This window comes from Thalassospira sp. CA1 (assembly GCF_059052855.1).
Window position 1 is genome coordinate 57672 of sequence record NZ_JBZCIA010000004.1, and the last position, 57671, is coordinate 115342.

The 57671-nt window shown below is 54.9% G+C and carries 43 protein-coding genes (2 of these 43 cut by a window edge); 29 read left to right on the top strand and 14 right to left on the bottom strand.

The window, feature by feature from the left end:
• The 19 genes from AC5Q5A_RS08960 to AC5Q5A_RS09050 form a co-directional block, all read left to right on the top strand.
• Nucleotides 1–1502, top strand: the 3' portion of a protein-coding gene (locus AC5Q5A_RS08960; protein ID WP_008889600.1) for a peptidoglycan D,D-transpeptidase FtsI family protein. Its footprint begins 217 nt before the window's first position; the window shows 1502 of its 1719 coding nt (coding positions 218–1719); its start codon lies off the left edge, out of view; it ends in the stop codon at nt 1500–1502.
• On the top strand, nt 1489–2949 hold the full coding sequence (locus tag AC5Q5A_RS08965) for a UDP-N-acetylmuramoyl-L-alanyl-D-glutamate--2,6-diaminopimelate ligase (protein WP_120224489.1): 1461 nt from the start codon (nt 1489–1491) through the stop codon (nt 2947–2949). The genes AC5Q5A_RS08960 and AC5Q5A_RS08965 overlap by 14 nt, the downstream gene beginning before the upstream one ends.
• 59 nt (nt 2950–3008) lie before the next feature.
• Nucleotides 3009–4418: a UDP-N-acetylmuramoyl-tripeptide--D-alanyl-D-alanine ligase gene (locus AC5Q5A_RS08970; protein ID WP_493895023.1), complete on the top strand. Its 1410-nt coding sequence runs from the start codon at nt 3009–3011 to the stop codon at nt 4416–4418.
• Nucleotides 4419–4463: 45 nt separating this feature from the next.
• Complete coding sequence (gene mraY / locus AC5Q5A_RS08975) at nt 4464–5552, top strand: phospho-N-acetylmuramoyl-pentapeptide-transferase (protein ID WP_063088838.1); 1089 nt, start codon at nt 4464–4466, stop codon at nt 5550–5552.
• Nucleotides 5553–5564: 12 nt separating this feature from the next.
• Entirely contained in the window at nt 5565–6971 is a 1407-nt protein-coding gene (murD, locus tag AC5Q5A_RS08980) for a UDP-N-acetylmuramoyl-L-alanine--D-glutamate ligase (protein WP_493895024.1), read from the top strand.
• On the top strand, nt 6968–8107 hold the full coding sequence (gene ftsW / locus AC5Q5A_RS08985; RefSeq protein WP_008889595.1) for a putative lipid II flippase FtsW: 1140 nt from the start codon (nt 6968–6970) through the stop codon (nt 8105–8107). The genes murD and ftsW overlap by 4 nt, the downstream gene beginning before the upstream one ends.
• Before the next feature lie 154 nt (nt 8108–8261).
• Nucleotides 8262–9461 (top strand): undecaprenyldiphospho-muramoylpentapeptide beta-N-acetylglucosaminyltransferase, encoded by a 1200-nt coding sequence (murG, locus tag AC5Q5A_RS08990; protein ID WP_493895025.1) that lies wholly within the window; start codon nt 8262–8264, stop codon nt 9459–9461.
• A complete protein-coding gene (murC, locus tag AC5Q5A_RS08995) occupies nt 9458–10867 on the top strand; it encodes a UDP-N-acetylmuramate--L-alanine ligase (protein ID WP_008889593.1) in 1410 nt (469 codons plus the stop codon). The genes murG and murC overlap by 4 nt, the downstream gene beginning before the upstream one ends.
• 7 nt (nt 10868–10874) lie before the next feature.
• The gene (gene murB / locus AC5Q5A_RS09000; protein WP_493895026.1) at nt 10875–11819 is read left to right on the top strand and encodes a UDP-N-acetylmuramate dehydrogenase; all 945 of its coding nucleotides are present in this window, start codon (nt 10875–10877) and stop codon (nt 11817–11819) included.
• On the top strand, nt 11816–12730 hold the full coding sequence (locus AC5Q5A_RS09005; RefSeq protein ID WP_008889591.1) for a D-alanine--D-alanine ligase: 915 nt from the start codon (nt 11816–11818) through the stop codon (nt 12728–12730). The genes murB and AC5Q5A_RS09005 overlap by 4 nt, the downstream gene beginning before the upstream one ends.
• The gene (locus AC5Q5A_RS09010) at nt 12718–13581 is read left to right on the top strand and encodes a cell division protein FtsQ/DivIB (protein WP_493895027.1); all 864 of its coding nucleotides are present in this window, start codon (nt 12718–12720) and stop codon (nt 13579–13581) included. Before AC5Q5A_RS09005 ends, AC5Q5A_RS09010 begins: the two co-directional genes overlap by 13 nt.
• 271 nt (nt 13582–13852) lie before the next feature.
• A complete protein-coding gene (gene ftsA, locus AC5Q5A_RS09015; RefSeq protein ID WP_493895028.1) occupies nt 13853–15064 on the top strand; it encodes a cell division protein FtsA in 1212 nt (403 codons plus the stop codon).
• A 190-nt stretch (nt 15065–15254) separates the two neighbouring features.
• On the top strand, nt 15255–16910 hold the full coding sequence (ftsZ, locus tag AC5Q5A_RS09020; RefSeq protein ID WP_493895029.1) for a cell division protein FtsZ: 1656 nt from the start codon (nt 15255–15257) through the stop codon (nt 16908–16910).
• Nucleotides 16911–17245: 335 nt separating this feature from the next.
• A complete protein-coding gene (lpxC, locus tag AC5Q5A_RS09025) occupies nt 17246–18214 on the top strand; it encodes a UDP-3-O-acyl-N-acetylglucosamine deacetylase (protein WP_083996922.1) in 969 nt (322 codons plus the stop codon).
• A 223-nt stretch (nt 18215–18437) separates the two neighbouring features.
• Nucleotides 18438–19262: an outer membrane protein assembly factor BamD gene (locus AC5Q5A_RS09030; protein ID WP_493895030.1), complete on the top strand. Its 825-nt coding sequence runs from the start codon at nt 18438–18440 to the stop codon at nt 19260–19262.
• Between the two features lie 260 nt (nt 19263–19522).
• Nucleotides 19523–21193 carry a DNA repair protein RecN gene (gene recN, locus AC5Q5A_RS09035; protein WP_493895031.1) on the top strand — a complete coding sequence of 557 codons (1671 nt, stop codon included), beginning with the start codon at nt 19523–19525 and terminating at the stop codon, nt 21191–21193.
• Between the two features lie 49 nt (nt 21194–21242).
• Nucleotides 21243–23351: an NAD-dependent DNA ligase LigA gene (gene ligA / locus AC5Q5A_RS09040; protein ID WP_493895032.1), complete on the top strand. Its 2109-nt coding sequence runs from the start codon at nt 21243–21245 to the stop codon at nt 23349–23351.
• 28 nt (nt 23352–23379) lie between these two features.
• On the top strand, nt 23380–23772 hold the full coding sequence (locus AC5Q5A_RS09045; RefSeq protein ID WP_063088828.1) for a hypothetical protein: 393 nt from the start codon (nt 23380–23382) through the stop codon (nt 23770–23772).
• Entirely contained in the window at nt 23744–24331 is a 588-nt protein-coding gene (locus AC5Q5A_RS09050) for a thermonuclease family protein (RefSeq protein ID WP_493895033.1), read from the top strand. The genes AC5Q5A_RS09045 and AC5Q5A_RS09050 overlap by 29 nt, the downstream gene beginning before the upstream one ends.
• 12 nt (nt 24332–24343) lie before the next feature.
• On the opposite strand, the gene AC5Q5A_RS09055 is transcribed toward AC5Q5A_RS09050, so the two are convergent.
• Entirely contained in the window at nt 24344–25351 is a 1008-nt protein-coding gene (locus tag AC5Q5A_RS09055; RefSeq protein WP_493895034.1) for a DMT family transporter, read from the bottom strand.
• A 140-nt stretch (nt 25352–25491) separates the two neighbouring features.
• Between AC5Q5A_RS09055 and AC5Q5A_RS09060 the strand changes: the two genes are divergently transcribed.
• Complete coding sequence (locus AC5Q5A_RS09060; protein WP_008889580.1) at nt 25492–26400, top strand: LysR family transcriptional regulator; 909 nt, start codon at nt 25492–25494, stop codon at nt 26398–26400.
• A gap of 81 nt (nt 26401–26481) precedes the next feature.
• On the opposite strand, the gene mgrA is transcribed toward AC5Q5A_RS09060, so the two are convergent.
• Entirely contained in the window at nt 26482–27534 is a 1053-nt protein-coding gene (gene mgrA / locus AC5Q5A_RS09065) for an L-glyceraldehyde 3-phosphate reductase (protein WP_493895035.1), read from the bottom strand.
• A gap of 109 nt (nt 27535–27643) precedes the next feature.
• Entirely contained in the window at nt 27644–29668 is a 2025-nt protein-coding gene (locus tag AC5Q5A_RS09070; RefSeq protein WP_493895036.1) for an aminopeptidase P family protein, read from the bottom strand.
• Nucleotides 29669–29924: 256 nt separating this feature from the next.
• Between AC5Q5A_RS09070 and AC5Q5A_RS09075 the strand changes: the two genes are divergently transcribed.
• Both AC5Q5A_RS09075 and AC5Q5A_RS09080 read left to right on the top strand, forming a co-directional pair.
• Nucleotides 29925–30116: a hypothetical protein gene (locus AC5Q5A_RS09075; RefSeq protein WP_157193872.1), complete on the top strand. Its 192-nt coding sequence runs from the start codon at nt 29925–29927 to the stop codon at nt 30114–30116.
• A 198-nt stretch (nt 30117–30314) separates the two neighbouring features.
• Nucleotides 30315–31052, top strand: coding sequence for an SDR family oxidoreductase (locus tag AC5Q5A_RS09080; RefSeq protein WP_493895037.1), 738 nt, complete (start codon nt 30315–30317; stop codon nt 31050–31052).
• A 49-nt stretch (nt 31053–31101) separates the two neighbouring features.
• Here AC5Q5A_RS09080 and AC5Q5A_RS09085 read toward each other — a convergent pair whose 3' ends face one another.
• Together AC5Q5A_RS09085 and AC5Q5A_RS09090 are read right to left on the bottom strand one after the other, a co-directional pair.
• Nucleotides 31102–34680 carry a PAS domain S-box protein gene (locus tag AC5Q5A_RS09085; protein WP_493895038.1) on the bottom strand — a complete coding sequence of 1193 codons (3579 nt, stop codon included), beginning with the start codon at nt 34678–34680 and terminating at the stop codon, nt 31102–31104.
• Between the two features lie 19 nt (nt 34681–34699).
• A complete protein-coding gene (locus AC5Q5A_RS09090) occupies nt 34700–35785 on the bottom strand; it encodes an HD domain-containing phosphohydrolase (protein WP_493895039.1) in 1086 nt (361 codons plus the stop codon).
• A 514-nt stretch (nt 35786–36299) separates the two neighbouring features.
• Between AC5Q5A_RS09090 and AC5Q5A_RS09095 the strand changes: the two genes are divergently transcribed.
• Complete coding sequence (locus AC5Q5A_RS09095; RefSeq protein WP_493895040.1) at nt 36300–37055, top strand: sulfite exporter TauE/SafE family protein; 756 nt, start codon at nt 36300–36302, stop codon at nt 37053–37055.
• Here AC5Q5A_RS09095 and AC5Q5A_RS09100 read toward each other — a convergent pair.
• The 3 genes from AC5Q5A_RS09100 to wecB all read right to left on the bottom strand — a co-directional run bounded on the left by AC5Q5A_RS09100 (nt 37052) and on the right by wecB (nt 41598).
• Nucleotides 37052–37933: a 50S ribosomal protein L11 methyltransferase gene (locus AC5Q5A_RS09100; protein ID WP_008889572.1), complete on the bottom strand. Its 882-nt coding sequence runs from the start codon at nt 37931–37933 to the stop codon at nt 37052–37054. The two genes, AC5Q5A_RS09095 and AC5Q5A_RS09100, sit on opposite strands and share 4 nt — an antisense overlap.
• Nucleotides 37934–38008: 75 nt before the next feature.
• Nucleotides 38009–40369 (bottom strand): ATP-dependent helicase, encoded by a 2361-nt coding sequence (locus AC5Q5A_RS09105; RefSeq protein WP_493895184.1) that lies wholly within the window; start codon nt 40367–40369, stop codon nt 38009–38011.
• A gap of 122 nt (nt 40370–40491) precedes the next feature.
• Nucleotides 40492–41598, bottom strand: a complete 1107-nt coding sequence (gene wecB / locus AC5Q5A_RS09110; protein WP_493895041.1) for a non-hydrolyzing UDP-N-acetylglucosamine 2-epimerase — start codon at nt 41596–41598, stop codon at nt 40492–40494.
• 314 nt (nt 41599–41912) lie between these two features.
• Between wecB and AC5Q5A_RS09115 the strand changes: the two genes are divergently transcribed.
• Nucleotides 41913–42500 carry a hypothetical protein gene (locus tag AC5Q5A_RS09115; protein ID WP_493895042.1) on the top strand — a complete coding sequence of 196 codons (588 nt, stop codon included), beginning with the start codon at nt 41913–41915 and terminating at the stop codon, nt 42498–42500.
• Between the two features lie 69 nt (nt 42501–42569).
• Here AC5Q5A_RS09115 and AC5Q5A_RS09120 read toward each other — a convergent pair whose 3' ends face one another.
• Nucleotides 42570–44363: a chloride channel protein gene (locus AC5Q5A_RS09120; protein WP_493895043.1), complete on the bottom strand. Its 1794-nt coding sequence runs from the start codon at nt 44361–44363 to the stop codon at nt 42570–42572.
• A 296-nt stretch (nt 44364–44659) separates the two neighbouring features.
• Between AC5Q5A_RS09120 and AC5Q5A_RS09125 the strand changes: the two genes are divergently transcribed.
• The gene (locus AC5Q5A_RS09125; RefSeq protein ID WP_493895044.1) at nt 44660–45904 is read left to right on the top strand and encodes a multidrug effflux MFS transporter; all 1245 of its coding nucleotides are present in this window, start codon (nt 44660–44662) and stop codon (nt 45902–45904) included.
• A gap of 76 nt (nt 45905–45980) precedes the next feature.
• Here AC5Q5A_RS09125 and metH read toward each other — a convergent pair whose 3' ends face one another.
• The 4 genes from metH to AC5Q5A_RS09145 all read right to left on the bottom strand — a co-directional run bounded on the left by metH (nt 45981) and on the right by AC5Q5A_RS09145 (nt 51749).
• A complete protein-coding gene (gene metH, locus AC5Q5A_RS09130; RefSeq protein WP_493895045.1) occupies nt 45981–48632 on the bottom strand; it encodes a methionine synthase in 2652 nt (883 codons plus the stop codon).
• Between the two features lie 38 nt (nt 48633–48670).
• Nucleotides 48671–49735 (bottom strand): homocysteine S-methyltransferase family protein, encoded by a 1065-nt coding sequence (locus AC5Q5A_RS09135; protein ID WP_040822979.1) that lies wholly within the window; start codon nt 49733–49735, stop codon nt 48671–48673.
• Between the two features lie 53 nt (nt 49736–49788).
• Nucleotides 49789–50682, bottom strand: coding sequence for a methylenetetrahydrofolate reductase (metF, locus tag AC5Q5A_RS09140; protein ID WP_008889564.1), 894 nt, complete (start codon nt 50680–50682; stop codon nt 49789–49791).
• Between the two features lie 89 nt (nt 50683–50771).
• Nucleotides 50772–51749, bottom strand: a complete 978-nt coding sequence (locus AC5Q5A_RS09145) for an ArsR/SmtB family transcription factor (RefSeq protein ID WP_493895046.1) — start codon at nt 51747–51749, stop codon at nt 50772–50774.
• A 300-nt stretch (nt 51750–52049) separates the two neighbouring features.
• Here AC5Q5A_RS09145 and AC5Q5A_RS09150 point away from each other — a divergent pair, with 300 nt between their 5' ends.
• Together AC5Q5A_RS09150 and AC5Q5A_RS09155 are read left to right on the top strand one after the other, a co-directional pair.
• On the top strand, nt 52050–52835 hold the full coding sequence (locus AC5Q5A_RS09150) for an MlaA family lipoprotein (RefSeq protein ID WP_338186258.1): 786 nt from the start codon (nt 52050–52052) through the stop codon (nt 52833–52835).
• Nucleotides 52836–52844: 9 nt separating this feature from the next.
• Nucleotides 52845–53483 carry an MlaC/ttg2D family ABC transporter substrate-binding protein gene (locus AC5Q5A_RS09155; RefSeq protein WP_336232258.1) on the top strand — a complete coding sequence of 213 codons (639 nt, stop codon included), beginning with the start codon at nt 52845–52847 and terminating at the stop codon, nt 53481–53483.
• A gap of 126 nt (nt 53484–53609) precedes the next feature.
• Here the strand turns inward: AC5Q5A_RS09155 and ettA are convergent, their stop codons facing one another.
• Nucleotides 53610–55289 carry an energy-dependent translational throttle protein EttA gene (gene ettA / locus AC5Q5A_RS09160; RefSeq protein WP_493895047.1) on the bottom strand — a complete coding sequence of 560 codons (1680 nt, stop codon included), beginning with the start codon at nt 55287–55289 and terminating at the stop codon, nt 53610–53612.
• Between the two features lie 594 nt (nt 55290–55883).
• Here ettA and AC5Q5A_RS09165 point away from each other — a divergent pair.
• On the top strand, nt 55884–56141 hold the full coding sequence (locus AC5Q5A_RS09165) for a DUF4212 domain-containing protein (RefSeq protein ID WP_008889559.1): 258 nt from the start codon (nt 55884–55886) through the stop codon (nt 56139–56141).
• Nucleotides 56142–56165: 24 nt separating this feature from the next.
• Nucleotides 56166–57671: the 5' portion of a sodium:solute symporter family protein gene (locus tag AC5Q5A_RS09170; protein ID WP_063088812.1), read on the top strand. The gene runs 261 nt beyond the window's last position; 1506 of the gene's 1767 nt are visible here — the first part of the coding sequence; the start codon lies at nt 56166–56168; the stop codon falls past the right edge of the window.

Here is a 57671-nt window from a genome sequence, read left to right on the forward strand (position 1 = left end):
GTGAACTCAAGACCGAGCGCGCCGATATCGTTGATCGCAACGGCATGTTGCTTGCGACCGATCTTCCGACCAATTCGCTTTATGCCGATGCCCGTGTCGTCAAGGACCCGGTTGAGTCCGCCGACCTTTTGTTGACCGTATTGCCTGATCTGGACCGCGATTCACTGATCCGTCATCTCAGTTCGCGCAAGGCATTCGTCTGGCTGCGCCGCAACCTGACGCCGGAACAGCAATATGACGTCAACTCGCTTGGCATTCCGGGATTGAATTTCCAGCGTGAAGAACGCCGCGTTTATCCGCATGGGCGTCTTCTGTCACATGTTCTGGGCTTCACCGACATCGACAATAACGGCATCGCCGGGGCCGAGCGCGAATTTGACAACGAATTGCGCATCAATAACGGCCCGCTGGAACTTTCGCTTGATACCCGCGTGCAATACGCGCTTGCCGAAGAAGTCGAAAACGCGATGGAAACCTACAGCGCGGTTGGGGCGGCAGGCCTTGTGATGGATGTCTATACCGGCGAAGTCGTTGCAATGACATCGCTTCCGAACTTTGACCCCCATCGCCCGGGTCAGGCACCAGCCGATGCGCGCTTTAACCGATCCACGCTTGGCGTTTACGAAATGGGTTCGGTGTTCAAGCTGTTTAACACGGCCATCGCCCTTGAAACCGGCACATCGACGCTGAACTCGGTCTATGACGCGACTGAACCGCTGGCAATTGGCGGGTTCCGCATTCGTGACTATCACGGCGAGAACCGCTGGCTGACCCTGCCGGAAATCCTTGTTCACAGCTCGAACATCGGATCAGCCCGCATGGCAATGGCCTTTGGCGGCGAGACCCAGCAAAAATACCTTAAAAAGCTTGGCATGCTCGACAAACCGCAGATCGAGCTTCCTGAAGTTGGCGGACCGCTTGTGCCCAATCCGTGGCGCGACATCAACACCATGACGATTTCATTCGGTCATGGTCTGGCCGTGACCCCGCTTCAGGTTGTCAGTGGCATTTCCACCCTTGTGAATGGTGGTATTCGCCGCCCTGCGACCATCCTTAAACAGGACGGCGCACCGGCAGGTGAACGTGTATTTTCCCAGAAAACGTCGGAACTGCTGCGTCGCCTGATGCGACTGGTCGTAACCGACGGTTCTGGCAAGAACGCCGAAGTGGCGGGTTACTTCCTTGGCGGGAAGACCGGCACTTCGGAAAAACTCGTGAACGGGCGCTATGTCAAGAACGCCCGCATGTCGACCTTTGTCGCCGCCTTCCCGATGCAGGACCCGAAATATGTGGTTCTGGTGACGCTGGACGAGCCCAAAGGCACTAAAGAAACTTATGGATTTGCCACAGCAGGTTGGGTGTCCGCCCCTGCTGTTGGCAAGGTTGTGACACGTATTGCTCCCCTTTTGGGCATTGAACCGGCGAATGCGAAGGCGCCGGAGATTGAGCAAGCGCTGCAGATCGAACTTCGTAAGGGGGAACGCAAACTTGCGTCTTTCTGAGCTCATGGCAGGTGATCAAGCGGCATTGAAACATGCCGAAGGACAGGACCCGGATATCACGGGCCTGACAGCAGACTCACGCACCGTGAAGGATGGCTATATGTTTGCCGCCCTGTCCGGTGCACGTGATGACGGTTCCAAGTACATCGCCGATGCGATCAAGCTTGGTGCCGCGGCCATCCTTGCAAAGGATGGAACGCCAAGACCGGCAGCCCCCACGGTGCCACTGATACCAGTGGAAAACCCGCGCAAACGTTATGCCCAGCTTGCCGCCCGTTTCTATGGCAAGCAGCCGGCAAACATCGCGGCGATCACGGGTACCAACGGCAAAACATCCACGGCGATCTTTACCGAGCAGCTCTGGACCATCCTTGGCAACATGTCGGGATCGATCGGAACACTTGGCATTCGGGCCGCTGGGGCAAAAATCCCCGGTTCGCTGACGACGCCGGATCCGGTTGCCCTGCATCAAAGCCTTGATGAAATGTGTGGCATTGGTGTTACCCATGTCGCGATGGAGGCAAGTTCGCACGGGCTTGATCAATATCGCCTTGATGGCGTGAAGGTCACCGTTGCCGCCTTCACCAACCTGTCGCGTGATCATCTTGATTATCACGGCACGTTCGAAAAATATTTCGCCGCCAAAGCCCGCCTGTTCTCGGACCTTCTGGTTGCCGATGGTACGGCTGTGCTGAATGCCGATGTTGAACAGTTCGATCTTCTGAAAAAACTCTGCGCCAAACGCGGCGTGAATGTTCTGTCCTACGGCGAGAACGCCGATGACATCAAACTGATCAAGGCAACACCGGACAGCACCGGCACCAAGCTCCGCCTGATGGCAAACAAGGGCGAATACAACATTCACCTGCCGCTGATGGGAAGCTTCCAGGTGATGAACGCACTGGCAGCCCTTTCTATCGTGGTGGCATCTGGTGCCGACCTTGATCAGGCAGTTCTGGCCCTTGAAAAACTTGAAGGTGTTCGTGGCCGTCTGGAACTGGTTGGCAAGACAAGCTTCGGCGCACCGGTATTTGTTGATTACGCCCACACGCCAGATGCCCTTGAAACCGTGATCAAGGCGGTCCGTCCGCATTGCAAAGGCCGCATCGTTTGTGTATTCGGGGCCGGTGGAGACCGTGATACCGGCAAACGCCCGTTGATGGGGCAGGTTGCGCACGATTTTGCCGATATTGCCATCATCACCGATGACAATCCGCGCAGCGAGGACCCGGCCACCATTCGTGCCGCCATCAAGGCAAAGTGCGAAGGTGCTGTTGAGATCGGTGATCGCGCCGAGGCCATCAAACGCGGCATTGGCATCCTGCAGCGTAACGATGTCCTTATTATTGCCGGAAAAGGCCATGAAAGAGGCCAAGTTGTCGGCGATACGGTTCTTCCATTCGATGACGCATCTGTCGCCCGCAGCATTCTTGCAGGTGGCAACTGAACATAAATACCGTTACGGCGCTTTGGCCGTGATGGCCTGACCGGAAAGAAAGTGACGTTATGACGAAGGCTGTTTTATGGACGGCAAAGGATGCCGAAACCGCAACCGGTGGCAAAACCATCGGGGACTGGACGGTAGCCGGCATTTCAATCGACAGCCGCAAAGTCAGCGAAGGCGATCTTTTCATCGCCCTTAAAGGCCCGAATTTCGACGGTCACAAATTCGCTCAGGCCGCCCTTGATGCCGGTGCACATGCCGTCATGGTCTCGGATGCCAAGGGCATCACCGATACCGACAAGGTTCTTCTGGTCGATGAGACGATGGCCGCCCTTGAGCGCCTTGGCCTTGCCGGTCGCGCGCGTAGCAAAGCCAAAATCGTTGCCATCACCGGCAGTGTCGGCAAAACCGGCACCAAGGAAGCGCTTAAATACGTGCTGTCCCAGCAGGGAAAAACCCATGCCAGCCCGGCCAGCTTCAACAATCATTGGGGCGTGCCGATTACTCTGGCGACCCTGCCCGCCGATGCCGACTTTGGCGTTTTTGAAATCGGCATGAACCATCCGGGCGAAATCAGCAAGCTTGTCAAAATGGTCAAGCCAAGTGTCGCAGTGATCACAACGGTGGTCGGCGCCCACACCGAATTTTTCAAGGACGAAGCCGAAATTGCCATGGCCAAGGCCGAGATTTTCGATGGCCTTGATCAGGATGGCACGGTCATTCTGAACCGTGACAACATGCATTACTTCGCCCTTGCCCGGCGCGCCAAGGAACTTGGCCTTGGCAACGTCAAATGTTTTGGCACCGATGCCATGGCGAACTATCGCCTGTTTGAAGCCAACATCGTCACCGATGGCAGTGCCGTCCGCGCACGTGTCGGTGGACGCGACCTTGAATATTTCATCGGCTGCCCCGGTGAACACTGGGTTCTGAATTCGCTTGCGGTTCTGGGATGTGTTGACGCGATTGGTGCGGACCCTGTACGTGCCGCGCAGGATCTGGCGGATGTTACGCCGCCTGCAGGCCGCGGTGAAACACACACGGTAAAGCTGCCATCCGGGAATGGCACCTTTACCCTGATTGATGATGCCTATAACGCCAATCCGACCTCGATGATGGCGGGGATTAAGGTCCTGTCACAGACCAAACCGGGTGACGGCGGACGCAAGATTGCTGTTTTGGGTGAAATGCGCGAACTCGGCGATATTGCGCCGAAAATGCATGCCGATTTGCATCAACCGCTGACCGCACTTGAAATTGATCGGGTTTACTCGGTTGGGCCGATGATGGCTGAACTCGACAAAACCCTGCCTTCCGAACGAAATGCCGGCCATTTTGAAACTGCCGAGGACGCAATTGAGCCGATTAAAGCCGATTTGCGCGATGGCGACGTGGTTTTGGTCAAAGGATCGCTTGGCATTTACGTTTCGAAAATTGTATCGGCCTTAAAATCCTGTGGCGTGGTGGAATAATCCACAACCGTAACAGGATAAGTCGCAAAAGGAACGACCAGAGCAATGCTCTATAATCTGCTTTATCAATTTGCTGATCAGATGCCGGTACTGAACCTGTTTCGGTATATCACCTTCCGTACGGGTGGTGCGATCATCACGTCGCTTGTGCTTGCCTTTGTGATCGGCCCGCACCTGATCAACTGGTTGCGTTCCAAACAAAGCGAAGGCCAACCGATCCGCGAAGACGGCCCTGAAAGCCACCTTTTGACCAAAAAAGGCACGCCGACCATGGGCGGGCTTTTGTTGTTGCTGTCAACATCGATTGCCACACTGCTTTGGGCCGACCTCACCAACCCTTATGTCTGGGCGGTTTTGCTGGTCACCATCGGCTATGGCTTCCTTGGTTTCCTTGATGACTTCCTGAAAGTTTCCAAGCGCAACACCAAAGGCCTTCCGGGCAAGCTCAAGCTTCTTGGGCAGTTTTCCATCGCGGCCCTTGCCGCATGGTGGATTTCGTATAACACCGCCGATCCGCTTTCGACCGCCCTTGCCTTCCCGTTCTTCAAGAATTTCCTTTTGGATCTGGGCTGGTTCTTTGTGCCGTTTGCCATGTTTGTCATGGTCGGTGCTTCGAACTCCGTCAACCTGACCGATGGCCTTGATGGTCTGGCGATTGTGCCGGTGATGATTGCGGCGGCAAGCTTCGCCTTGATTACCTATCTGATCGGTAACGTTCAGTTCGCCGAATATCTTCAGGTCCATTACGTTGCCGGTTCTGGTGAGTTGACCATTTTCCTTGGCGCCCTGGTTGGTGCTGGCCTTGGTTTCCTTTGGTACAACGCCCCGCCTGCGATGGTGTTTATGGGGGATACCGGATCCCTCGCGCTTGGTGGGGCTTTGGGTGCGGTTTCGGTTGTCACCAAGCATGAACTGGTTCTGGCGATCATTGGTGGTCTGTTTGTTCTGGAAACCCTGTCGGTGATCATTCAGGTCGGGTCCTACAAACTGACCGGCAAACGCGTGTTCCGCATGGCACCGCTTCATCACCATTTCGAGAAAAAGGGCTGGCAGGAACCGACCATCGTGATCCGGTTCTGGATCATTGCCGTGATCCTTGCCCTGGTTGGACTTGCAACCCTGAAGCTTCGTTAAGGACATACTGAATTGATTGATCTTTCACATCTGCGCGGCAAAACCATCGCGGTTCTGGGTCTTGGGAAATCCGGACTTGCCAGTGTGAAGGCATTGATCAATGCAGGTGCCGTCATCTGGGCGTGGGATGACAATATGTCATCGCGTGAACAGCTTGAACCGCTTGGCCTTGCCCCGATCAATCTGGCGGAATGTGACTGGACAGAACCCGACATGCTGGTGATCAGCCCGGGTATTCCGTCCACCTTCCCGACCCCGCATCCGGCGGCTGAAAAGGCACGCCGCGCGGGCAAACCGATCATTTGCGACGTTGAATTGCTGTGCACAGCACAGCCCGATGTCCCAACACTTGCCATCACCGGCACCAATGGCAAATCAACCACCACAGCACTTACCGCCCACATCATCGGGCAGGCCGGGATCAAGACGCAGGCGGGCGGCAACCTTGGCAATGCAGCCCTTGGACTTGCCCCCTCCACCGCCGATGATTGCCTCGTGCTTGAACTGTCATCCTATCAGCTCGAACTGCTGGAACATGCAGCCTTTGATGCCTGCGCACTTTTGAACATCACGCCGGATCATCTGGACCGCCATGGCGGACTGGATGGCTATATCGGCGCCAAGCACCTGATCTTTGCACGTGCAAAGGGTCCGAAATGGGCGATCATTTCCGTTGATGACGAGCCGTGTGCCAAAATGGCGGTTGAGCTGGCCCGTGAAGGCGGTCGTCACATCATCGAGGTTTCGGTCAAACAGCCGGTCGATCACGGCATCTATGTTGATGCGGATGGCTGGCTGATTGATGACATGACTGGCGCGCAAACCCGTATTCTGGACCTTGCGACCGTCACCCACATGCCCGGACGCCATAACTGGCAAAACATTGCCTTTGCCTATGGGTTGTGCCGTGCGCGTGGTGTGGATGCCACCCGGATCATTGACGGGATAATGTCCTTCCCGGGTCTGGCCCATCGACAGGAATTGCTCGGCACCATTGACGGTGTTGTGTTTGTTAATGACAGCAAGGCCACCAATGCCGAGGCATCGGCAAAGGCGCTTTCGGCCTATCGCAACATTTACTGGATTGCCGGTGGCAAACCCAAGGAAGGCGGCATTGAGGGATTGCAGGAATTCTATCCCCACATCAAGAAAGCCTATCTGATTGGTGCTGCGACCAACGAATTTGCCGAAACCCTTGGCGGTGATCTGCCGTGGGAAAAATGCGAAACCCTTGATGTCGCAACCAAAAAGGCCTTTGCCGACGCCAAGGCTAGTGGCGATGACAAACCGGTGGTGATGCTCACCCCGGCCTGCGCATCCTTTGATCAGTTCAAAAGCTTTGAGGCGCGCGGCGACGCCTTCCGCGATTTGTACAAAGCATTGGCGGGTGGTGAAATGACCAGGAAGGCAAACGCATGAAGTCCCTGTTTGGTCATAACACGAATATCGCCTTTTCGCGTGCCGATACCTCGGTTCTGGGGATCTGGTGGTGGACGGTCGATCGCTGGTTGCTCGCCGCCATCATCCTTCTGATGGGGATTGGCGCGCTTCTGGTGATGTCGGCAAGTCCGCCGGTTGCTGATCGCATTAATGTTGACAGTTTCCACTTTGTCACCCGCCAGTTCGTTTTCCTTGGCATGGCAACGGTTTGCATGTTTGCCATTTCGCTATTGCCGGTGAAATGGGTGCGACGTCTGGCCTCCTTCATGTTCTTGGGTGTGCTCTTTTTGCTGATCATCACCCCGTTCATCGGATCAGACATCAAGGGCGCAGTACGCTGGATCAACGTTGCCGGGATTAACCTGCAACCGTCCGAATTCCTCAAACCGGCCTTTGCGGTCGTCATTGCCTGGATGTTTGCCGAAGGACGTTTGAACCCGAACTTCCCGGGCTATATAGTTTCAAGCCTGATGCTGGCTGTTTGCATCTTCCTTCTGATGATCCAGCCAGACTTTGGCCAGACTGTTGTTATTACCTCGATCTGGTCGGTGCAGATCTTCCTGGCCGGACTTCCGATCATTCTGGTGTTCTGCTTGGGGCTTGGCGCGGTCGGGTTGGCAGTAACAGCCTATCTGATCCTGCCGCACGTTCAGTCGCGTGTGGATCGTTTCCTTGATCCGGCATCCGGTGACAGCTATCAGATTGAACGATCCATGGAAGCCTTCATGAGTGGCGGCATAATGGGCCGCGGCCCGGGTGAAGGCTGGGTCAAGAACTCCATCCCCGATGCCCATTCCGACTTCATCTTTGCTGTTGCGGGCGAGGAATTCGGGCTTCTGTTCTGTGTGCTGGTCGTTGGTGTCTTTACCTTTATCATCATGCGCGGTCTTTCGCGCCTGATGGGGGAACGCAACCTTTTCGTGGTTCTGGCCGTTACCGGCATTCTGGTTCAGTTCGGTTTGCAGGCTGTGATCAACATGGCCTCCACCCTGCAACTGGTTCCGCCAAAGGGCATGACGTTGCCGTTCGTTTCCTATGGCGGATCGGCCACGATTGGCATTGCGATTGGCATGGGCTTTGTTCTGGCACTGACGCGAAAACGGCCCGGCGAATAATCGCCATCACCCCTTTAAAACTTTCTGCATCAAAACGACAAAATCAGGTGTTATTCCACGCCCGGTTTGAAGGGATATTAACCTTTGTCGGGTTCTGATGGGGGTAACTGTTGGGGACCCTCCCCGCACTGCCGTCGTTTTAGATGTGGACAAGATGACTGACTTCGCTAACCCAGAACTTTCTGCCGTCGAGACACCGCTCGCAGGTCAGGTGATCGCCGTAACATCCGGTGGCACTGGCGGGCATATGTTTCCGGCTGTTGCCTTGTCCAAATCGCTGGTGCGTCATGGTGCAAAGGTCCTGTTTTTCACCGATGCCCGGGCCGCACGCTATACCGAGGGCGTTGACGGCGTCGAAACCGTCATCCTGCCGGCCGGCGGCATTGCCGGCAAAGGCATCAAGGGCCGCCTGATCGGTGCGGCCCGGCTTGGCCTTGGCACGCTTAAGGCCCGCAAACGGATCAAAAATACCAAACCCGCGGCCGTGATCGGCTTTGGTGGTTATGCCTCTATCCCGGCGACCATGTCGGCCAAATGGCTTGGAATTCCCTATGCCATTCATGAACAAAACGCGGTTTTAGGCCGCGCCAACCGTCTCGTTGCAAGCAACGCGCAGCGCATCGCGACATCCTTTGCCAAGGTCACGATGATTGCATCAAGTGACGAGGCCAAAGTGATCTGGACCGGCAATCCTGTCCGTGCTGAGGTCGCTGCCCTTGCCGCGACCGAGTACGAGGCCCCGACCAGCGACGGTCCGATCCGCCTTCTGATCACGGGTGGATCACAGGGCGCACGCATCCTGTCGGAAGTTCTGCCAACCGCGCTGGTAAACCTGCCGGAAGCCATCCGCAAACGCCTGATCGTCACCCAGCAGGCGCGCGAAGAAGATATCGATACGGTGCGCAAGACCTATGACGGATCACAAATCGACGTGACCCTGGCATCCTTCATCAATGACATTCCCGAACGCCTGCGCGATTGCCATCTGGTCATTGCCCGTTCAGGGGCGTCGACCGTGGCGGAACTGACTGCAGCCGGACGTCCGGGTTTTCTGGTCCCCCTGCCCCATGCCATTGATGACCATCAGCGTTACAATGCCCAGCAGATCGAAGACGCGGGTGGTGCGTGGCTGATGCCACAAGAACGTTTTAGCAGCGAGGCCGTCACTGATCGCCTGGCAAAACTTTTAACCAACCCCGCGGCGCTTACCCGTGCGGCAAAGGCCGCCAAAAGCAGCGGGCGCGCCAACGCCGCGGAGCGATTGGCTGACATGGTGCTTGATATGCTGGGCCTGAACCCGGCAGGAAGCCCCGATAACAAGAACATGACGCAAGACCGAGGAGACTCTCAATGAACACCCTGCCGCTCAACATCGGCACCATCCACTTTGTCGGTATTGGTGGCATCGGCATGTCCGGTATTGCCGAAATCCTCAATAACCTCGGCTATTCCGTCCAGGGGTCGGACATTTCAGACAATGCCAATGTGCAGCGCCTGCGCGCCCTTGGCATCAAGGTCTTTGTCGGCCACAAGGAAGAAAACGTCGAAGACGCCAAGGTTGTTGTGATTTCAACCGCCGTCAAGCCGACCAACCCAGAAGTCGTTGCCGCACGGGCCGCAATGATCCCGGTGGTGCGTCGTGCTGAAATGCTGGCCGAACTGATGCGCCTTAAGGCGGCCATTGCGATTGGCGGCACGCACGGCAAAACCACGACAACGTCGCTTGTTGCGACCATGCTGGATGCGGCTGGCCTTGATCCGACAGTGATCAATGGCGGGATCATTAATTCATACGGTACCAACGCGCGTTTGGGCGAAGGTGACTGGATGGTGGTCGAAGCCGATGAGTCTGATGGTACCTTTGTCAAAGTACCGTCGACGATTTCAGTCGTGACCAACATTGACCCGGAACATCTGGATCACTGGAAAGATTTCGATCAACTGCGCGAAGCCTTCAAGAACTTCGTTCAGAACATCCCGTTCTATGGCTTTGCCGTTCTGTGCATCGACCATCCCGAAGTCCAGGCGCTTATCGGGCGCGTCACGGACCGTCGCATTTTCACGTTTGGCTTTTCGCCGCAGGCCGATGTACGTGCGGTTAATGTTCGCACCAATATCGGTGACACGGTCTTTGACGTTGTCATCCGCGAACGCGTCGATAGCGAAGAACGCGTGATCAAGGATGTCCGTTTGCCGATGGTGGGCGATCATAACGTTTCCAACTCGTTGGCGGCGATCACGGTCGCGCTTGAACTTGGCATCCCGGATGAGAAAATCGTCTCCGCCTTTGATGGCTTTACCGGTGTTAAACGTCGCTTCACCAAAACCGGTGAAGTCGATGGTGTCACCATTATCGACGATTACGGTCACCACCCGGTTGAAATCAAGGCGGTGCTAAAGGCTGCCCGTCAGGCAACCCAGAACAACGTGATTGCTGTGGTTCAGCCGCACCGTTATTCGCGCCTGCATGACCTGTTTGAAGATTTCTGCACCTGCTTTAACGATGCTGACAGCGTGATCGTTGCCGACGTTTACGAAGCCGGTGAAAGCCCGATTGAAGGCGCATCACGTGATGCTCTTGTCGAAGGCCTGCGCAACCGTGGCCATCGCCATGTCAGCGCACTCGAAGGTCCAGAAAAACTGGCCGAAGTCATCAAAGCCGAAGCAAAGCCGGGCGATCTTGTCGTTTGCCTTGGTGCTGGTTCCATCAGCGCATGGGCAAATGCCCTGCCCGCCCAACTTGAAGCGATCAAGAACTGAGGCAGATATGAGCACGCCGAAACACCATACGCCCCTGATAGACCGCCTGCCCAAGGTGCGTGGCAAGCTGCGTGAAGGTGCGCAACTTGCCAAAGTCACCTGGTTTCAGGTTGGCGGCCCGGCAGACGTGATGTTTCGCCCAGAAGACGAAGCCGACCTTGCCGCCTTCCTGAAAGGCAAACCGGCCGATATGCCGGTAACTGTGATCGGGGTTGGCTCTAACCTGTTGGTGCGCGATGGCGGCATTCGTGGCGTTGTCATCCGCCTTGGCCGCCCGTTTACCGATGTGGTGGTTGAAGATGGCGCGGTTCACGCCGGTGCCGGTGCGCTTGATCTTAATGTTGCGCAAACTGCACAGATGAACGGCATTGCCGGTCTGGAATTTCTGTCTGGAATTCCGGGTACCATCGGCGGGGCGTTACGCATGAATGCCGGGGCCTATGGCACCGAAATCAAGGATGTCCTTGTATCGGCAACCGCAATTGATGGCAGCGGCAACATTCATACCGTCACGCCCGATGAAATGAATATGACCTATCGCCACTGCGGGCTGCCGGAAGACTGGATTTTCACAACCGCAATCTTGCGCGCATCGTCCGGTGATCCCGAAGACATCGCCAAACGCATGGATGAAATCCAGAAGGCGCGCGCGGAATCGCAACCGATCAAATCACGCACAGGCGGATCGACCTTTGCCAATCCGTTGCCTGATCGTGCGTGGGAGCTTATTGATGCCGCCGGCTGCCGGGGACTTACCATCGGAGGTGCGCAAATGTCCGAACAGCATTGCAACTTCATGATCAACAAGGGCGATGCCACCGCCCTTGATCTTGAACAGTTGGGCGAAGAGGTCCGAAGAAGGGTCAAAGAACATAGCGGCGTTGAGTTGCGCTGGGAAATCCGGCGCATTGGCGAACGCCTTGGCCACTCGATCATAGGAAAAGACGCATGAACAAACATGTCGCTGTCATTCTGGGCGGTTGGTCAGCAGAGCGGGAAGTTTCCCTGTCCTCGGGGCGCGAATGCGCCAAGGCGTTGCGCGAGAAGGGCTATAAAGTCACCGAAATCGACGCAAACCGTGATCTTGCCCATCAATTGGCGGCCATTGATCCCAAACCGGATGTGATTTTCAATGCCCTGCATGGCCGCTGGGGCGAAGATGGCGCGGTTCAGGGCCTGCTTGAAATCATGAACATCCCCTATACCCATTCCGGTGTTCGGGCATCGGCAATTGCCATGGACAAGATGTCCGCCAAGGCAATGTTTGCCGAATATGAAATTCCCTGTGCCCGCCATGTATGGGTCACGCGCGAAGACATCGCATCGGGCAAGGCATTGCCACCGCCCTATGTTTTGAAACCCAATAACGAGGGATCCTCAGTCGGGGTTGAAATCATCCTGACGGCCGAGGAAGAACAAAACATGCTGGCCCGTGATTGGGTCCATGGTGACGGCGTCATGCAGGAAGAATTCATTCCCGGGCGCGAAATGACCGTTGCCGTTAAGGATGGCGAGGCGATGGAAGTCATCGAAATCCTGACCGGCAATCATGCCTTCTATGACTTTGAATCCAAATATGCCCAGGGCGGCTCAGAACATATCGTTCCTGCCGACATCGAAGGCGATTTGCGCGATCGTCTGCAACGTCACGCCGAAGAAGCCTATAAGGCGCTTGGTTGCAGGGGTGTGGCACGCGCCGATTTCCGCTATGACCCGGAAAACGATCGTTTGGTGATCCTTGAGATTAACACCCAACCGGGCATGACGCCGACATCACTGGTCCCGGATGCCGCACGCCACGACGGCATGAGCTTTGCCGACATCGTTGCATGGATGGTGGAGGATGCATCGTGCGAACGCTAGAAGAACAGGCCCGCGAACGGCGCGAAAAGCTTGATAAGCAACATGGCGTTGGCACCAACGTCAAAAAGATCGCGCGGGTCATGTGGTGGACCGGCTTCATTGGTGCCATCGTGATTGTTCCGACAGCCCTTGTTTACACCGGCAAGGCCGATAAATGGATGAGCATGGCAACGCAGGAAAGTGTTCGGCTTTCTGCCGCGTTTGGCATGACGGTCAAGAATATCGAAGTTTCAGGTCGCGAAAAAACCGACCCGAATGCCCTTTTGGCAGCCATCGGACAGAAACCGGGCACGCCGATCATTACATTTGATGTCGACGCCGCCCGCGAACGGATCGAAGAGCTTTCATGGATACGAAGTGCTACCGTCGAACGCCAGTTGCCCGATACGCTGATCGTTTCGGTTGTTGAGCGCAAACCACTGGCAATCTGGCAAACCGAGGGCCGCGATCATGTGTTGATCGATGGCGATGGCGAGCAACTTCAGAATTACGAACTTGGTGATTACCTTGATCTGCCGGTTCTTGTCGGTGACGACGCACCGAAAAGTGCGGCGGAGATGCTGACCACCCTGCAATCTATCCCGCACCTTTATGAACAAATCACCGGTGCCCAGCGCATCGGGCATCGTCGCTGGAACATCCAGCTTGCCAACGGCATGTTCATTCGCCTGCCTGAAGAAAACATGGAAAAGGCATGGCAGCGTCTTGAAGTCCTTGATCGCGAACACAGTATCCTTGATCGCGATGTTCTGATTGTTGACTTGCGCCTTCCCGACCGGACATTTGTCCGCCTGACACCCGGTGCCGCGGAACAAAGGCGCAATCCGCCAAAGAAGGAGGGCGCGGTCTGAACTGACCGCCCCGACACTCTCCCCAACCTGCACCCCGCTTCAGACGCTTAAGGCACTGACTTGCGCAATATCATGATTGTTTTTCCACATTCTTTGCGTAGTTTCGCATGAAGATGCGTTATGCGACGGTCTGCCTTAACCAAATTGCAACCGCTTTTGGTCGAAAACAGGCTTAATAAGGTACGGTCAAAAAAGTCCGACCACATAACCCATAAAAATTCAGAGCATTCAATTGGCACGCGGCAAAACCAGATCAGGATTGATTGCGGCATTGGACATTGGAACGTCCAAGGTCTGCTGCTTTATTGCACGACGTGAAAAGGACCAACCGCCGAAAATCATCGGCATTGGTCACAACATGTCCAAGGGCCTGCAAAGTGGATCAATTTCCAATCTTGATGCCGCGCAGGAAGTCGTGCTTGCCGCGGTCAACGCCGCTGAAAAAATGGCGGGTCAGACCATCGACTCAGTCATTGTCAATCTGTCTGGCGGTCGACCGGAATCCGAAACCCACACGGTTGAGCTTCCGCTTGGCTCCCGTCCGATTGGCAATCTTGAGATCCGGAAACTCAATGACCAGAAGGAAGCCCTTCTGCGTCAGGCTGGCGATGAGCTGATCCATACTGTCCCGTTGGGGTTCCGCCTTGACGGTGCTAACACCATGAATGATCCGCGCGGCATGTATGGATCGACCCTTGGTCTTGATCTGCATTTTGTCCGAACGCAAACCGCACCGCTGCGCAATCTTGGCACCCTTCTGGCACGCTGCCACCTTGCGATTGAGGAAACGGTCGTCACCCCGCTGGCATCGGGTCTTTCGGCCCTGACAGCCGATCAGCGCGATCTGGGCGCGACCGTGATTGATATGGGCGCAGGCACCACAAGTGTGGCGGTCTTTAATGCCGGTCAGGTGGTCTACACCACCTCGATCCCGGTCGGTGGTGCTCATGTCACGCGCGATATCGCCTATGGGCTTAATACGTCGCTTAATCATGCCGAACGCATGAAAACCCTGCATGGCAGTGCTTTGACCTCGCCATCCGATGATCAGGAAATCCTCGCGGTTCCGACCATCGGCGATGAAGACGAAAACAATTTCAATCATGTCCCGCGCTCGATGCTGATCAACATCATCAAGCCGAGACTTGAAGAAACGTTCGAATTGATCCGCGATCAGTTGGAAGAACACGGCTTGTCGCAAATCGGTGGACGCAGCATCGTTCTGACCGGTGGTGCCAGCCAATTGAACGCGATTGCCGATCTGGCCAGTCAGATGTTTGAACGTCCGGCCACGATTGCCCTGCCGCACGGTGTTTCGGGCCTTGCCGAAGCCACCGCCGGACCGGCTTTTTCGGCCTGTTCGGGGCTGCTGTTGCGGGCTATTGCCCAACAGAATGACCCGCTGAGCGAAGCCATGGCGCAAATCCGTCAATCGGGTGGGCGTTGGGGCCGTTTGGGTGCCTGGTTCAAAGAGAACTTCTAGTTCGCACGCCCAAACGCACTTTTTTATCCATTTTCCCGAAAACTTTTAGCCGCATTAAGAAGGCAATAACTCTTTGCCAGCTAAAACGGACTCGGAGGTCTTTGTGCCCGAAGTATTTCTGGCACGCACAGGCAAAGGGAAGGCTTGTGTAGGACCCTCAGCTCTAAAGCGCGGAGAGGAAGAGCAAACAATGAGTACAATCAGTTTTTCCGTTCCTGAAACGGAAGAAAACCTAAAACCAAAGATCACCGTTATCGGTGTCGGTGGTGCCGGCGGCAACGCCGTTAACAACATGATCGCATCCGAACTTGAAGGATGTGACTTTGTTGTTGCCAACACCGATTCTCAGGCCCTGACCCAGGCAAAAGCAACACGCAAGATGCAGCTTGGTCGCAAGATTACCCAGGGGCTGGGTGCAGGCGCACGTCCGGATGCGGGTAGTGCCGCCGCCGAAGAATCCATTGAAGAAATTCAGGCGCAGCTTGAAGGCAGCCACATGGTATTCATCACCGCCGGTATGGGCGGTGGTACGGGTACCGGTGCCGCCCCGGTCATTGCACGTGCGGCCAAAGAAGCCGGCATTCTGACCGTTGGCGTTGTTACCAAGCCGTTCCATTTCGAAGGCACGCGCCGCATGCGCACCGCCGAACAGGGTATCGAACAGCTTCAGCAGTATGTCGACACCCTGATCATCATTCCGAACCAGAACCTGTTCCGGGTCGCGAATGAAAAAACAACCTTCGCAGATGCCTTCCAGATGGCAGATGACGTTCTGCGCAACGGTGTGCGTTCGATTACCGACCTTATGATGGTCCCGGGTCTTGTGAACCTTGACTTTGCCGATATCCGCACTGTCATGAGCGAGATGGGCAAAGCCATGATGGGTACTGGCGAAGCATCGGGTGAAAAACGTGCACTTGAGGCTGCCGAAGCTGCAATAGCCAATCCGCTTCTTGAAGATGCATCCATGAAGGGTGCCCGTGCGGTCCTGATCAACATCACCGGCGGCATGGATATGGCGCTGTATGAAGTTGACGAAGCCGCCAACCGCATCCGCGAGGAAGTTGCATCCGAAGCCAACATCATCTTCGGTTCGACCTTCGACCCGACCATCGAAGGTGCGCTTCGCGTTTCTGTTGTTGCAACCGGTATAGACGCCGAAGAAGTTCGCCGTCCGCAGCCGACCACTGTTTCTGTTGCACAGCCTGTTTCCCAGAAGCCGGCAGAACAGCCAGCCGCGGCACCGTCCTTCGCACAGCATGGTGCGGGCAACGCAGCAGCCGCTGCTGCCCACAACACGGGTGCTGGTGACTATGCGGGTGGTGCGTCGGTTGATCACATTCCTGCTGATCGCTTTGCTGCCACCGGCAGCGCACAGCAGCCGGAAATCAGCCATCAGGCCGAAGCACAGGAAACCGGGTCGATTGAGATGGGCCAGACGGTCCTGAAACCGAAACCCGTTCTGCGTGCAGACAAGCCGGTCCAGAAACCCACCAGCAACGGCGACATGGCTTTCATTCCGCCGCGTGCTGTAACGCCAAGCGAAGCTGAGCACGCTCAGCACAGCCCGGACGTATTCGAGGCAGCTGATGCCCAGAATGCAACCTCGCCGCGTTCTGTTCTGAGCAGCCTGTTTGGCAAGAACAAGACCGCCAAGGAACCGCATAGCTATGCGGAGCCGAAAGTCTCGCAGCCGCAGGCTCCTGCGCCACGCCAGACCGAGATGCCGCTTGGTGAGGACAGCGAACATGTCATGAAGAAGGAGCCTTCTTCCCGGGGCAAGACGCAAGGCGCGTCTGACGACCTTCTTGAAATTCCGGCCTTCCTTCGTCGTCAGGCCAACTGACGACGATCTCCGCGCGAAGATGGGGAAGGCTTAATGCCTTCCCCTTTTTTTTGGACGCACCAGCTTGGATGACGCTGTAATTCGGCAATTGTGACCAAAGTCCGTGAACCACAAGGTTACAACCGGCGCAAGATGCACTGCAGAAATACATTTTACCCATTAATTTCAAAGCACTATGAAGTTTACAAAGCGTAACAAAGAGTGATTTGAGTGATTGTTCGATCAACAGTAGTGTTCCAAACTAACAAAGCAGGGGCCATCCAATTTGAAGATGGCTTTGAACATGCTTTGACGTTGATTGATGACAAACTGACTGACCTGATTTGGGGGTTCCTGTGAACAATATTGCCGATCTTGGTTCTGCTATCACGCAGACTGGCTTTTCCGGCGACGGTTATGTGCTCCAGCGCACGCTCAAAGCCTCTATCGGCTGTGCCGGTGTTGGTTTGCATTCCGGTCAGAAGATCCGCATTACCCTTCACCCTGCCCCTGCCGATCATGGCATTGTATTCCGCCGCACGGACCTGGATGACCAGCCGCTGTTTCCGGCACGTTACGATGGCGTGATCGATACCCGTCTTTGCACCTGCCTTGGTGATGCAGCCCGGGGCATCAAGATCGGGACCATCGAACATCTGATGGCCGCCCTTGCCGGGACGCGCATTGATAACGTCCTGATCGATATCGATGCCGACGAAGTTCCGGTCATGGATGGCAGCTCCGCCCCGTTTAACTTCCTGATTGATTGCGTTGGCATCGAAGAACTTGATGCCCCGCGTCAGGTCATCGAAGTCCTTAAACCGGTTGAAGTCGAATATAACGGCTGCACCGCACGGGTTGAGCCGGCCAACGGGTTCGAGATCGATTTCGAGATTGATTTCGCCAGCAAGGCTATTGCCAACCAGCGCATGTCCGTAAAGTTCGATGACGGCGTGTTTGTTGCCGATATCGCACGTGCGCGCACCTTTGGCTTCTTGCATGAAGTTGAAGCCATGCGTTCTGCCGGTCTTGCCCGTGGTGGTTCGCTTGATAACGCGGTTGTTCTTTCCGGTGACGAAGTCATGAACGAGGAAGGCCTGCGTTACGAAGACGAATTCGTCCGCCACAAGATCCTTGATGCACTTGGCGATCTTTATACTGCCGGCAACCAGTTGCAGGGCAAGGTCACCGCGTACAAATCCGGTCACCATGTCAACAATCTGCTGCTGCAGGCGTTGCTGGCCGACGAGGACGCCTATCGTGTTGTTCCGCTGACCAAGGCGGCCTTGCGCGGCGTTTCCGAGCCAATGCTTGCCACCGCCTGAAATCAGGTGTCACTGGCATCCAAATTATGAAAATGGCGGCCCGCGTGGTCGCCTTTTTTGTTTTCGGTGTTGGTTTTCAGTCTTCTGAACCGCGTCACAGCATTTAACATGGAATAAAAGTCGGCATTTGACGACACAACTACTTGCCCAAGCACGCCCTTCGCATGATATAGTCCGGCGGATTTTACGGTGAGTGCGTCAAAAATTTCGAGGATACGTCACAGTGCTAAGTACCGTTCGCGCCAAACACGTCATTGCAACTTTCGGCCTGTCGCTGATGCTGGCGGCATGTTCAAGCAATGATGCGCCGGAATATGTCGAACGTCCGGTTTCCGAACTGTATAACGGCGCGCAGGATCTGCTTGACGCCAATGAATACCAGCAGGCGGCCGAGGCATTTGACGAAGTCGAACGTCAGCACCCCTATTCGGTTTGGGCGACCAAGGCGACCCTGATGTCGGCTTATGCCTATTATCAGGACAACAAATACGATGATGCGATCAACGCACTGGATCGCTTTATCTCGTTGCATCCGGCCAACCCGGATGTGCCATATGCCTATTACCTCAAGGCGCTGTCCTATTACGAACAGATTTCCGATGTCGGCCGCGATCAGCAGATGACCCAGCACGCGATGGATGCGCTTGACGACGTCATCCGCCGCTTCCCCGATAGCAAATATGCCCGCGATGCCAAGCTGAAGAAGGACCTCACGGTCGATCACCTTGCGGGCAAGGAAATGGATGTCGGGCGCTATTATCAGGACCGCAACGAATATCTGGCCGCGATCAACCGCTTCAAAGCAGTGATCGAAAATTATCAGACCACCACCCACGTACCAGAGGCCCTTGCACGCCTGACCGAATGCTATCTTGCGCTTGGTCTTGAAGGCGAAGCCAAACGGACCGCGGCCGTGCTTGGTCACAACTTCCCGGGCAGCGAGTATTACAGCGAGTCCTATAGTCTCATGCTTGGTGAAGACGCACCGGAGCGCGAAGACAGCAGTTGGTGGGATGACACGACCAACGCCATCTCCAGCCTGTTCTGATTTCGTTTAAGCAAACCCTCGCGATGCCAAGGGTTTGCTTGACAATCCGCCCTGCGACAAGATAGAACAAAAAAAGAACAACTTGCGGTTAACGTCTGATATCGCTGCATTTTGATCAAACGCCCTTGGGACGACGGGATTGAATGTCGTTTCGCCTTCGCAAGGCTTGCAAGGCAGGGCGGGATTGGGCACTCTGCACATTCACAAACAAGTTTGGCTGTACCTGTCTGCTGCTCCGTTAACAACATCAGTACCCAGCAATGCTTCGACGCCTCAGCATTCGGAATGTAGTCCTTATCGACAAACTGGATCTCGATTTTCACGACGGGCTTAGCGTGCTCACGGGTGAAACCGGTGCCGGTAAATCGATCCTGCTTGATTCCCTTGGCCTCGCCCTGGGTGCGCGCGCCGATAGCGGCCTTGTCCGCCATGGCTGCGACAAGTGCAGTGTCACGGCAACCTTCAATCTGCCGCAGGGCCACCCGGTTTTCGGACTGCTGTCAGATCAGGATATTGATCTTGAGGGCGAAGACCTTGTTGTCCGACGGGTGGTAACGTCCGATGGCCGGTCCCGCGCCTATGTGAATGACCAATCGGTTTCGGTTGGGCTGCTGCGCGATGTTGGTAATTACTGCGTCGAAATTCAGGGCCAGTTTGATCAACACGGCCTCCTTGATCCCACCACACATCGCGCAACCCTTGATGCCCACGGCAATCTTGGCGCCCTTGCCATGACCGTGCGCGATCACTGGCGCGCATGGCGCGAAACGCAAAAGGAACTCAATGCCGCCCGCGCCCGCATTGACAAGGCGCGCGAGGAAGAGGAATGGCTGCGCCACGCCGTGGATGAGCTTGAAAAGCTTGCCCCCGAAGAAGGCGAAGAAGAACGCCTTGCCGAGGAACGCCAGTTCCTGATGCATGGTGAAAAGCTGGTTGCCGCCCTGAATGACGCTGGAACAGAACTCTCGCGTGGCAAGGGTGCCGAAAGTGCCCTTCGCAGTGCCCAACGGTGCCTTGAACGTGAACTTGAAAAGGCCGATGGCCGGTTTGAACCGATTATCGAAGCCCTTGATCGTGCCGCGATCGAGCTTGAAGAAGCCAACCGGGCGATCTCGGCCACCTTGGCCGATCTTAATCTTGATACCGGCCATCAGGAAAATGTCGAGGAACGCCTGTTTGCACTGCGCGCAGCCGCCCGCAAATATAATGTTCCGGTCGATGGGCTGAATGCGCTGATGAAGGAATTCCGATCCCAGATCGATCAGCTTGAATTCGGCGAGAAGGAACTGAGCCGCCTGACCGCCGCCGTAAGCGAATATCGCAAAGCCTATATCGAAGCCGGCGAGAAGCTTCATGCCGCGCGCAAGGAAGCCGCCGCCAAACTTGATGGCGCGATCAATGCCGAATTGCCGCCGCTTCGCATGGAAAAGGCGCGCTTTGTTACCGACATTGCCGAACTTGAAGAACCAGAATGGGGTCAGGACGGCATTGACCGGGTGCAGTTCACGGTTGCCACCAATCCCGGCAGCCCCCCGGGCGCGCTTAACAAGATTGCATCGGGGGGCGAGCTTTCGCGCTTCCTGCTGGCGCTCAAGGTCGTTCTGGCGCGTGTTTCTGCCGTACCCAGTCTGGTCTTTGACGAGGTCGACAGCGGTGTCGGTGGCGCAACAGCAGCGGCCATTGGTCAGCGCCTGCATCTTCTGGCACAGGAACGCCAGATCCTTGTCATTACCCACAGCCCGCAGGTCGCCGCCCGCGGTCGCACGCATTTCTATATTGCCAAGCGCGAGGCAGAAGGCACCATGGTGACCCGTGTCGATGCCCTTGTCGATGGTGCGCGGCGCGAAGAAATCGCCCGCATGCTGGCCGGTCATTCCGTGACGGCCGAGGCACGTGCCGCCGCCGACAGCCTGCTTGAACAACCCAATTGATCCCGGCGCCAACACGTCGGCCCAACCTTGAATACGGAACAAAAAGAATATGAGCGCCGAACACGCGTCAAACATGTCCGAACTTCCCGAATTGCCGTCTTCGAGCACGGAGGCGCGCAAACAGCATGCCGAAATTTCCGAACGTATCCGGTCTTATAACGAGGCCTATCACGTTAATGACGACCCGCTGGTTTCGGACGCGACATATGATGCGCTGTTCAATCGCCTGATCGAACTTGAATCCCACTATCCGACGCTTAAGAAAAACAGCCCGACACAGGAAGTCGGTGCCGCCCCGGCCGAAGGCTTTGCCAAGGTCAAGCATGCCCGCCCGATGCTGTCACTTGGCAATGCATTTTCGCGCGAAGACATCGTCGATTTTCTTGCCCGTATTCGTCGCTTCCTGAACCTGACAGCGCACAGCCCGGTCGAAGTGGTTGGTGAACCCAAGATCGATGGTCTTTCGCTTTCGCTGCGCTACGAAAACCGCGAACTGGTCACGGCTGCCACCCGTGGCGATGGATCGGAGGGCGAAGACGTTACCGCCAATGTCGCCCATATTGACGACATCCCCAAGACGCTTCCCGATAATGCGCCCGATGTGGTCGAAATCCGGGGCGAGGTTTATATGGCGCGCTCTGCGTTCCAAAAACTGAACGCGACACAGGCCGAAACCGGCGGCAAGACCTTTGCCAATCCGCGCAACGCAGCGGCAGGGTCGCTTCGCCAGCTTGATCCATCAATCAGTGCCAAACGCCCGCTTCGCTTCTTTGCCTATAGCTTTGGCGAACTGTCCGAAAGCCTGGCCCAGACGCAGTGGAATTTCCTGCAAAAGGTTGAAGGGTGGGGCTTTGTCACCAATCCGCTGACACGGTTGCTTCATAATGCCGATGACATCATGGCGTTCTATGACGAATTGGCAACCCAGCGCCCGGACCTTGATTACGACATTGATGGCATTGTTTATAAGGTCAATGACTTCGAACTTCAGCTGCGCCTCGGCTTCGTCAGCCGGTCACCGCGCTGGGCGATTGCGCACAAATTCCCGGCCGAGAAGGCTCGCACTCGGATCAAGGCCATCGACATTCAAGTTGGTCGAACAGGTGCCCTGACCCCGGTCGCTCGGCTGGAACCGGTTACGGTTGGCGGTGTCGTGGTATCCAACGCCACCCTTCATAACCGAGATGAGATTGACCGCTTGGGCGTTTGGGTTGGCGATCTTGTGGTTGTGCAACGTGCCGGTGACGTTATTCCCCAAGTCGTTGCGGTCATTCTGGACGAGGATGGCAATCATCCGAATGATGCAACACCTTACGAATTTCCCACCGAGTGCCCAAAATGCGGCAGCCACGCCATGCGGGAAGAAGGCGAAGCCGTAACCCGGTGTACCGGCGGCTTGATCTGCCCGGCGCAGGCGGTTGAACGCCTGAAACATTTCGTATCGCGCACGGCCTTTGATATCGACGGCTTGGGGGCGAAAAATGTCGAGGCGTTCTTTGAACTGGGTTGGCTGAAGTCGCCTGGCGATATTTTCCGCCTTGAAAGCGATCACGGCGATGCCATTCGCAAGCTTGAAGGTTGGGGCGAAAAATCCGCAACCAAGCTGTTTGACGGCATCAATGAACGGCGTACCATCGGGCTCGACAAATTTATCTATGCACTTGGCATTCGCCAGATTGGTCAGGCAACCGCAAAGCTTCTGGCGCGCCATTATGGATCGCTTGCCGAATGGCGCAGCGCCATGGTTGCCGCTAATGAAGCCGACAGCGAAGCCCTTCGCGAACTGATCAACATTGATCAGATCGGGCCCGGTGTTGCCAAGGACCTGATCGAATTCATGGCCGAAGACCATAACCGCGAGGTTCTTGATGATCTGCAAGGGCTTTTGACCATCACCGATGTCGAAGCACCGCAGGTCAGCGACAATCCGGTCAATGGCAAAACGGTCGTCTTTACCGGCAAGTTGGAGCTGTTTTCACGCAACGAGGCCAAGGTCAAAGCCGAAAGTCTTGGCGCGAAGGTCGCCGGATCCGTATCGGCAAAAACCGATTATCTGGTTGCAGGACCGGGTGCAGGCTCCAAATTAAAGAAAGCAGAAGAATTAGGTGTTACAGTGCTTGATGAACAGGGATGGCTTGATCTGATTGCCACGGAATAAAAATGATCTAACCGGGGAGTGTGTGCTGATGGAAGACCTTGGAAGTTTTTTTCGCCGTTATGTCGATGCCCATCTGAAGCTTGAAGAAAACGCACTTGATGATTTCTTCCACTTCCCGTGCCTGATCAATGATCTGTCCGGCGTACAGGCCATTGGCAGTTCAGACGATCTGCACAAATACCATCACTCATTCTTTGATGAACTGAAAAATGCTGATCTTGCCATGGCAAAATCCATGGTGATTGAACAACATTCCGCCCTTCCCGGTGGGGCGCGTGCAATTGTTTCGTTCCGCTTTGGCAATTCGGAAAACAACCTGATCTTTGATTGCGACTATGCCTTCGCGCTGCTCAAGCAGGATGAAAAGTGGAAAGTCATCTTTGCCCAGCTTGATGAAATCAGATACAGCGACCTGTATTGAGGCCCGCATGGTGCCCGCCCTTCCCCACCGCCTGATCACACTTGGTTTTGTCCTGATGCTGGGATGCTTTCCGGCAGTATCAAAGGCCGATCCGGATTTTGATACCCTGTCGGGCCCGGCGCGTGCGATTGATGCTGATACGCTTGAGTTCGGCTTCAAACGTGTTGATCTTTGGGGGGCGGATGCCATGAACCGTTTTCAGGAATGTCTGATTAACGGCCAAAGCACGGCCTGCGGGGCAGAGGCATGGCAAGTGACCACCAATCTTCTGGTCGCAACACCGATCACCTGCGAAGTGCGTGGGAAAAACCGGTATCATCGCAACATGGCCGTTTGCCGAAATGCCAACGGGGTTGATATCGGGCAAAGCCTGATTGTTCGGGGCATGGCGGTTGCCCGCCCCGATCAGATGCCGGAATACGAAGCCTATGAAAATCAGGCGCGACAGGCACGCACCGGCGTCTGGGCAGGGGAATTCATCGATCCGCTGAAATGGCGGCGCGGCGAGCGTTTACCCGAACATGAAATTGAAGTTCGCCGCTGGCAGCGCGACGAATAACATCAAACCCAATTAGCGTTGCGACGTCCCGCCGGATGCGAATGGCCGTGCCAGCAACCGTCCCAGCCCCGCCAGCGTAAAGCTGTTTTTAAGTGACGCCACACCGAGTGTGACCACAACAAACCCGACCAATTGCGGCACTGTCAGAACTTCGCCAAGGAACAGCCAGGCGGCAAAGAATGTCATGGCTGGTCCCGAAAGCGATATCAACGATGCCTGGGTCGCACCGACCCTGCGAATACCCTCGTACAGCAGGAAGAACGGAATAACGGTGCAGAAGATCGAAATGCCTGCCGTCCACATGATGCCTGCCACATTCAGGTTCAGCGGGTTTTGCACGATCAGTTGGTAAATCACCATGCAAATACCGGCCATAGTGTTGATCAGGGCTGCAAAATGCATCGACCCGATGACGGTAATCATCCGCTGTCCGAAATAGAGATAAATCGCATAGGTCACAGCAGAACCGAACGCCCAAGCCGCCCCGTACCAAAGCGCTGGCGATACTTCGCCAAACCCGCCCGGTGCCAGCACCAAAACAAGTCCGACATAGGTTATGACAAAGCAGACAATCTGGCGAAATGGTGGAAAGCGCCGCTTATGGAGCGCCTCAAGGATCATCACGACGGCCGGAAACGTAAACAACACGATCCTTGAAACGGTGACCTCAATCAACGAAACAGCGGTAAAATCAAACAAGGCCGCAAGGAAAAACAGCCCGCCATAAAGCCCGCCCCAGGCAAGATCAACCGGCTTCATTTTGCGGTCGCCCGGCCGGTTCTTGCCAAACAAAACCACACCAAGCCAAAAGAGCGGCATGGCAATCAGAAACCGCAACAGCAACAAGCCATCCACTGTCATGCCCGTGGCATAAACAAATTTCGCCAGAAGGCCTTTCATGGCCAAGGCCGCTGTCGCAAGCAACACAATGGTCAGCGCGGAACCCGCCGGCGACACGACAGGCGTAACAACCTGTTGCCCGGGCTCAGAAGGTGACGGTGGTGACGGTGGTGGCGTCATGGGTTTCTCCGATCCTCTATCGGTTGCCATAGTTACCCGTGAACTGCCATTATTCAATTCGAATTAATTGCTATCAGATATCAGCTTTGGCTATATCTAACAGGCACATGGATGCGCAAAGCTGCTCAGGATCACGCCCGATGGATATCAAACAACTTCGAAGCTTTGTTCATATTGCGGAACTCGGCAGCCTGTCACGCGCGGCAGAGCGGCTTAATTTGTCGCAGCCTGCACTCAGTCGGCAGCTTAATCTTTTGGAAGAGGCCCTTGACACCAAACTGCTGGAACGCACCGGGCGTGGCGTCAAATTGACCGAGGCGGGCCAGATGCTTGCCGAACGGGCCCGCGTAATCCTGACCGATCTTGCCCGGCTTGAAGCGGATCTTTCGGCCCGCAGCAGTCAGGTGACAGGCCATGTGCATGTCGGCGTTCCGCCCAGTGCCGGGATCGTGATTACCGGGGCGCTGATTGAAACTCTGCGCGATCGGTATCCTGACCTTAACATCACGGTTGCCGAAGACCTGACCGGTGATGTGCAGGAAGGACTACTTTCGGGGCGACTTGATATTGGGATCCTTCATGACGGCATGATTTCACGCAGCCTTCATGCCGAACAGCTATGGCGTGAAGACCTGTTTCTAATTTCCCACCCCTCACAGGTCGGCGAACAGGAAACCGAAATCGCCTATGAAGATGTTTTGTCCCTGCCACTCATCATGCCGACCAACAAGCACGGGCTGCGCGCCATGATGCAAGAAGCGGCCTTTCGCGCCGGACGTCCGTTGACCCCGGTGGTCGAGGCCGATGCCCTTCGCGTTTTGGTCGATCTGGTGACACGCAATGTCGGTCATACCGTCTTGCCGCGCAGTTCGCTGGTTCAGGAACTTTCGACCGGGCGCCTAAAGGCACGGCGCATCACCAACCCGGAACTGTCGCGCAAGGTAATGCTGTCATGGTTACAGGATCGCCCGCTGAGTGCCGGGGGCAAGGCGGTTGTCGATACATTGCGTGATCTTGCTGGCACCGTTCCGATGGCCAACCAAAAATAAGTCAGCACTGGCTCTGATAAACAAAACCCCGACCGAAAGATGCTTCGGTCGGGGTTTTTATCATCGTATCAATCGTTGGGATCAGACCGGTGCCTGACTGTCCGACGATTTCTGCCAAAGATTGATACCGGCATCCCCGGCATATTTATCGATCTCGGCCAACTCGTCCGCGCTGAATTCAAGGTTATTGAGCGCATCAAGGCTGTTATCAAGCTGCTGAACATGACGTGCCCCGATCAGGGCAGAGGTCACCTCGGGACGGCGCAGCACCCAGGCAATCGCCATCTGGGCCAAGCTTTGACCACGACGTTTGGCGATCTCGTTCAGTGCGCGAACGCGATTGATGTTTTCCTCGGTCAGCATGCCTTTCTGGAAGGAGCCTTCAAGAGCGGCACGTGAATCCTCTGGCACGCCATTCAGGTACTTGTTGGTCAAAAGACCCTGTGCAAGCGGCGAAAAGGCAATGCAGCCCATGCCAAGCTCGGAAAGGGTATCAAGCAGACCATCCTCGACCCAGCGATTGACCATCGAGTAGGACGGCTGATGAATCACGCACGGCGTTCCCATGTCCTTGAGGATCGCATGCGCTTCGCGGGTCATTTCCGGCGAATAGGACGAAATCCCGACATAAAGCGCCTTGCCCGAACGCACGATCTGGTCAAGCGCGCCCATGGTTTCGGCAAGTGGGGTGTTGGGATCAACCCGGTGGGAATAGAAGATATCGACGTAATCCAGCCCCATCCGCTTAAGGCTTTGATCAAGGCTGGAAATCAGATACTTGCGCGATCCCCATTCGCCAAACGGCCCCGGCCACATGCGATAGCCCGCCTTGGTGGAAATGATCAACTCATCGCGGTGCTTTTTAAGATCCTGAGACAGGACCTTGCCAAAGTTTTCTTCGGCCGAGCCCGGCGGCGGACCATAGTTGTTGGCAAGATCAAAGTGGAACACACCGCGATCAAACGCGCGACGGATCATCGCCCGCTGGGTTTCATAGACATCGACGCCACCGAAATTCTGCCACAGACCAAGCGTGATTTTCGGCAGAAGCAATCCACTGCGCCCGCAACGGTCCCAGTTTTCATCGTTATAGCGGTCCGGATTTGCCATCCACTGGGCTTCGACTTCAGCCATATATTCCTCCTGCTTTCAGAAGCGGTTTACCGCTTTTCTTGAATCGATCCAATGCAGTCTTAATAGGGCATTCGACCCTGTTTGTCAGTGCCAAGTACGCGGCGTGAAATCAGTCCGATTTCTTTTTGATCGGCGCTGTTGCGTTTTGCAGCCATTCACGATGATCATCATCGAGATCATCGGCATACATCGCATAAACTTGTGCGTGGTAATCGTTAAGCCACTGCAACTCGTCCCTGGTCATCAATTCCGGATCGATCAGTTTGCGATCAATCGGCGAGAAGGTCAGCGTTTCAAAGCCAAGCATCTTGCGATCGGCCCCAATCGGCGCATCGATTTCAGTTACCGCAATCAGGTTTTCAATGCGAATGCCGTATTCGCCTTCCTTATAAAAGCCCGGCTCGTTCGAAAGGATCATGCCCGGTTTAAGGGCCACCGTGTTCGGCGCCTTGGAAATGCGTTGCGGACCTTCATGCACACCAAGGTAACTGCCAACGCCGTGGCCGGTGCCATGGTCAAAATCAAGCCCGGCTTCCCAAAGTGGCATGCGCGCCAGCGTATCAAGCTGTTGGCCCGTCGTTCCAACGGGGAATATGGCGCGGGCAAGGGCAATATGCCCCTTCAGCACGCGGGTGAAGCGGTCGCGATGTTCCTGTGTCGGATTCCCGATCACGGTCGTGCGCGTGATATCGGTGGTGCCATCAAGATATTGCGCACCGGAATCAATCAGGAAAATCTCGCCCGGGGTCAGATTGCGGTTGGTTTCCGGAGTATTGCGGTAATGGCAAAGCGCCCCGTTCGGGCCACTGCCCGGAATGGTTTCAAAACTTGAATCACGGAACAACGGATCTTCGGCACGCATTGATAGCAACATGTCGGCTGCTGCGCGTTCGTCGATATCACCGTTGGTGGCCGTTTCATCAAGCCATTTGAAATAACGAATGATCTTTTCGCCGTCGCGTTTGTGGGCCTTGCGCGAACCTTCAAGTTCGATGTCGTTCTTGCAGGCCTTCGGAATGGCGACCGGATCACGCCCGACACGCACGGTGGCACCGGCGTCCGACAATTTCATGCGCAGCCAGTCTGCTGCAGTGGCTTCATCAAGACGGACGGCCTGATTGCCCATCGCCTTCAGGGCATCCCCGAGTTCGCCCGGTGCCCGCAAGGTTGCCTCACCCGACAGCCATTTGAGCGTTTCTGGGGCGATTTTGCGTTCGTCCATGAAAAGTTCGACCGAGGCATCGCCGTTGATGATTGCATAGCCAAGTCCAAGCGGGGTTTGCGGCACATCGGCACCACGGATATTCAAAAGCCACGCGATGCTGTCAGGTGCCGACAGAATGGCGCTGTCGCAAGAAATGCGCGACAGGATTTCGGCAATCTGGGTGCGCTTTTCAAAACTCGATTTACCGGCATATTCCATCGGATGTGGCCGAACCGGGCCAAGCGGCAGGTGCGGCTGGGCATGCCAGATGGCGTCAATCGGGTTGGTATCAATCGCAATCAGTTCCGCCCCGACCGCCTCACAGGCAGACCGCAGATGCGTCGCCTGTTGCACGGTATGCAGCCAAGGATCATAAGCCAGCTTCTCACCCGATTTCAGGTGATCATTCAGCCAGCCGACGACTGGTTCTTCGACCAGGTGGCGGTATTCGAACAGATCACGGTTAACTTGCTGGCGCACCTGAATGGTGTATCGCCCATCGACAAAAACGGCGGCCTTGTTGCGCAACACAACGGCCGCACCCGCAGATCCGGTAAAGCCGGTCAACCACGCCAGACGTTCGGCCCGTGCGGGAACGTTTTCACCCTGATGTTCGTCCGCGCGCGGCACAATAAAGCCGTCAACGCCCTTGGCCGTCAGATAGGTGCGCAAGGCATCCATTCGATGGGCGGCGTCAAAATCATCCTTGGCCATTTTAAAAAGCGTTTTACGCTCATCCCGCAGGGCCAGCAACTCGGCCCGCAGGGTATCATCCGGGGATTGGCAAATCAGATCAATCCAGTCTTCTCGCGTGCTGCCCTGGGCTGCGGCCAGAACACCGTCAATCAGGTCGATGACAGCGCTAACATCCTTGTCGACATTGGCGGCTTCAAGCAGTTTGGCAAGTTGAGCATCACCGGAAATGGCCATGAAGATCCTCTTTAAAACATGTGGGGCATTGGGCAGGTGGTAAGACCTATGTAAGGGTTTGTGCCGATGTCGCGCAAGCACCAAAGAACTTTCGGACATACTACGCCCTTTTCCCCGCCCGAAACACCGGTGCATGCATCCCGCGTATGAATGCGTTGCAACCTTCGCAATGCACATTAGCCAAAGGTTAACGTATGACAGTCCCGCGACAAAAAGATGGCCCGTCGGGACGTCAATTTGCTGGAGACCATGAACGGTGATCCGTTTTCCTATTACTGCCTTGAGCGTCATACAATCCCGTCGTCGCCAGACGGCCTATGACGGCCTTGAGCGCCTGGCCCTTGGTCAGAAAACTGCGCTCGGTCTTGATACTGGCCCTGCCCATCCGGCAGACGACATTGCGGATCGAACAAAAAACGACCCGCAAGATGCCAAGGATACGGAATAACCGATCAATCCCGCCCGGGTTGGTCTGCATCAAAAGACGAAGCGCAGGATCACGGTTCATGATCCTTGCGGCATTTTTGTCTTTTCCCTCTGAAACGGCCCTGCTTCTCCACAGCAGGGCCGTTTCTTTTTGACCAGTCGCAGGCCAGCACGCCATAGTGCCCCAAACAGCAAATCACGATCACGATGCGGAGTGGAAATGACCAATACAGTTCTGATCACCGGTGGGTCACGCGGTATCGGACGCGCAACTGCTGTTCTGTTTGCCGCCAAGGGCTGGAACGTTGCGCTAAGCTTTGTTGGCAATCAGGAAAGTGCTGATGAAACATGTGCGATGTGCGAGCGCGCCGGATTTACCGGCAATGTGATTGCCCGCAAATGTGATGTCCGCGATGAAGACAGCGTTATTGCCCTGTTTGAGGCTGCACGTGATCGGTTTGGCGCGATTGACGCCGTGGTTAATAATGCAGGCATTGTCGCCCGGCAAAGCACACTTGCGGATATGGATATTGATCGCATGAAAGCCGTGTTCGATACCAACGTTCTCGGTGCCTATCTGGTTGCACGCGAAGCCGCACGAACCCTTCGTTCCGGCACCGCCATCGTCAATGTTTCGTCCATTGCGGCAAAGCTTGGGTCACCTGGCGAATATATCGATTACGCCGGATCAAAAGCGGCAATCGATACCCTGACCATCGGCCTTGCCAAGGAACTCGGCCCGAAAGGGATTCGCGTCAATGCCGTGCGTCCGGGCATCATCGAAACCGATATCCATGCCAGTGGTGGGCGTCCGGAACGGGTCCATGAACTCGGCCCGAATTGCCCGTTGGGACGTGCCGGCGACCCGCAGGAAGTCGCCCAAAGTATCTTTTGGCTGATCTCGGGCGACGCGTCCTATGTCACAGGCAGCATCATTGATGTATCAGGCGGCCGGTAGCACGACCGATCAAGCCTGATACCCGACGACTTTCCGGATTTGGTTGCTCCTAGGGCGTTTCAGGCTTTCCCGGCAAATCGGCAGACGCCATCGCCACGTCCTTTGTTTCGCCAAACACCGCGACCAAGCCATCATGCAATTCAATGATATCAAGAGGCTTGGCCAGTATGCGCGCAACCCCCAAAGCATTGAAGGCGTCGGTCACCTCGTCTGAGGCATACCCGGTCATCACGACAACAGGAATGTCATTGCCAGCTTCTCGCAGCTTTTCGATCAGTTTCTGGCCGGTCATACCCGGCATGGTCTGATCGGTTAGAAGCGCATCAAAATGTGCATCCGGTGCACTCAGCGCTTCAAGCGCCTTGGCGGCCTCGTTAAACGTATCAACGGAATATCCGATCCGCTCCAACATCCGCGCACACAGCCTGAGGTTCTTTTCCTCGTCATCCACGACCGCAAGATGCCCGCCTGCACCTGCCGACAGGCTGCGGGTTTCGCGCTTTTCATCCGTGGCTTCGCGATCATGTTCCGGCAACAGGATCGCGAACCGCGTTCCCTGCCCCAGACGGCTATAAACTGATATCTCGCCCTTGTGACCGGTCACGATGCCATGCACCGTAGACAGACCAAGACCAGTACCCTTGCCCGGTTCCTTGGTGGTAAAGAACGGATCAAAGATCCTTTTGGCTGTTTCCGGCTCCATCCCGACGCCGTTATCCACAACGCTAATCTGGATATAGCGCCCGACCGTCAACAACGGATGTATTTCCAGACTGTCTTCGGTGACTTCGAAGCGGCTTGCCTTCACGCGAATTTCCCCCTGATCGCCGACCGCATGACAGGCATTGGTGATCAGGTTCATCAGACACTGATCAAGCTGTGTTGCGTTGCCCATCACGGTCATGGACTTCGCCCCCAGTTCGACCTTGATCGACACACTCGATGGCATGGACCCACGGGCAAAACGCACCGTGCCCGCAATCATCGACCCGACATCAATCGGAGAACGTTCGGTTTCTGAATTCCGGCTGAATGCCAGAATTTGGCGGACAAGATCACGTGCCCGATCTGCCCCCTGGCGAATTTCCATAACATCTTCACGCAGCGGTGAATCTTCGGGCAAATCAGAATAAAGCAGTTCGGCATAGCCACTGATTGGCTGCAGGATATTATTGAAATCGTGTGCGATCCCGCCCGCAAGAACACCGATGGTTTCCATCCGCTGGGAATGACGCAGTTGCTGTTCAAGTTTTTCACGTTTGCGTTCGGACTGAAGCCGCTGAAGTTCGGCAGACGCCCTTGACGCGAACACTTCGACAATTGATTTCGCCAGTTCCGGATCACCAAGTGGTTTATCCGATATGGTCACCAGAATACCGATCGGGCGTGCCTCACTGTCGTAAAGCGCGGCCCCGACATATCCAACGACATCAACGTCGGTGACCTTTTGGACATCCTTCATCAAAACGGAAAAATTGTCTTTGCAGACAAACGTGCCTTCCTTGATAACGCGTTCCGCTGCAGATCCAGCCAAGGCAAAATCAAGGCCGCCGCGACTGCCATCCGGGGAATAGAACGCAACTGATTTCACCCGGTCACCGACAAGTTCGGCGATATGGCAATAGGTCATATCAAGCGTTTCACACAGAACCTTTGTCAGGTTTTCAAAGAACCCGGCACCGACCTGATAGCGAATACCACGATAAATGGATTCCAGCGTCTCCTGATGGCGTTCGCGCTCCGTCACGTCCAGTGCGAAACTGGCGATACAATCCAGTTCGCCATTGGCATCAAATATCGGGCTTTCATACCATTCGCAGATGATGCGGCTGCCGTCGCTTTTGACATTCTCAAACCGGTTATTGACGCTGTTTTGCGTTTCCATGATCCGTTCGATCAGAGTGCCAAGCCGCGCCCGGTCTTCCTCGGGCACCAGAAGTTCAAGCTTCTTGCCGACCATCTCATCGGCATAATAGCCAAACAGCTGACAGGCGGTTTCGTTCACCTCGATGATGGTTCGGTCCGGCGTCCAGTAAAACACGCCGATTTTCGCGTTGTTGAAGTGCGCGCGCAGGCGGCGCTGGTTGGCCTCCAGATCACTTTTGGCAACCTCAAGATCCTGGCGATAACGGATGCGTTCGGTGATATCGCGGCAACTGATCCTGATGCCGAGGTTCCCACCGTCGCTATCGGCGATCGGTTGCCATGACATGTCGATACCGACCTTGCGGCCATCCTTGTGAACACCGGTGAATTCGCGGTCACTGCCTGACAGGCCATCAAGACCTTCGTCAATATAGTGGCGCACACGGTCACGATCCTCGGGCGCAATAAATGGCAGCGGATAATCACCACACGCCATGCATTCATCGACCGTGTAGCCCAGAACGCGTTCAATCCCCGGATTTACCCAGATCAGTTTGCCATCAGGCGCAATCCAGCTTTCCCAGCCATAGGTGTAATTGGCAACCGCCTCAAAGCGACGGCGCGAGAAGCTAAGTTCGTCATTGGCTTCCATGACATTTTTCATGCCTGCGGCGGCTGCCAACAACCCACCGGCCATATGGGCGAAAACGATTTCCTCAGGGCGCCATGCTCTGGTCCGCCCGACAGACTCAAAGCACAATATCCCCATCCGACCCGCCGCCGAGATCAACGCCACATCAAGGATTGCCTTGATATTCATCGGGATCAGATAAGCGTCTTTGAGTTCGGAAGTACGCGGGTCTTCAACGGCGTTGTCCGCATCGATAATCTGCCCGGTTTCCAGCGCGGCAAAATATCGCGGCAGTACAGCGCGTTTCAAAATCATGCCGTCATGTTTCGCCGACGGATCATTGGCATCAAACAGCCCGACGCACTCAACGTCACCATCATCTTTTTCCAACCACAGACTTGCCCGTTCACAATTCATCAGGTTGGCAAAACGCTTCAATGTCGGGCGAAAAGACGCGTTTTCGATGCGCTCAAGTGACGAGAAATGGTTGGCGACTTCGGACGCACTTTCGCGGATTTGTTCAAGAAACTTTTTGCCCGACATCAGTTCGTTCTGCGAACGCAACTGGTCCATGCTGGTTTGCAAAAGTGCCTGCCGCATCCAGACGATCCCGACAACAAGTGACGCGGTCATCCAGACATACCCAAACAGCGCAGATCCCCAAACCGGCAAGGTATGGGGAACGGTGCCACTATCGGTGATCAATCCCCCATCGAGGTTGAAAACACGCATCACGCCGACGCTTGCAATCGCGACAACGCAGAACACCGCGTATCGAATGGTCACGGAAAATCGCCAGAACAGCGCCACGATCACGGTTGACACAATCATCATCGCCATGCCGCTTGCGGGCGAAAACCTGACAATATAAAGCAACGACATGCTTGTCATTGCGGCGACAATCACAACCGACTTGGTAAAGGTCGATAAGCGCTTGCGCAGTACAAGACCGGCAACAACGGCCAGAAAAACCAGAAGATGGATGATCTCGACCGTGATCGAACGCTGGCTTGCTTCGCGCAACATCGAGGAAACCAACGCAGGCAACCCGCCAATCGACATCACAAACAGCATAAAGTCTGCGATGCGGTTTCTTGTCCGGTCCAGATTGGCGCTTAATCTTTTTGGCATGAGTTATCGGGCCCCATTCTCAGACCAACTGGTCGGGCATGCTGTTATAGATGGTTTCAAAGCGCAGATGATTATCGGCAAACAGCCCCAAAAGTTTCGGATCGAACATCTCCGGGGATGTTCGCTCGTCACCTTTGGTAATGATATTGACGGCCTCTGTGTGGCCATAGGCCGGTTTGTATCGGCGCGCACTGCGAAGGGCGTCGTAAACATCGGCCAGTGAGACGATCCGCGCAATCATCGGGATATCCGCGCCCGACAGGCCTACACAATAGCCCGACCCTTCCCAATGTTCGTGATGATAGCGTGCAATGATTGCGGCCTGTCCAAGAACCGGGTTGTCCGATGAATTGAGCATCGCAAAGCCGATCTCTGTGTGGCGCTGCATGACCTTGAATTCGTCGTCGGTCAGCTTTCCGTTTTTCAGAAGCACCTCATCAGGCACGCCGACTTTTCCGATATCATGAAGAATGCCGGCCAGACGGATTGTCCGTTGAACATTCTGATCCAGACCGGCCATCTCTGCCAGCAATTGGGAATAAAGACCGACGCGAACACAATGCTCCGCGGTTTCGATGTCCCGATACTGGGAAATCAGGCTTAGCCGATCGATCATTTCCTGTTCTGCACCGCCAAGTTTGCGGCTGATATCATCAAGGGTTTTCGACTGACTGATGTTTTCCAGTTCGAGTTTGCGAACACGTTCGACTTCGCGGTCCCGTTCCTGCAGTCGTGCCTGCGCATCAAGTGCTGCGCGTTCAAGATCAGCACGTTCAATCGGCTTATCAAGAAATTCCCGAACACCAAGACGCAGTGCCGTCACGGCATCGGTCTTATCACCATCCCCGGTCAACAGAATGAATTCGAAATCCCGTTTGTATTCGTTTATTGCCCGTTTGACGAAGTCTAGACCACTGCAATTTGGCATGCGCAAATCAGAAACAACCAGACGCAATGATGCGTCCGATTTTACTGTCTCAAGCGCTTCAAGTCCGTCAGATGCAACAACCACTTCAAAACCGGCACGCTCCAAGATACGTGCCAGCAATTTTCGGATCGGCGGTTCGTCATCTACAACCAAAATGCGACGTTCAAGCTCACTCAATCACTCTGCCCCATGCCAGATACAAAATACTACGAGCGAATAGATAAAACCTATCCGTTGGTATTGTATATTGCAACATACGCAAAAAGTGTGAGATCGGTTCTCAGGCTATTTTTTGCCCGGTTTCCAAGGAATTTCGCGGAAAAAGCAGTGAAAACCTTTGATTGAAATTTGATGGAGAAGTTCTGGCATCTCAGGGATTTCAGTTCCGAAGGCTCGATTGCAATGCGAATCGAAGAAAAACGGCATACGGAAAATCGATCAAAGCAACTGGATCGTGCACCCGGTCATCATGCAACAGCGACGGACAAGGCGGTTTTGGTGATGGGAATTTCCGCGTTCAAGTGCGAACCTGATAGGCATTGCCCGTTATCCACGGGCACCTAATTGTCAAATGTCTCGTGGCATTAATGCATAACGGCAATGCCTCGCGAAAATCACAACGCAATATCGCATTGCCGCCAACTTGCTAAACTTTGCAGCATCGTATCCATGCCTGGAGCTTGCGGCGAAGATGGATGAGTTTTTCTGGTGGATCGTTCTGATTGGGTTCATTGCCCAATTGATTGATGGCGCCCTTGGTATGGCCTATGGCCTGACCTCAACTTCCCTTTTGATAACGCTTGGCTTAGCACCTGCACAGGCAAGTGCGACTGTCCACGCCGCCGAGATTGCAACCACCGCTGTTTCCGGCACAGCCCACCATTTTGCACGCAATGTCGATTGGCGCATGGTCCGTCAACTGGCACTTGCCGGTGCAATAGGCGGCTGTGCCGGGGCCGCTCTTTTATCATCGGGGATTGGGGACTATCTGGCACCGTTTGTCGCGGTGTATCTTAGTGCCCTTGGCGTTCTTGTAATTGCAAAGGCGCTTCGCAAAGTTCAGCCGCCTGCGGCAATCCGCGGACTTACCCCACTTGGCATGATCGGTGGATTTCTTGATGCAATCGGGGGTGGCGGCTGGGGACCTATCGTATCAAGCACGCTGGTCTATCGCGGCAACGAACCGCACCGCATGCTTGGAACGTCTGCCGCGGCCGAGTTTTTTGTAACCGTGACGATTACCGTCACATTTGCCGGATCATTTGGATTGGAAAGCTTCGGGATGGCGGCACTGGCACTTGTAATCGGCGGTGTGCCGGCCGCCCCGTTGGCGGCCGTGCTTGTCAAAATTATCCCGCGAAAGCCGCTTATGATTGCGGTTGGCGTCCTTATCGTCGGCCTTGGCCTTCTGGGGATATATCGCTTTGTCTTCGCCCTTATGGCTTAGCCGACAACAAGTGTTGTCCAGTTTTCGACCTTGAAGCGATTGATCAGGGAAAGCCCGACGTCGCGGTAGGCCGACAGAACAAACTGTTCCTGATGCGCAAGAAGGCCTGAGAGGATGACAACACCGTTTTCCGAAAGCGTACTGGTCAGATCATGCGCCATCCCACGCAGCGGGCGGGCAAGGATGTTGGCACAGACAATGTCGTAATACCCGGCATCACGAATACGGGCATCCTGAAAACCGTTTGAATGAATGGCTGTGACAAGATCGGCGATCTTGTTGGTTTTGGCATTTTCGCGTGCCACCCGAACCGATGCGGCATCAATATCAGCCATCATCACCGGGCACCGCCAGGTTTTGGCACATGCCATGCCCAAAATGCCGGACCCGCAGCCCATATCAAGCGCATTCTGACGCGGTCCGCGTTTGGCCAGCCAGTCGATTGCGGCAAGACATCCCTTGGTGGTTTGGTGTTCGCCAGACCCGAATGCCAGACCGGCATCGACCTGAAGGGCAGTTTTGGATACCGGGATTTCCTCGTTCCAGTGCGAACCATGGACAAAGAAACGCCCGACCGAGATCGGCTTGAAGCTGCGCAGGTTTTCGCTGACCCAGTCCTTTGGCTCATAGGTGCCAAAGGTTACGGTTGGTGCATCAATGCCGACTGCAGATGCCATGATTGACACCGCGGTCTCAACCGCACCCTTGTCAAACATTTCACCGGCAAAGCCTTCGATACGCCAAGGTCCGTCAGGGTTGCCATCACGCTCGAAATGCGAAAGCGCATCGCAATAATCAAACAGCGCGTCGGCAAACATCTGCGCATAGGCGCCATCAACTTCGAATTTGAAGTTATAGCAAAGGACGGGTTCGGTCATATCGCTTCTCGCTCGTGTGGGCGGCAAATGTGCTCTGCCCGGTTAAATCGGTCATCCGAAAATGTTGCCCGGGGCTTACCCCGGCAGGATGAAGCTGTCGACCACTTTCTTGGTGCCGACACTTTCGAAATGGATTTCCAGCTTGTTGCCATCGACCGCACGAACGGTTCCCGACCCGAACTTGCGATGGCGCACCGTATCGCCCACCTTGTATTTCGATGAGTTGGAACTGGTGGAATAACTGGTTTCACCGTCGGGCTTCACATCAATCACGTTCTTTCGCACGCGATCCTGCCATCCGCTTGAGGCGAATTTACGATCCCCCGCGCCCGATACCGGATTGCGCGACGGCGTGCTGCCACTGTCGCTTGCCCAGCTTGGCATTTTCATCCAGTCATCGGCACCCCAGGCACCTGGTGAATGATTGCCACCATGCCCGCCAAGACCAGTATCGCTGCTGCGTTCGATATGTTCGTTGGGCAACTCATCAACAAAGCGCGATGGCAGGGCTGATTGCCACTGGTTATAGATGCGCCGATTGGCCGCATAACAGATGGTCGCACGTTTGCGTGCCCGAGTGATCCCGACATAGGCCAAACGACGTTCTTCCTCGAGGCCCTTTACCCCGCTCTCATCCATCGCGCGTTGATGCGGGAAGACGCCCTCTTCCCAACCGGGCAGGAAGACGTAATCGAACTCAAGTCCCTTGGCGGCGTGCAGGGTCATGATGGTGACTTTTTCCTCATGATCGTTCTGCGCGTTTTCCATCACCAACGAGACATGTTCGAGGAAGCTGGTCAGGTTCTCGAATTCGCCAATTGCAGATACCAGTTCTTTCAGGTTTTCCAGACGGCCGGGCGCATCAATTTCCTTGGATGTCCGCCACATATCGGTATAGCCGCTTTCATCCAGAACAGTTTCAACGACTTCGACATGGCTGCTGTTGCCAAGCATTTCGCGCCAGCGTTTGAAATCCCCCAAAAGACCGCCGATGCTTTGGCGCATCTTGGGTTTGAGTTCTTCGGTATCCAACAAATCACGCGCCGCCGCCGGCAGCGAGATCGCCTGATCACGGGAATATTGATGCAATGTCTGAAGCGTTGCCTTGCCAACCCCACGCTTGGGCACATTGACGATGCGCTCAAACGCCAGACTGTCATCGGGCTGCGCAACAAGCCGGATATAGGCCAGCGCGTCACGGATTTCCTGACGCTCGTAGAAGCGCGGACCACCGACAACACGGTATGGAATGCCCAGCGTGATCAGACGTTCTTCAAATTCGCGGGTCTGGAAACCGGCACGCACCAGAATGGCAATCTGGGATGCACCAACGCCATTGCGCTGAAGGGCTTCGATATCTTCGCCGATCAGGCGGGCCTCTGCTTCACCGTCCCAGACACCTTTGACAAACACCTTGTCGCCAGTATCAATCTCGGTCCACAGCTCCTTGCCCAGACGGCCATCATTAAACGTGATCAGTTTGGACGCTGCGGCCAGAATGTGCGGGGTGGAACGATAATTCTGTTCAAGCCTGACAACCTTGGCACCGGGAAAATCGGACTCAAAGCGCAGGATGTTGCCGACCTCGGCCCCGCGCCAGCTATAGATCGCCTGATCATCATCACCAACGCAGCAAATGTTGCGATGGACCATCGCCATTGCGCGCAGCCACAGATACTGGGCAACGTTGGTATCCTGATACTCGTCGACCAGAATATAGCGGAAGGTATTCTGATACTGCTTGAGAATTTCCGGATGCTGCTGGAAAAGGGTCAGGCAATGCAGCAACAGATCACCAAAGTCACAGGCATTCAGGACTTTGAGGCGTTCCTGATAAATCTTGTAAAGGTGGTTGGCCCCGCCATTGGCGAACTCGACACTTTCATTGACCCGTTCAGGCGTCAGCCCCTTGTCCTTCCAGCGCTGAATGATCCCCATCAGCTGCTTGGCTGGCCATTTTTTCGGATCGATCTGTTCGGCATCCATGATCTGCTTAAGCAGGCGGACCTGATCATCGCTATCAAGGATGGTGAAGTTTGACTTTAGCCCGATCAGGTCGGCATGACGGCGCAACAAGCGCGCTGAGAGCGAGTGGAAGGTTCCCAGCCACCAGCCTTCAACCGGACGACCAAGCGCCTGTGCGACACGTTCCTGCATTTCCTTAGCCGCACGGTTGGTAAAGGTAACGGCAAGGATCTGCTGCGGATGCAGGCGTTCTGTCTGTGCCTTGGTTTCCAGAAGATGCGCCAGACGCGTGGTCAAAACGCGTGTTTTCCCGGTTCCGGCACCTGCAAGCACCAACAGCGGCCCGTCGAGCGTTTCGACAGCATCGCGCTGCTCGGCATTCAGATTGTCGAGATATGCCGGGGTCGGTGTATCGGCCAGACGCATTTCGGGGCTGGCGGCGAATTCATCAATTTCGAAGGGATCATCCATCATGACCGCATATATATCACGCTGTGCGAAGGGGGCCAGTCTCGTTCCATATTGACCCGACGATTTTTACATTCTGCACCACATTTCGGGCATCAACCAAGCCATTCGCGGGAACGTTTGTATCAACCGGCTCTGCCCGGCAGAAAGGCTTCGAGTTCCCGAACAACACGCGACGCCGTCTTACCATCCCACAGCGGGATTTTGGCTGGCTGTCGTGTGCGTTCGTCGGAAACATTTAGCGCGGACATCACTGCAGGGGTCAACTGATCAAGCTCGACAAGCTGATTGGTTCCCAGTGTGATGGTGATTGGACGTTCGGTTGATGTGCGAAGCGTCAGGCATGGCACGCCCAGAAGGCTGGTTTCTTCCTGCACACCACCGGAGTCTGTTACGACAACACCTGCGTCCTGCATCAAACTGGTAAACCCGGCATACCCCATCGGCGGCAGCAAACGAACACCCGCAGTATGCAGCGACCCCATCAAATTTGATGTCCGAAGGTGCTTTTCGGTCCGGGGATGAAGGACAAAACAGATGTCCGCTTCGGAGCAAAGGGCCATCAACGCATGACATATCTGATGGAGCCGATCGAGATCATCGACATTGCTTTGCCGATGCAGTGTTACAAGGACATAGCGACCTTTAACGAGATTGAGCTTGCGGGCGCTTTCTTCCTGATCAATCGTTCCTTTCATCATTGCCAACGTATCAGCCATGATATTGCCGACACGCTTTATGCGGTCGGCCGAGATCCCCTCTGTCCGTAAATTTGCATCTGCATCCATCGACGGCGTCAGCAACAGATCTGCCTTGTGATCTATCTCGATACGGTTTTGCTCTTCGGGCATGTCGGGATCAAAGCATCTGAGACCCGCTTCCAGGTGAACAAGGGGCACGTCTATCTCAGTTGCAACGATGGCTGCGGCACGGGATGAATTCACATCGCCGACAACCAGAACCATGTCGGGCCGGTCTTCATGACAAAGTGCCTCATATGCCTGCATCATTCCGACAATCTGATCGCCATTTTCGAATGGCTCACAGTTCAGGACACGATCAGGGTCCGGCAATCCAAGCTCCCGCCAGATAGTCGAAGACATCGCGTCGTCGAAATGCTGGGCCGTATGGACAAAAGACGGACGAATGACTGGATGGTTCGCCAACCCGCGCAACAGCGGCGCGATCTTCATGAAGTTGGGTCTGGCACCGGCAACGAGATGAAGCTTCATCTTATATCGATACATCCTGCTTCTGGAAAAGTTTGGCCGTTTTCACATAGCCTAATAGATAAGTCCGGCTTCCCATAACCCTCTTTGGTATCGGTATTTTTTGCCGCACGTCTTCACAGCTGCGGGATCAGAAATACCAGAATAACGTCATCCGCCTACTTCATGGTCCTGCATGTCACTTGCAAACCCGCACCTTCAGCATCCATGGTCTGAAAATTGCTTTGATTTCCGTTGGTAAGCATGTCTGACGCCCCCGGAAGCCTTCTGGGAGTGCCAGCGGTGCTTTGTGCATCCCAGAAGAAAGGTATCTCGAAATGAGTGCTATTTTTGGATTGGGCAACGGGTTGCCGATATCAACCCGGGCCAGTTCTGCGGAACGGTCAGGTGCACACGAAAGTATCGAAAGTTTTAGCGCAGGTAGCGCTGCACCTGTTTCAGGCGTTGCGGCAATCGGATCTGAGGGTGGCTCTTCCAAAAGCCAACTTTCGGACGCGGTTCAAGCCGTCATGCTTGAATTCCAGAATATCGGAAGCGGGTCATCAAGCTTTGCTGCGGCCATGGACGCAGTCAAAGCCAATGACAGCGCAAACGGTATCAAGACCACTGATGACCCGGTCTCGTCGAATTCCGATCCGGCAAAAGATGATCCTGCACTTGCAGAGCAGGATGCCGAGGAGGAATTCAAGTCTGCCGCTCGTGACAGTTTCAATCTACCAACAAAAGACAAGGAACGTAACGAACAGGCTAGAATTGAGAAACGCAAAGAACGTCAGGAAATTGACGATGCAGCTCAACAGGCTGCAACGGATCTTCCAGAAAACGTTGCCGGTCTTGATAGCCGGGTTGCAGCCCAAGTCATGTCTGGTCCGCCAGCACGACAGCAACCAGCATTGGCCGCCTGATTACATCGGCCTAAAAACCTTGAACGGAGCAGCGCACACAAGCGCTGCTCTTTTTCATTGCGGATCGGATTAGAACAGCTTTGGTGGTGCATCACCGCGTTCTTCGCTTTGCAGTTCCAGCAAGGCGTTGTTATAGGCCATCATCGCATCCTTTTCATGGACGAAGCCGATGATATGACGTTCCTCGGCGCTGTTAAGAACCGGCAGGTGTTCTTCGCCGGTTTGCTCCATCAGTTTGATGGCCTTTTCGATATTGTCTGTCCGGTACAACACCGGCGGCTTTGAACGGGCCACCTCGCCGGCTGTGACTTCATCACCAAGATTGGGATCAAAGGCAGCGTGGCGCAAATCGGTCAGTGTGATCGTTCCGTGCAGTTTGCCCTGATCATCAATGACAAAAAGTTCCGAATAGGGTGCGTTGATCAGCTTTTCACGGACTGTTGTCAGCCCCTCGGTCAGCGGGACGGTTTCGTATTCGCGCTTCATGATCTCGTCCACCTTGATCGTGCGCAGCAAATTGACTTCCCTGCCCCAGCGCGTCGACAAACCACGACATTTCAATTGCCACTGGAAAAACGATCCGCCCTGGAACTGATCCATCACCACTGTTGCCAGAACAGATGCCACCATCACCGCAACCGTCAACGCATAGTCACCGGTCAATTCAAAGATGATCAGGGTCGTTGAAATCGGTGCACCAAGGATGGCCGCGGCAACGGCCCCCATGCCAACAAGCGTGTAGGCCGAATAACCAGATGAAAGCTCGGGAAAGGCGCTGGTTGCGATCATCCCGAATGCCCCGCCCAGCATCGCACCAAGGAATAGTGCCGGGCTGAACATGCCGCCCGCAAAACCAAGTCCCATGCAGATCGAAACGGCAAAGCCCTTGGCAAGCAACAAGCCGATCAGGAAAGTCAGGCTGTAGCTTTCGTTAAGCGCATCGTTCATCGCCCCATAGCCGACACCGACAATCTGCGGAAAGACCAACGCAATCAGGCCAACAATCAGCCCGGCAACCGCCGGACGCAGCCAAAGCGGTGCATTGGTCCGATTTGCCGTTTTTTGCACGACCGGGATGGCACGCACGACCAGAACCGCCGCCACACCGGCAACAATCCCCAAAAGCGCAAAGGCCGGGAACTCCCAGAAAGACTGGATTTCATGCCCCGGGATCAGGAAGGCGACCTCATCGCCGTAATAGATGCGTGTTATGACCGTACCGGTAACCGATGCCAGCACAATCGGCGCAAAAGCCGTCAGGGCATAATGACCCAGTGCAACTTCATGGGCAAAAAGGGCGCCCGCCAGCGGCGCGTTGAATGATGCCGCCACCGCTGATGCCACGCCACATCCCAACAGTGTTCGGGATGCCGAACGGCGCAAATGAAGAATGCGCGCCAGCCACGCGCCAAATGATGCGCCCATATGGACAACCGGCCCTTCGCGGCCAAGGGATGCACCACTGCCAAGCGATACTGCACTGGCAATCGCACTTTTGATCCCGCAGCGGGTCGACATGCGTGCATCGTGGAACGATGCCGCGTCGATCACATCGGCAACCCCGTGCGGTCGTTTTTCCGGCAGGAACTTGTAGATGAAAATCCCGACAATCAGACCGCCCACCGCCGGGGCCAGGATGAGTTGCCAGACGGGAATTTCACTGAGATGCCGATGAAGGGCTTCTTCGCCAGTCCCGAAAAACAACGACTGAACAAGCAACAAGCCATCTCGAAACAGGATGGCGCCGCCCCCGGCCAGTGCCCCGACAATCATTGCCAAAATCGACAGAACCAGTTGCTCGCTTTTGACGATGCGACGCATGCGGTTCAAAAAGATGTTCGATTTCAAAAGCTTTTCAGCCATATCAGCAATACCGGGGTTGGCGAATTGATTGTGCGTATGATCTTAGGATCAGCTTTTCCTGCGAATAAAGGGTAAAGACAAGAACCACCATGTTTAATTTCGCATTCCTGACGCCCGTTGATTGATCCGGATAGATATGCCACAACAAGTGACCCGGATTCAGCGCATCCCCAGTGCCGCGATCCCGTTTCAGAAAACCGTCATTGCCAAAATCATACGAAATACAGCATTCTGCCCGTCTCGCGTGAAAGCAGGGCCAGAAACGCCACCAATCGTTCTCAACGGAACCAAAAACAATGAATGACCACCGACCAACGGGCATACAGGCGGCGCGGCCGCTGCCCGGTCTTGTTGAATTTATCTGTCTGATGGCAATCACCATCGGGCTTGTTGCCCTGTCGATTGACAATCTGCTGCCGGCCTTTGGCCCGATCGCGCAAGACTTTGGCATCGAAGACGGCAACCGCATGCAGATGCTGATTTATGTCTTCATGATCGCGTTTGGCCTAATGCAGATCGTTTATGGCCCGCTTGCCGATAGTTTTGGTCGCCGCCCCACCCTGATCGCAGGACTTGGCATTTATTGCATCGGCACAGTGATGGCGATCTTTGCCGACAGCTATGAACACCTTCTTATCGCACGTTTCGTGCAGGGTCTTGGTGCTGCTGCACCGCGGGTTCTGACCATGGCGATCACACGCGATTGTTTCGAAGGCCGCGAAATGGCACGCGTCATGTCGTTTGTCATGATGGTGTTCATCATTCTTCCTGTGTTCGCCCCGGCATCAGGCAGCCTGATTTTAGCCCTGGCAAACTGGCATATGATTTTCGTCAGCACCTTGGTCCTCGCGATTGCGATTGTGTGCTGGTACCTGCTGCGCATGCCTGAAACCCTGCATCCGGAATATCGGCACAAATTGTCGATGCGCCGGATCGCACGCGACATCAAAACCACCGTCACCAATCGTCAGACATTCGGCTATGCCACGGCGATGGGCGTCATGTTTGCCTGCCTGATGGCCTATATCGGATCTGCCCAGCAGATCTTCGAAACCGAGGTTTACGGTCTTGGTGTCTGGTTCCCGCTGGCCTTTGGCATGATTGCCGCCTGCATGAGTTTCTCGTCATTCATCAATGCACGACTGGTGCGCAAGATCGGCATGCACAAGATTTCTCATGTCGCGCTGTTCTTCTTGACCGCTAGCAGCCTGATCAACGTGCTGATTGCGTTGTGGTTTGACGGGCATCCGCCCTTGTTCGTCTTTGGCATCGGCCTGACAACCATCCTGTTCTGTTTCTCGCTGACCATGCCGAACTTCAACTCGCTTGCGATGGAGCCGGTCGGCGCGATTGCCGGTACTGCATCCTCGATCACGGGTGTTTACAGCACGTTGATCGGCGTCATTGCCGGCGGGATTATTGGGCAGCAGTTCAACGGCACCGTCATCCCGCTTCTGGTCGGTTACTTCGCGCTTGGCCTGATTGGCATTGTGATTGTTGGCATCACTGAACGCGGCAAGTTCTGTCAGGCAACCCACTAGGCACCGACATTCCTAACAACAAAAAAGCCCCGCAGAGTGCAGTCTGCGGGGCTTTTCCTTGCGACCGGACAGGCGATTATTTCGCCTGACGCGGATCGTAATTGAGGTTTGGTGCCAACCAGCGTTCTGCCTCGGCCAAGGTCATGCCCTTACGCTCGGCATAGCTTTCCACCTGATCGCGTTCGATTTTACCAAGACCGAAATACTTGGCCTCCGGGTTGGCAAAGTAAAAACCGCTCACCGAAGAGGTTGGCGTCATGGCATAGCTTTCAGTCAGCGACACACCAACATTCTTCTCTGCATCCAAAAGATCCCAGAGAATCCCCTTTTCAGTGTGTTCCGGGCAGGCCGGATAACCCGGTGCCGGACGGATACCACGATATTTTTCGGCAATCAGATCATCATTGCCAAGCGCCTCGTCCGGTGCATAGCCCCAAAGCTCTTTACGAACTTTTTCGTGCATATGCTCGGCAAACGCCTCGGCAAAACGGTCGCCCAGGGCTTTGACCAGGATGGCATTGTAATCATCATGCTCTGCTTCAAGCTTGGCAGAGATTTCTTCGACTTCCGGCCCGGCGGTAACAACAAAGGCGCCAATATAGTCGGTCTTGCCGGTCTCTTTTGGCGCGATATAGTCGGCCAACGCGCGGTTCGGACGCTTGTTGTTTTCGCGATACATCTGCTGACGCAGGGTATGGAGCATCACCGGCTCATTCTTCTCCGGTGCCGGGGTAACTTCGATATCATCACCGACCGAGTTGGCGGGCCACAGACCGACAACCGCCTTGGGCTTGAACCATTTTTCGGCAACGATTTTTTTGAGCATTTCCTGCGCGTCCGCATATAGGCTACGCGCCGTTTCGCCGACCTTTTCATCCTTTAGGATGTCGGGGAAACGCCCATGAAGTTCCCAGGTCTCGAAGAACGGTTTCCAGTCAAAGCGCGACACCAGTTCTTCAAGATCAAAATCTTCAAACAGGGTGATACCGGGTTTGAGCGGAACCGGTGCTTCAAAGTTGTCCCAGTCAAGCTGAACCTTGTTGGCACGTGCATCGACAATCGAGAAACGCTTTTTCTGCAGTTGCTGTGCTGCATGCTTTTCAGCCATCGCGATATATTCGTTGCGGATTTCCTCAGCAAAGCGTTCGCCATTGGTTTTTGAAAGCAGATTGCTGGCAACACCAACGGCACGCGATGCGTCGATCACGTAAACCACCGATGATTTCAGATAGTTCGGCGCGATTTTAACCGCAGTATGGACCTTCGACGTCGTCGCCCCGCCAATCAGAAGCGGAATATCCAGCCCTTCGCGTTCCATTTCGGCCGCGACATAGGTCATCTCTTCAAGCGACGGGGTAATCAGGCCCGACAAACCGATCATGTCGACCTTTTCGGCCTTGGCGGTTTCGATGATTTTCTGGGTCGGTACCATCACCCCAAGGTCGATGACCTCGAAGTTGTTACATTGCAGAACCACACCAACGATGTTCTTGCCGATGTCATGCACGTCGCCCTTAACGGTCGCGAGCAAGATCTTGCCGTTGGTTTCGTGCTTGCCGTCTTTTTCCTCTTCGATGAAGGGAATCAGATAGGCGACCGCCTTTTTCATCACACGCGCGGATTTCACCACCTGTGGCAGGAACATCTTGCCGTCACCAAACAGGTCACCAACGATGTTCATGCCGTCCATCAACGGACCTTCAATCACATGCAGCGGCTTGTCCGCCTGTTGACGGGCTTCTTCGGTGTCTTCTTCGACGAACTCGGCAATACCGTTGATCAGGGCATGCGCCAGACGTTCCTTGACCGGTTTTTTACGCCATTCAAGGTCGGCCTTTTTCTCAGGCCCGCCAGTACCTTTGTATTTCTCGGCAACTTCGAGCAAACGGTCGGTCGCATCCGAACGACGGTTCAGGATGACGTCTTCGACGCGTTCACGAAGTTCTGCCGGGATTTCTTCATACACAACCAACTGACCGGCATTGACGATCCCCATATCCAGTCCCGCCTTGATGGCGTGATACAGGAACACCGAGTGCATCGCTTCGCGGACCGGGTTGTTGCCCCGGAACGAGAACGAAACGTTGGAAACACCACCGGAAATCTTGGCGTATGGCAGGTGTTTTTTGATCAGCTTGCAGGCTTCGATGAAGTCGACAGCATAATTGTCGTGTTCTTCGATACCGGTCGCAACGGCAAAGATGTTTGGATCGAAAATGATGTCTTCAGGCGGGAAGCCAACCTTATCGACCAGCACGTTATAGCTGCGCTTGCAGATTTCGAACTTGCGATCGACTGTATCGGCCTGACCTTTTTCATCAAAGGCCATGACGACAACTGCCGCGCCGTAGCGGCGCAGCTTTTTGGCCTGTTCGATGAAGGGTTCTTCGCCTTCCTTCAGGCTGATCGAGTTAACAATACCCTTGCCCTGCAGGCATTTCAGGCCAGCTTCGATCACGTTCCATTTCGAACTGTCGACCATGATCGGAACGCGAGCAATGTCTGGCTCGGCCGCAATCAGGTTGATGAACTTGACCATCGCCGTTTCGGCGTCAAGCATCGCATCATCCATGTTGATGTCGATGATCTGCGCGCCGTTTTCGACCTGCTGGCGGGCAATTTCAAGGGCTGCATCGTAATCTTCTTCGACGATCAGCTTCTTGAATTTCAGCGATCCGGCGACGTTGGTCCGCTCACCAATATTGATAAATCTGGAAATGTCGGTCATGGGTCTTTTCGATCTCTTTTCAGCTATCAATATCAGATTTACGCAGCATCAAACGGCTCGAGGCCGGACAGACGCATTCTTGGCTCAAACTTGGGCACAACGCGCGGCTTGGCATTTGCCACCGCATCGGCAATCGCCTTGATGTGCGGCGGTGTCGTACCACAGCAGCCCCCCAGCAGATTGACCATGCCAGTATCGGCCCATTCCTTAACCAATTCTGCCATTTCGGCATCGGTCTGGTCATATTCACCAAACTCGTTGGGAAGGCCCGCATTGGGGTAAACTGAAACGCGGCATTCGGCAATGCGCGACAGTTCCTGAACATAGGGGCGCAGCTGTGCGGCACCCAATGCGCAGTTCAGACCAATCGAGAACGGCTTGGTATGACGCACCGAATTATAAAACGCTTCGGTCGTCTGCCCCGAAAGCGTCCGGCCGGATGCATCGGTGATCGTGCCTGAAATCAGCACCGGCACATCTTCACCGCGTTCGTCGAGAACCTCATCAATGGCAAAAAGCGCAGCCTTGGCATTGAGCGTATCAAAGATGGTTTCCACCAGCAGCGTATCCGCGCCACCATCCAGCAAACCGGTCGTTGCTTCCTTGTATGCCTCTTTGAGCTGATCAAAGGTGATGGCGCGGAATCCGGGATTGTTCACATCCGGCGAAATGGATGCCGTACGGTTGGTCGGGCCGATAGCACCATTTACAAAGCGTACATCCCCCGGATGGGCGGCTTCCCATTCGTCACAGGCAGCACGCGCGATCTTGGCACTTTCGAAATTGATCTCGTAGGCCAAGTCTTCCATGCCGTAATCGGCCTGGGCAATGGTTGTCGCGCTAAAGGTGTTGGTTCCATTCAGGTCCGCACCGGCCGCGATGTACTGCAGATGGATGTCCTTGATGATGTCCGGCTGGGTCAGTGACAAAAGGTCGTTGTTGCCTTTGACGTCCTGCTTCCAGTCGGCAAAGCGTTCGCCGCGGTAGTCTTCCTCGGTCAGCTTGTGCTTCTGGATCATCGTGCCCATTGCGCCATCAAGGATCAGTATCTTTTCCTCGGCCCGTTTGCGCAGCAGGGCAATGCGTTCCTTGCGATCATTCATCTTTTTCATCCAATCAATTCTTCATGCGTCCGGGTTACAGGGCAAAAGCACCTTCAGGCTGCAACCTGTTCGGTTCCGCGAATGCCCAGCGCATGGCAGATGGCATATGTCAGTTCGGCACGGTTAAGCGTATAGAAGTGGAAGTCAGTCACCCCTTCGCTGATCAAACCTTCCACCTGCGAAATGGCTTCGTGGAATGCGACCATGCGACGGGTATCGGGATCTTCATCAAGCCCTTCGAAACGCCAATGCAAACGCTGCGGCACAGAAGCACCACACATATCGGCAAATTTCAAGAGTGACGCAAAGTTTGTCACCGGTAAAATGCCCGGAACAATAGGGGCTTCGATGCCCGCAGCCACACATTTGTCACGGAACCGCAGATAGGTTTCGTTATCAAAGAAGAACTGGGTAATTGCCCGGTTGGCGCCCGCATCGATCTTGCGTTTGAGATAATCAATTTCGAAATCGGAACTTGGCGCATCCGGATGGGTTTCCGGATAGGCTGATACCGAAATATCAAAATCGGCAATTTCCTTAAGGCCGGCAACCAGATCAACCGCATAGGCATAGCCACCCGGGGTCGGTTCATACTTGTCGCCCGCATCCGGCAAATCCCCACGAAGGGCAACGATGGAACGGATACCCTCGTTCCAGTAGCTGCGCGCGATCTGATCGATCTCTTCCTTGGTGTGACCAACGCAGGTCAAATGCGCCGCAGCCGGAATGCCGGTTTCACCCTGAATACGGGTGACACTGCCATGGGTGCGATCACGTGTGGTGCCGCCGGCCCCATAGGTCACCGAAACAAAAGACGGATTGAGCGGCGCAAGCCGATGGATCGACCGCCACATGGTTTCTTCCATCTTCTCGGTTTTCGGCGGGAAGAATTCGAACGAAACCTTGAGGTGTTTGCGTACTGCGTTGATTTCTGGAACCGTCATCATATCGATATCTCAATCCTGTCTTCGCTTTCCCGCAGGCTGAGCCCTTGGGTCGGTCTTTCTATCTGGTTATTTTCGATACATGCTGCGCGTTATTCCGCAGCCTTTTCAGAATTTCTTTGAACTTTGTCCGCTGCTTGTGCCGATGTCGGGCGAGCCATCCAAATCCGAACCGTCAGTGGTTTGCCTGGCAAACTGACAACGTTGCCAGGCTCAAGACCGCTGGCGCGGAACCAGTCATTGATGGACCCATCATCAAAACCAAGACGACGGTGCGCATGTTCTTCGCGGAGCTCTTCCTGTTCGTGCTGGGCAAAGTCGACAATGACAAGCTGGCCCCCGGGGGCCAGAACACGCGCTGCCTCGGCAAGGGCCGCCTCGGGCTTTTCAGCGAAATGCAGCACCTGATGCAGGGTCACCACATCAAACATGCCGCCGGGATAAGGCAACTGGTACATGTCGGCCTGACGAACAAGGCAATTCGACAGGTCTGCGCGCTGCAAGCGTGCGCGCGCAACAGCCAACATTTCGCGTGACATATCAACGCCAACGCCCTCTTCGGCGTTACGCCCGAGAAGCTCAAGAATACGTCCGGTACCTGTTCCGACATCGAGAATCCGGCCACCGGTGAGATCACCAACCGCCTCAAGCAATGCTTTTTCAACAACCGCCTCGTCGACGTGAAGTGAGCGAATCCGATCCCAGTCTTCGGCGTTGGCGCGGAAATATTCTGTCGCGATTTTTTCGCGTTCTGCCTTCACCTGATCGAGACGGGCACGGTCAAGTGCAAGCGTCTCGTCATCTTTTGGCAGCAGATCCAGCACAGGCTGCACAAGGTCGGCACCCGGCCCGGAATGCGGCGTGCGATAGAAAACCCAAGTCCCTTCGCGGAACCGGACAAGCAGGCCTGCCTCGCACAATAATTTAAGGTGTCGGGAGACGCGCGGCTGGCTCTGACCGATGATCTGGGTGATCTCGCTGACGGTCAATTCGCACTCGGCACAGATCGCCAGCAAGCGAAGCCGCGTTGCTTCAGCAGCTGCGCGCAATCTTGCCAGAACCTGTTCCATACCAATGCCCTCCACGTTGACAAGAAAGATATAAAGATATGTTTATGTTTGTTCAAGCGCTATTTTCGCGTGAAAACTTGTTGCCTAAATGCCACACCTGAAAACTGCTTGATCCTGATCAACTTTTTGTATGCTGGTGTTTAATTTCACCCTATGCTAACCAAATGGATATCTGAGGCGTGCGCGTTACATGATCGCCCTTCGAGCAGGGGATTGATCGGTAACGTTTTTTGGTGTCCCGCATCAAAAGCGTTTCGGGTCGGGGAAGTCTGTGTATCGAACATCGGTTGGCTAAAAATAATGAAGTTTCGAACTTTGCTTTCGCTTTGTGCCGCAGGATCGCTGTCTTTGCTGACCGCGTGCGCATCGACAGAACCCGCTCAGGACACGAGTGATTATGATCCGCTTGAGCCGGTGAACCGCGTGGTTCACGGTGTTAACGGCGCGGTCGATTTCATGGTCCTGTATCCTGCTGCAATGTGGTACCGCGACATTGCCCCGGAACCTGTTAAAACCTCCGTCGCGAGCTTCGTGCGCAACATCAACGAACCGTTGAACTCGTTCAACGCGTTGCTGCAGGGTGACCCGGATCAGGCTGCTGCCTCGTTCCAGCGTTTCATCATGAACTCGACGCTTGGCTTCCTTGGTTTCAATGATGTCGCATCTGATTTCGGCATTCCGTACCGTCGTGAAGATTTTGGTCAGACCCTTGCCCATTACGGCATTGGCGGTGGCCCTTACATTGTGCTGCCGCTGCTTGGCCCGTCCAACCTGCGTGATACAGCCGGCATCGGGGTTGACTATTTTGCCAACCCGCTGACATGGGGCGCACAGAACAGTGATACCGTCGAAGCCCTTTATCTTGGCTCGGTCGGTCTTACAGCCCTGCATTATCGTTACGCGACGATCAATCAGCTGAACGAACTGCAAAAGTCGTCTATCGACTATTACGCAGCCCTGCGCAGCCTCTATCGTCAGCAACGCAATCAGATGATTCGCAATGGTGGCCCGTCACCAGAGTTCGCTGTAGAAGACGAAAGCGCATCTTTTGACTTCGACGATGCTGTCGAAGCGGCAAGCCAGTAAGAGCCGGTCATGGTAAACAGCAAAATCGCCATATCAACCGCCGCGATGATCGCCGTCGCAGCCGCTTGGTCTGGTCCGGCGTCGGCAACGGGTTTGTCTTCAAACGTTGTTGCTGAAGTCGCTGTCGAAACCAGCGCAGCAAATGTCATTCAGAGCATGGCTGACCAGGCCATGAATGAACTGACCGATCAAAGCCTTGCTGACGACGTTCGCCGCAAAAAGTTCGTGTCCCTTATGGACCGCTATTTTGCAATGGATGTCGTTTCGCGCTTCGTTCTGGGGCGTTACTGGCGTTCGATTTCCGAAGCGGAGATCGAGGAGTTTTCGGTCCTGCTTCAGAACTATCTGGCGCTCAACTACGCAAACCAGTTCAAGGAATTCAACGGCGAACAGTTTGTCGTCGGTGATGAGACCCAGAAGAACAAGGACACCTTTGTCGATTCGCAGTTCGTCCGTCCGGACGGCCCACCGGTAAACATTGTTTGGCGGATGCGGATGTTTGATGACAGCTACAAGATCATTGATGTTTCCATCGAAGGTCTGAGCATGGGCATCACCCAACGCGATGAGTTCACATCGGTCATCCAACAGAACAATGACGATGTCGGCGCCCTGACCGCTGCACTCAAGGCAAAAACCGGTCTCTGATAGCCTGCCTTAATATCCGAATACAAAAGCCACCATCCTTGCGACGGTGGCTTTTTTGTATCTGACATCCGGGCATCAAAAAAGGCCACCCGAAGGTGGCCTTTAATCTCAAACCAATTAACCGTCTTATCGGGTCAGCGGCTTGTATTTGATACGGTGCGGGCGGCTTGCCTCTTCACCATAGCGACGTTTGTAGTCGGCTTCATATTCCTGATAGTTCCCTTCGAACCACTCGACATGCGAGTTGCCCTCATAGGCCAGAATATGGGTCGCAATTCGGTCAAGGAAGAAACGATCGTGCGAGATGACCACAGCGCAACCGGCAAACTCGAGGAGACCTTCCTCAAGTGCACGCAGGGTATCGACATCAAGATCGTTGGTCGGTTCGTCAAGCAGCAGAACGTTCGCGCCGGATTTCAGCATCTTGGCAAGGTGAACACGGTTACGTTCACCACCCGACAACTGACCGACTTTTTTCTGCTGATCTGCGCCCTTGAAGGCGAACTGTGACACATAGGCCCGCGACGACATCGGACGCTTGCCCAAAAGGATCTCGTCGAGGCCGTCGGAAACTTCCTGCCAAACGGTTTTGTTCGGATCAAGCGAGTCACGCGACTGATCGACATAGCCCATCTTGACGGTATCACCGATCTTGAGCGTTCCTGCATCCGGGGTATCAGCACCCGTCAGCATCTTGAACAGGGTGGTTTTACCCGCACCGTTCGGACCGATCACACCAACGATGCCACCCGGCGGCAGACGGAAATCAAGGTTTTCAAACAGAAGCTTGTCACCATAAGCCTTGGTCAGACCTTCGGCAGTGATAACTTCGTTACCAAGACGCTCGGCAATCGGAATAACGATCTTGGTGGAATCCGGCACCGCTTTTGCGGCCTCGGCGACCAGATCGTCATAGGCACGGACACGGGCCTTGGATTTTGCCTGACGGCCTTTCGGGTTCTGACGGATCCACTCAAGTTCGGTGGCAAGCTGTTTCTGGCGGCTGCCTTCCTGACGGGATTCCTGTTCCAGACGCTTTTGCTTCTGCTCAAGCCAGGAGGAATAGTTGCCTTCAAACGGAATGCCCTGACCGCGGTCAAGTTCCAGAATCCAGCCCGTAACATTATCAAGGAAGTAACGATCGTGGGTGACCAGAATGACGGTACCCTGATAATCTTCAAGGTGGCGTTCAAGCCACGCAACCGATTCAGCGTCAAGGTGGTTGGTCGGTTCGTCAAGCAGCAGAATGTCAGGCTTTGCAAGCAACAGGCGGCAAAGGGCGACACGACGGCGCTCACCACCTGAAAGCTTGGTTACGTCCGCATCCTTGGGCGGGCAACGCAGGGCGTCCATCGCGATCTCAAGGGTGCGCTCCAAATCCCAGCCATTGGCCGCATCGATGCGTTCCTGACGTTCACCCTGCTCGGCAAGGAGATCATTCATTTCGTCATCGGTCATCGGCTCGGCAAACTTGCCGCTGATTTCGTTGAAGCGTGCAAGATCGTCAACAATCGAGCCACACCCTTCCATGACGTTGCCAAGAACGTCTTTCTCCGGATTGAGCTGCGGTTCCTGCTCAAGATAGCCGACATTGACACCTTCGGCAGGCCAGGCTTCACCGGCGTAATCCTTTTCGATGCCGGCCATGATTTTCAGCAGGGTCGATTTACCTGCGCCGTTGTTGCCGAGAACACCGATTTTTACGCCTGGCAGGAAGGACAGTGTGATGCCCTTGAAAAGTTCGCGACCGCCCGGAAGGATCTTGGTCAGGTCCTTCATGACGTAAATATACTGGTAGGATGCCATTAAATTCCCCATCCAAAAGTCGTTGGGTCCGCCCTGTTGGGCTGAAACACTTCGGCACACTCATGCGCATGCCTGAAATACTGTGCCCGTTTGTAACCGACAGGCAGGCTCTTAACAACTTCAAACCGCAGACAGCTCACATGCTATCAAAACATGCCAGATGGCGAGCTGAAACAAGGTGCATCAAGCGATCTCGCGTCGGCGACATCATTCGGGTTCGGCAAACGAAATTTGCGTCGATTTCAGTCAAAAAATAGCCGCATCGGACCGTGCTGGGTCCCCTAAATTATAAAAACGTCACTTTTTAGGCACTTAGACGCAATGTTTTTCAACCTTAAAATGCTGCAATGCACACAGTGAAAACCGCCCGGATTCTGTCACTATTTTTATTCGACGCTGGGGCAGAACACCTTCTAACACCCTGTTCTATACGACTAATGATTAGCTTATGGCGACTCTCGAAAACTGGTATCGAGCTTTACAGGCAATGAGTGTGTCTTGATGCATTCAACGCCACGCATTCATGCGGCCGACAAACACAGCATAAAAATATGTCGGCAGGGAAAGTTATCATTTCTAGGAAGGAGACGCGCGATGGATGAACAAAGCGCAGCCTACTGGAAGAGAAACGTGAAGCTGGTCTCGGTCCTTATCGCGATCTGGTTCATCGTTTCCTACGGTTTCGGCATCTTGTTTGTCGATGCCCTCAACTCTATCGAAATCGCGGGCTTCCAGCTTGGTTTCTGGTTTGCTCAACAGGGGTCCATTTACGTCTTTGTCGCACTGATTTTCGTCTATGTGGCCAAGATGAACAAACTGGATCGCGAATTCGGCGTTCGTGAAGACGACTGACGCAGGATCAGGGAGACAGACAAGATGGATCTTACCACCCTTACATATATTGCCGTCGGCTTGAGCTTCGCGCTGTATATCGGCATCGCGATCTGGGCCAAGGCAAGCACCACCGGCGAATTCTATGTCGCTGGCAAAGGTGTTAACCCGGTCGTCAACGGCATGGCGACCGCAGCAGACTGGATGTCGGCTGCTTCCTTTATCTCTATGGCCGGCCTCATTGCCTTCCTTGGCTATGGCGGCTCGGTTTACCTCATGGGCTGGACAGGCGGTTACTGCCTGCTGGCGATGCTTCTGGCACCGTACCTTCGCAAGTACGGCAAATTCACCGTGCCGGAATTCATCGGGGATCGTTATTATTCCAAAACCGCCCGTATCGTTGCTGTTATCTGCCTGATCTTTATCTCGTTTACTTATGTGGCAGGTCAGATGCGCGGCGTTGGTATCGTGTTCTCGCGCTTCCTTGAAGTTGAACTCCTCACCGGCCTGATCGTCGGCATGGGCATCGTCTTCATCTATGCTGTTCTTGGCGGCATGAAGGGCATTACCTATACCCAGGTTGCACAATATTGCGTTCTTATTATTGCCTACACCATTCCGGCAATCTTTATTGCCTTCCAGCTGACCGGCAATCCGCTGCCGCAGCTGGCATTTGGCTCGACCGTGAATGGCACCGGCGAATACATGCTTGATCGCCTTAACCAGGTTGTGACGGAACTCGGCTTCCTCGAATACACCACCACCAACAAGTCAACGATTGATATCTTTGCAATCACGCTTGCACTGATGGTTGGTACTGCCGGTCTTCCGCACGTTATCGTTCGCTTCTTCACCGTTCCGAAAGTCCGTGATGCACGTTCTTCGGCCGGTTGGGCGCTGGTCTTCATCGCGCTGCTTTACACCACTGCTCCGGCAGTTGGTGCAATGGCTCGCCTGAACCTGACCGACACCATCCAGACCGGTGAAGTGGGCGCAGAAGACGGTAACCTCGTCTATGAAGAACGTCCGGACTGGATGAAGCGCTGGGAAGCAACCGGCCTTCTGAAGTTCGAAGACAAGAACGGTGACGGCCGCATCCAGTATTACAACGATGCGAACGCAGAGTTTGCGACCAAAGCAGCCGAATATGGCTGGGCTGGTAACGAACTGAGCGTTGACCGTGACATCATGGTTCTTGCCAACCCGGAAATCGCACAGCTTCCGAACTGGGTCATTGCCCTGGTCGCAGCTGGTGGTATCGCCGCAGCACTCTCGACAGCTGCTGGTCTGCTGCTTGTGATTTCGTCGGGTGTTTCACATGACCTTCTCAAAGGCACGTTCACACCGAACATGACAGAAGGACAGGAACTGATGGCCGGGCGTGTTGCGGCTGCGGTCGCGATCGTGATCGCCGGTTATCTGGGCTACAATCCTCCGGGCTTTGTGGCACAGGTGGTGGCCTTCGCCTTCGGTCTTGCCGCATCCTCGCTATTCCCGGTTATCATCATGGGTATCTTCTCCAAGAAAGTTAACCGTGAAGGTGCTATTGCC

What these genes read in the sequence shown, in the direction of transcription:
- AC5Q5A_RS08970 (WP_493895023.1), top strand. Translation starts at nt 3,009, where the DNA reads ATGACGAAGGCTGTTTTATGGACGGCAAAGGATGCCGAAACCGCAACC.
- mraY (WP_063088838.1), top strand. Translation starts at nt 4,464, where the DNA reads ATGCTCTATAATCTGCTTTATCAATTTGCTGATCAGATGCCGGTACTG.
- ftsW (WP_008889595.1), top strand. Translation starts at nt 6,968, where the DNA reads ATGAAGTCCCTGTTTGGTCATAACACGAATATCGCCTTTTCGCGTGCC.
- murG (WP_493895025.1), top strand. Translation starts at nt 8,262, where the DNA reads ATGACTGACTTCGCTAACCCAGAACTTTCTGCCGTCGAGACACCGCTC.
- murC (WP_008889593.1), top strand. Translation starts at nt 9,458, where the DNA reads ATGAACACCCTGCCGCTCAACATCGGCACCATCCACTTTGTCGGTATT.
- murB (WP_493895026.1), top strand. Translation starts at nt 10,875, where the DNA reads ATGAGCACGCCGAAACACCATACGCCCCTGATAGACCGCCTGCCCAAG.
- AC5Q5A_RS09005 (WP_008889591.1), top strand. Translation starts at nt 11,816, where the DNA reads ATGAACAAACATGTCGCTGTCATTCTGGGCGGTTGGTCAGCAGAGCGG.
- ftsZ (WP_493895029.1), top strand. Translation starts at nt 15,255, where the DNA reads ATGAGTACAATCAGTTTTTCCGTTCCTGAAACGGAAGAAAACCTAAAA.
- recN (WP_493895031.1), top strand. Translation starts at nt 19,523, where the DNA reads ATGCTTCGACGCCTCAGCATTCGGAATGTAGTCCTTATCGACAAACTG.
- ligA (WP_493895032.1), top strand. Translation starts at nt 21,243, where the DNA reads ATGAGCGCCGAACACGCGTCAAACATGTCCGAACTTCCCGAATTGCCG.
- AC5Q5A_RS09045 (WP_063088828.1), top strand. Translation starts at nt 23,380, where the DNA reads ATGGAAGACCTTGGAAGTTTTTTTCGCCGTTATGTCGATGCCCATCTG.
- AC5Q5A_RS09050 (WP_493895033.1), top strand. Translation starts at nt 23,744, where the DNA reads ATGAAATCAGATACAGCGACCTGTATTGAGGCCCGCATGGTGCCCGCC.
- AC5Q5A_RS09055 (WP_493895034.1), bottom strand. Translation starts at nt 25,351, where the DNA reads ATGACGCCACCACCGTCACCACCGTCACCTTCTGAGCCCGGGCAACAG.
- AC5Q5A_RS09060 (WP_008889580.1), top strand. Translation starts at nt 25,492, where the DNA reads ATGGATATCAAACAACTTCGAAGCTTTGTTCATATTGCGGAACTCGGC.
- mgrA (WP_493895035.1), bottom strand. Translation starts at nt 27,534, where the DNA reads ATGGCTGAAGTCGAAGCCCAGTGGATGGCAAATCCGGACCGCTATAAC.
- AC5Q5A_RS09070 (WP_493895036.1), bottom strand. Translation starts at nt 29,668, where the DNA reads ATGGCCATTTCCGGTGATGCTCAACTTGCCAAACTGCTTGAAGCCGCC.
- AC5Q5A_RS09080 (WP_493895037.1), top strand. Translation starts at nt 30,315, where the DNA reads ATGACCAATACAGTTCTGATCACCGGTGGGTCACGCGGTATCGGACGC.
- AC5Q5A_RS09085 (WP_493895038.1), bottom strand. Translation starts at nt 34,680, where the DNA reads ATGCCAAAAAGATTAAGCGCCAATCTGGACCGGACAAGAAACCGCATC.
- AC5Q5A_RS09095 (WP_493895040.1), top strand. Translation starts at nt 36,300, where the DNA reads ATGGATGAGTTTTTCTGGTGGATCGTTCTGATTGGGTTCATTGCCCAA.
- AC5Q5A_RS09100 (WP_008889572.1), bottom strand. Translation starts at nt 37,933, where the DNA reads ATGACCGAACCCGTCCTTTGCTATAACTTCAAATTCGAAGTTGATGGC.
- AC5Q5A_RS09105 (WP_493895184.1), bottom strand. Translation starts at nt 40,369, where the DNA reads ATGGATGATCCCTTCGAAATTGATGAATTCGCCGCCAGCCCCGAAATG.
- wecB (WP_493895041.1), bottom strand. Translation starts at nt 41,598, where the DNA reads ATGAAGCTTCATCTCGTTGCCGGTGCCAGACCCAACTTCATGAAGATC.
- AC5Q5A_RS09115 (WP_493895042.1), top strand. Translation starts at nt 41,913, where the DNA reads ATGAGTGCTATTTTTGGATTGGGCAACGGGTTGCCGATATCAACCCGG.
- AC5Q5A_RS09120 (WP_493895043.1), bottom strand. Translation starts at nt 44,363, where the DNA reads ATGGCTGAAAAGCTTTTGAAATCGAACATCTTTTTGAACCGCATGCGT.
- AC5Q5A_RS09125 (WP_493895044.1), top strand. Translation starts at nt 44,660, where the DNA reads ATGAATGACCACCGACCAACGGGCATACAGGCGGCGCGGCCGCTGCCC.
- metH (WP_493895045.1), bottom strand. Translation starts at nt 48,632, where the DNA reads ATGACCGACATTTCCAGATTTATCAATATTGGTGAGCGGACCAACGTC.
- AC5Q5A_RS09135 (WP_040822979.1), bottom strand. Translation starts at nt 49,735, where the DNA reads ATGAATGATCGCAAGGAACGCATTGCCCTGCTGCGCAAACGGGCCGAG.
- metF (WP_008889564.1), bottom strand. Translation starts at nt 50,682, where the DNA reads ATGATGACGGTTCCAGAAATCAACGCAGTACGCAAACACCTCAAGGTT.
- AC5Q5A_RS09145 (WP_493895046.1), bottom strand. Translation starts at nt 51,749, where the DNA reads ATGGAACAGGTTCTGGCAAGATTGCGCGCAGCTGCTGAAGCAACGCGG.
- AC5Q5A_RS09150 (WP_338186258.1), top strand. Translation starts at nt 52,050, where the DNA reads ATGAAGTTTCGAACTTTGCTTTCGCTTTGTGCCGCAGGATCGCTGTCT.
- AC5Q5A_RS09155 (WP_336232258.1), top strand. Translation starts at nt 52,845, where the DNA reads ATGGTAAACAGCAAAATCGCCATATCAACCGCCGCGATGATCGCCGTC.
- ettA (WP_493895047.1), bottom strand. Translation starts at nt 55,289, where the DNA reads ATGGCATCCTACCAGTATATTTACGTCATGAAGGACCTGACCAAGATC.
- AC5Q5A_RS09165 (WP_008889559.1), top strand. Translation starts at nt 55,884, where the DNA reads ATGGATGAACAAAGCGCAGCCTACTGGAAGAGAAACGTGAAGCTGGTC.